Raw genomic sequence first — 57,671 nt, 5'->3', positions numbered from 1 at the left:
TGCTTTCGATGATTACAATTGGGTTAACGACTTGGAAGGAGCACCCAGCTTTAGTTCAAAACGTTCAGCGGGACGTGACCTTGCCAGAGTACGCGGCAGTCTTACCAGTCGTGGAATTAGATACACCGTTTTATGGCATTCCCCAAGCGACCACCGTTGTTAATTGGCAAAAACAGGTGCCACCAAAGTTTCAGTTTATTTTGAAGGCCAATAAATTAATGACGAAACACGATTATGGTAAGGAAGTTGCCAGCGATGAAGACCGGCAGCGGGCGTTTATCGAGTACCGGCAAATGGTACGGCCGCTGGTTAAAGCCCATCAGCTAAAAACGGTTTTATTTCAGTTTCCGCCATTTTTTCAACGGACTACGGAAAACTTACAGTGGCTGTTTGAGATTCGTGACCAGATGGCGGATTTACCAATTGCGGTAGAATTTCGTAACCCGAGCTGGTATGATCCGGCTTTAATTGGGGATCTTATGCGCTATTTAAAGGGGCTTAACATGACCCACGTAATCGTTGATGAGCCGCACCGCTTAAACGATGGCGTGCCGTTTGTGCCCCAGGTAGCTGATGACCGGCTAGCGCTGATGCGCCTGCACGGCCGCAATGAGCAGGGCTGGTTTAACCAGGGGAAAGACTGGCGCGGAGTCCGGACACTCTATAAATACAGCGATGATGAGTTGGCAACCTTTGCTAAAACGGTCACGGCATTAGCTGACCAAGTGCGGGAAGTTTGCGTGATTTTCAATAATAATTCTGGCCGTGATGCGGCACCTAACGCGCTGGCATTACGAGATTTATTGCATTTATCGTGGCAGGGATTAGGTCCTCAGCAAATGAGTTTGTTCTGAAAACTGATTGCTGATACCGGAGAATCGTTCCTACGGCGAGTCAGATATGCTATAATGTTGGAGACTTTCTAAAAGTAAAAATGAATACATCAAAAAATAAAGCTGACTGAAAGGGGCCTGTTTTTTAACATGACAGAAACCAAACCTACGTATTACATCACCACGCCAATTTACTACCCATCTGGGAAGCTACATATTGGTAATTCATATACCACCATTGCTTGTGACGCTTTAGCGCGTTACAAGCGTGAAACCGGCTACGACGTTTTCTTCTTAACCGGGACCGATGAACATGGTCTGAAGATTGAGGAAAAAGCTGAAAAGCTTGGGACGGATCCTAAGAGCTACGTTGACGAAATGGCTGCCGGCATCAAGAAACTTTGGAAGAAACTGGAAATTTCTAACGATAAGTTCATCCGGACAACCGACGATTACCATGAAAAGGCTGTCCAACAGATGTTCCAGCAGCTGCAGGACCAGGGCGATATTTACTTGGGCGAATATGAAGGCTGGTATTCCGTTGATGATGAAGAATACTTTACCGAAACGCAATTAGCCGAAGTCTACCGTGACGAAAACGGTAAGGTCATTGGCGGTAAAGCACCAAGTGGTCACGAAGTTGAACTAGTTAAGGAAGAATCTTACTTCTTTAAGATGGGTAAGTACGCTGATTGGCTGTTAGATTATTATCACAAACACCCAGATTTTATTCAGCCGTCAAACCGAATGAACGAAATGATCAATAACTTCATCAAACCAGGCTTGGAGGACTTAGCTGTTTCACGGACCACCTTTAACTGGGGGGTTCCGGTTAAGTCCAATCCTAAGCACGTGGTTTATGTTTGGCTGGACGCTTTGACCAACTATATTACCGCACTTGGTTATGATACTGACGATGACAGCCTGTTTAAAAAGTTCTGGCCAGCTGATGTTCACATGGTTGGTAAAGAAATCGTCCGGTTCCACACCATTTACTGGCCAATTATTCTCCACGCACTTGGCTTACCGTTGCCGAAGACGGTCTTTGGCCACAACTGGCTGCTGATGAAAGACGGTAAAATGTCTAAGTCTAAGGGTAATGTTATCTACCCAGAGACCTTAGTTGACCGTTACGGTTTGGACTCTGTTCGTTACTACCTCATTCGGGCGATGCCTTACGGAAACGATGGTACATTCACGCCAGAAGATTTCGTTGACCGTTTGAACTATGATTTAGCTAATGATTTAGGTAACTTATTGAACCGGACCGTGGCAATGATCAATAAGTATGAGAACGGTGTGATTCCGGCTTACGAAGCAGGCGTTACTCAGTTTGATGCTTCACTGGAAGAAACCGCTGAAACAACCATGACTAATTACCACAAACTGATGGATGATTTACATCTATCTGATGCTTTGGCTGAAGTCTGGAAGCTTATTGCGCGGACCAACAAGTATATTGATGAAACTGAGCCGTGGATCTTAGCTAAGAGTGAGGATGATGACAGTAAGCGCAAGCTGGCTGCTGTGATGGCACACTTGTCAGCTAGTTTGCGGGTGATTGCCTACTTCTTGAGTCCCGTAATGACCCATGCACCGAAGCAGATTCTGTCACAGTTAGGCTTGGAGTTTGACGATAGCGTTAACTTGAAGCAATTAACTATGGACAGTCTGCCTAAGAATAGCAAGGTCGTTGAAAAGGGGACACCAATCTTCCCTCGGCGTGATGCTGACGAAGAAGTTGCCTTTATTGCCGCTCAGATGACTAAGTCGGACAAGAAGAAGGGCCGCGCCGCCATGGAAGCCGCTAAAGAAGCAGCTAATTCAGGCGTTTGGAACCCAGAAAATACCGAACTGAAGTCTAACAAGAAAGAGATTCGTTTCGATGCTTTTGAAAAGATCGAACTAAAAGTTGCCGAGATTATTGACGTTCAAAAGGTTCAAGGTGCTGATAAGCTCCTGCAGTTCCGTTTGGATGCCGGTGATGCAGACGACCGGCAGATCTTATCTGGAATCGCTGAGTATTATCCAGAACCAAAGGATCTCATCGGTAAGAAGGTCATTATCGTGGCTAACTTGAAGCCACGCAAGATGCGTGGTCAGGTAAGTCAGGGAATGCTGCTGTCTTCTGAGGATTCAGAGGGCAAGGTACAACTTGTTACGGTGCCTGAAAACATCGAGAACGGGTCAACAGTCGAATAGTAACTGAACTTTCGCGTATGGCGAAAGGCGAAATCCGAATTTTCAGTCATTGAATATTCGGATTTTTGTTTCAAAACGGGAGAACGTATTAATGAAAATTTTTGATTCACACACCCATTTAAACAGTGAAGAGTTTATCAACGATGTGCCACGTTATCTGGCACGAGCAGCTGATTTGGACGTGGTTAAAATGACCATTGTTGGTTCGAATACCGAGCTCAACAAACAGGCAGTTCGGCTAGCTCACGAATATCCGCAATTGCACGCTGCGGTTGGTTGGCACCCAGAAGATTCAAAGTTTTATGATGCTGATAAGGAAAAAGTACTTGAGCAGCAGCTGGAAGAAGACCGGGTAGTTGCGCTGGGTGAAATTGGTCTGGATTACCATTGGGATAGTTCACCGCAGGATGTGCAGCGACGGGTCTTTAAACGGCAAATTGAAATTGCCAAGGATCATGGGCTGCCCATCGTGGTGCACAATCGAGACGCCTTTGAAGATACTTATAACATTATCAAGTCAGTGGGAATTCAGGACACTGGCGGCGTGATGCATAGTTTTAACGGTGATCCGGAATGGCTGAAGAAGTTTTTGGACTTGGGCATGATGATTTCGTATTCTGGCGTGGCGAGTTTTAAGAACGCCCATGAAGTACACGATTCTGTGCGGGCAACGCCGCTTGACCGGATGATGGTTGAAACGGATGCACCATATTTGACGCCAGAGCCGCACCGGGGCGAGCAAAACGAACCAGGCTTTACTCGTTATACCGTAGAAGCTATAGCCAAGGAACGCCGAACAACACCGGAAGAAATTGCCGCAGCAACGTGGCGGAACGCGCACCGATTTTTTAAGATTAAGGAGTCCTAGATTGAAAACCATCAAAGAAGTAATCGTGGTTGAGGGTAAAGACGATACTAAGCAGATTGCCAAAGCCGTTAACGCAGACACGATTGAAACCCGCGGATCCGCTGTACCAGAAGAGACACTGGATCTGATTGAGGAAGTTGCCAAAAAACGCGGGATCATTATTTTTACCGATCCAGATTTTTCGGGCGAAAAAATTCGGAAAATTGTTTCGGAAGTAGTGCCAAATGCAAAACACGCCTTTTTGCCTAAAGCCGAGGGCGTGCCCACTAAGGCAGGTGGTTCACTGGGTGTGGAACACGCTAGTCCAGAAGCTATTCGCGAAGCGTTAGCAAACGTGTATACTGAGGGTGATTCAACCGTTGAGCAGATCAGCCAGGCTGACTTGATCAAAGCCCGGTTAGTGGGCAGCCCAGAGGCTAAAGGCCGGCGTGAAGCGTTAGGCGAGCTATTGCGAATCGGGTACGTCAACGGCAAGCAGCTTAAAAAGCGATTACAAATGTTCCAGATCAGTCAGGAAACATTTTGGAACGCGATTAAACAGATTGACCAAGAGGAGGGTGAACGCCAATGAGCACACCGTTAATTGCTAGTCCAGCACGAACACAGGCGATTATTAACCGCTATGGTTTGAACGTTAAAAAGAGCCTTGGTCAAAACTTTTTGACCGATATTAATATTTTGGAACACATCGTTCAGGCAGCTGAACTTTCTGACAGTGATAACGTGATTGAAATCGGTCCAGGTATCGGTGGTTTGACAGAATTTCTGGCACAGAATAGTCATCATGTATTAGCTTTTGAAATTGACGAGCAGTTGGTGCCTATTTTGGGTGAGACCTTATCACAGTACGATAATATTACGATTCTTAACGAAGACATTTTAAAAGCTAACCTGCCGAAGGTGATCAAGGATAATTTTGATCCTGACCGACCGTTGAAATTAGTTGCTAATTTACCGTATTACATCACCACACCCATCTTGATGAATGTTCTGCAAAGTGGCATTAAGTTTGATTCAATTACCGTTATGATGCAGAAGGAAGTTGCGGATCGATTGGTTGCTGTTCCTGGGACTAAAGCTTATGGATCACTGTCTATTGCGGTGCAGTATCAGACGGATGCTCAAGTAGCTTTTACCGTTCCGCGGACTGCCTTTATTCCGCAGCCGAACGTGGATTCAGCAATTGTGACCATGAAGAAGCGTGAACCATTTGATCCCGCTCCGTTTGATGATAAGGCGTTTTCGAAGTTTGTTAAGGGCAGCTTTATGCATCGCCGGAAGAGTTTTTGGAATAATCTCTGTGCCATTTTCGGTAAAGACCAAGACGTGAAGGACCGAATCACCAACGTTTTGAACAAAGTGCGAATTTCACCGCAAATTAGGGCAGAAAAGCTGACGATTGAGCAGTTTATTGAACTGACCAATGCGTTGCACGAAGAGGGTTTGCTTTAAAACATTTTTGTTTAGTCCGTGAGTGGGTGCAATCAGTTCTCCGTTTTTGATAAGCCAGACAAGTGTCTGCTAAGTCCTATCATGAAAGGATTTTTATCTATTTTTTCATCACAAAATACTTGTTGTAAATAACTTGTTGTGGTATAATTTGACTTTTTTGTGAAACCATGATAAAATGTTTCACACAAGGGGTGAGGTCATGCCAACAAGTTTAGCAACTATTAAGGACCGGCTTTCAACACATATTGGCCAGGAACTTATGGTAGTCGCCCAGGCAGGGCGTAAAAAAACAACGGAACGGCACGGAATTCTTAAAGAGACATATCCGGCTGTCTTCGTTGTGGATCTGGACCAAGATGAAAATTCATTCGAACGCGTGTCATACAGTTATACGGATATCCTGACACAGAATATCCAAATTAATTTTGGTGACGGCGACGAGGATGACAACCAGTAAAAACGGGTCTTTAAGGCCTTTTTTTATTGCCTACATATTGAAACTTTTACTTGATCGGGATAAAGTTATCCGACCATTAATTTTGTGATATCATAATGTTGTGTACAAATTTCGAGCAGCCTGTTCTGCTGCGGATTGAGATATCAACAGGTGATAGGCCGTGAAAAACGGACGTACTAAGAATAATTCTAGGGGGATTTTTAAATGAAACATTTAGGGTTGATTTCAAGTGCCGTTGCAGGGACAGTGGCACTGTTTGGTTTTGCGGGCGTCGCCAACGCGGCATCATATACTCAAAACAGTAACGCAATTACACAATACTCTTCAGGCAGTCTGCGGTCGGTTAATAATAAAGCGACTGGTTACGTTAAAGCAGGGTCGTATTCGTTTGCTAAGAGTGATGGCAGTAACACGATTTCTAGTGTTGGCGGTAACCAAAAGTGGACATTAAAGACTGAATGTCAGTTGCCCCGGACTCATGCAGCCAAGGGGAGTGCCAAGTATGATATGACCAATCCGCAGTCAGCCGCTTATGATGGCGGCCACTACCTCTACGTCGTCTATCAACCCCACTACACAAAGGGCATGACCAACAAAGGCTTTGTTGCCCGTTATGACATGAACAAGCTCAAAGGAATGTCATTTGCCAAACAGCAATCTTTAATGGACGGTAAATCCGGCAGTTCAGCCGTTAAACTTGGTGGCATCTTTACTACTGGTCACGGTCAATCCTTAGCCTACGATAAGAAGCACAAGTCACTTTATATGTGGCGTGATACTACGTTAGGCGCTACTCGTACGTCAACACTTCAGCGGATCAGTACCTCTTCATTAACGCCTAACAAAGCCATTACTTTCCATATGTCTAACCATGGTGCCAACGTTCCCGGCGGTCACGATTTAACCTTTGACCACAGCGGCAATGCCTACTACTGGACTGTTTCTGGTTCAAAAGTCAAAGTATATAAGGGCACGATTGGTTCCAAAACAGTTCATTTCCGCCTGACCAAGCAGCTGTTTGACCACCGTCCCGGCACTCATGAACAAGCAATGGGTTATAACGGTCACAACGGTCGGCTATACTTGGTTGCTGATGATTCTATTACCAGTTTCCCAGCTAAGAAGCTGAATGGCAACGGGTCGTTAAAATCCAGCGACTTCAAGTATTCGAAGTTTAACTCGCACCGTGAATTTGAATCATTGAACTTTGATAACAGCGGTCATGGAATGTTATTGAGTAACCGGAACCCTGAAATTTTGCGGAGTACAACGGCTTATTAACAATTAACGATTAAATATCCTCATCGGAAGTTATTTCTGATGGGGATTTTTATACTTATATTTTTCCTGGCCTAATTAGGCGAAAGCGGGGGTCTGCTACAAAGCCAAGTTCGGGATTTATACCAGACGCCCGCTAGACTCCAGTCTCTTAACGCCCCTCTTTCACACCTTGTTCATTTCGAGTATAATGTCCCTAATAACAAAACTTAAGGGAGCAGTAACTATAAGTAAACGATTCATACTGAAGTGTAGGTGATCAAAATTTGATAGTAGTGGAAAAGGCAGCGGCCAAGGTTAACCTTGGCCTTGATACACCGTTTCGCCACGCTGACGGGCAGCCTGAGTGGGATATGGTGATGACATCCATTGACCTGGCAGACTACGTGGAAGTTCGTTCCACCGGTTCTAAGCAGATCGTTGTGTCCTCCAACTCGGGATTTTTACCCAATGATCAGCGTAACCTCGCGTTTCAAGCGGCGTCATTGCTTCAGCGCACGTTTAAAGTTAAACGTGGCGCCCATATTAAGATCCAAAAAAACATTCCGGTAGCAGCCGGATTAGGCGGTGGTTCGTCCGACGCTGCAGCGGTTTTACGTGCCTTAAATCAACTGTGGGAACTTAACCTGCCCATTGCTGAACTAGCTAAATTAAGTTTGAAGGTTGATTCGGACGTGCCGTATTGCGTTTACAGCAAAACCGCCCACGTCACCGGACTAGGCGAACAAGTTGAAGTGTTGCAGCCGGCGTTAAAACCAGTCTGGATCGTTTTAGCGAAGCCGAACGTGAGCGTGTCAACACCAAGTATTTTACGGCAGATCGACTATGATGTTCTGGCACACCCAGATATTCAAGGCATACTGGATGCTATTGAGGCTGGGAACCACCAAAAATTGGTGGCTAACATGGGCAATGCGTTAGAACCCATTTCCGTTCATCGATATCCAGAGATACAGCAGATCAAAGAACGGATGAGGGGTTATGGTGCGGAGACTGCAGTGATGAGCGGCACTGGTCCCACCGTGTTTTCAGTTTTCAATAAGCAGTCCCGGGCACAGCGGGTGTTCAACAGTATTCGCGGTTTCTGCCCTGAGGCTTATCTTGTCCGCTCACTATAAGGAGAGATCAATTTGTCTAAATGGCTTAAAATTTCAGCAGCGACGTTAGCAACGGGATTGACGGCTGCCGTGGCAGCTAGTGTGGCTGTATATCACAATCTGACACACATTAGTGATTCTGAAAAAGATAAGGGACACCATAAAGCGGTCTCGGAGAATACAGCAGCCGATAATGTTTGGTACCTTAAACAACCCATTCAGGAATGGCGGCAAACCACGCCGGATGGCCTGACATTGCGTGCAAGTTATATTCCGGCCGCGCAAACCAGTCAGCGAGTCGTGATTTTGGCGCATGGCATTAACCATGCTCGAGAACAAATGATCCCGTTAGCCCGGCTGTTTCATGACCATGGGTACAACGTTTTAATGCCTGACGCTCGGGCTCAGGGAGAAAGTGACGGTCACCGAATCGGCTTCGGCTGGCCGGATCGGAAAGACTATCTTGGTTGGATCAATAAAGTGATTGCTGAGTTAGGCGATGACGTTAAAATTGTTTTGATGGGTTTCAGTATGGGTGCTGCAACAGTACTGGCAACCGCTGGCGAACATCTGCCTCAAAACGTGAAAGCTGTGGTGGCTGACTCGGGATTTGCTTCAATCTACCAAATGGCTAAAACAACTTTACGTCGTGACTATCACTTACCTGCTAATCCAATCGTACCGATTGCAGACTGGCTAGCGCGCTTTCGAACCGGTTCTCGACTCAGTCAGGAGCGGGTGGACGAGCAGCTCAAACGGGCCATGGTACCCGTACTGATTATTCATGGCGAGGACGATCAAGTGGTGCCAGTTAAGCACGCAAAAGTTTTGTACGATGCTATCCAAGGACCTAAAGCATCATATATTGTGCCACACGCTAAACACATTCAAGCCTATGCCCATGATCCTCAGCATTATGAGCAAGTATTGTCCGACTTTTTGGCGCAATATCTTTAAAAGAGATTGACTTCTAAGTAGAAACCTTTACAATAAAATAGTAATTATTACTGTTTACAGTAAATTAGAAAAAGCACGTTACGTGCTTTTTTTATTGAGGAGAATGTATGACTGAATCGATATTACAACTAAAACATTTAGCCTTTGCTTTTCCCGATAAGCAAGTCCTAAAAGATTTGAATTACGATTTAAAACGTGGGGATTTTTTGAGTATTGTTGGTGAAAACGGAGTTGGTAAGACGACTTTAATGCGGTTGATCCTGCAAGAATTGAAGCCAACTAGTGGGACCCTGACCTTTCTACCCAGCAGACAAGCGGTACCGGTTGGATACGTGCCGCAGTTTCGTAACGTTGACGCGGAGTATCCGCTCAGCATTCAGGACTTTGTGGGTTTGAATTTTGCCAAAATCGGCTTGCCTTGGTTAACGGCTAAGGAGCGGCGAAGAGTCAACGAAATTCTAACGGAGACCAAGCTTTATGACATTCGAAAACGGCCGCTGGGTCAAGCTTCGGGTGGCGAAAAGCAAAAAGCATATTTAGCACAGGCACTACTGGATCGGCCCAGCCTGTTGATTTTGGATGAATCAACGGCCAGTCTGGATCCAATTGCTAAGACTGAACTGCTGGATCTGGTGAAGCAAATCAATAATCAGCAGCAGCTCACCGTCATTTTTGTGACGCATGATATCCCGCTGGCACGGCGATACGCGGATCACTACCTGTTTTTGAGCCCAGGGCAATACGAGGCGGGCGATATTTCCGATCTGACCAATGAGAAAGTAGGCGAGATGAATAATGCTTAGTTATCCCTTTATGCAAAACGCCTATATGGCTGGGACGTTAATTGCGATTATTTCTGGTATCATGGGTGTTTTTGTGATTGCTCGAAACATGTCTTTCCTAACGCATACCCTATCTGAAATCGGTTTTGCTGGTGCGGCCTTCGGAATTTTTATGGGTTGGCAGCCTTTAAACGGTATGCTTTTATTTACGACAATCAGTTCCATTGGTGTCGGTGAATTGGGAGCCAAGTCATCGAGGCGTGAAAATTCCATTACGGCCATTTCAGCCTTGGCGATTGGCTTAGGGATTCTGTTTCTCTCGTTAGCTGACAGCAATGCCAGTTACGCTACCGGTATTTTATTTGGGAGTGTGATTGGTATCAGCCGTGCCAACGTGGTCCAGATGATGATCTTGTCCGTTTCCGTACTAGTAGTGGTCATGGTGATTTACCGCTACCTGAAATTTGATTCGTTTGACCCGATTGGTGCTCAGGTAAAGGGCCTTTGGACCCGAACTTTATCGGTTATCTTTTTAGTTCTGTTAGCGTTTTCGGTCAGTGTTGCAGCGCAAATCGTTGGCTCATTGCTGATTTTTATTCTGCTGACCTTGCCAGCTGCGGCAGCGAAGTATTTTGCCCATACGGTAGGCATGATGATCAGTGTGGCCGTTGCATTTTCGTTGATCGGTGTCTGGCTGGGACTGTACCTCAGCTACGTGACTAATTGGCCGGTCAGTTTCTTTATTGCCGTTATTGAAGTGATTTTCTACTTCAGCGCACTAGTTTATCAGCGGATTCGCGCATAGTTTATAACAGTATTCAGGCACGGCGATTGACGTTGTGCCTGATTTTTGGCTGAATTGATAAGTCGATAAGAGTATCCGTATATCTGAACAGTTTTTGGCTAGGTAAAAGGAATAAACTTCAAAGAAATGTTAATAAAATCATGAGATTCATAGAATGAATCCCTTAAACCCGAACATTTATGCTAGAATAATAATATTAAATATGACGTTAAGTGACATGGAGGAAACCAAAGTGAAAGTAAGAAGAAGCGACCGGCTGATTGATATGACCCGGTATCTGTTAGAGCGGCCTCATCAATTAGTGTCGTTGACCTTTTTTTCGGAACGTTACGGGTCAGCCAAGTCTTCAATCAGTGAAGATCTGACGATTTTAAAGCGAACACTTAAAGCTCGGGGAACGGGTCTGTTAGAAACGGTTCCCGGTGCCGCTGGCGGAGCACGGTTTATTCCGTACATTCCTCAGCAAGAAGCTACTGAGTTCGTTGATAGCGTGATTGAATCGCTGTCAGAAGCTGATCGTTTCCTACCCGGCGGTTACGTGTACATGTCCGACTTACTGGGTCGGCCAAGCGTTTTGCGTCAAGTTGGCCGTTTGGTTGCCACCCAGTATTTAGAAGATGAGGTTGATACCGTTTTGACGGTGGCAACCAAGGGAATTCCGATTGCGCAGAGCATTTCGGATTACTTAAACGTGCCGTTTGTGATTGCCCGGCATGATTCACAGATTACTGAGGGTTCAACGGTTAGCGTGAACTACGTTTCGGGTTCAAGCAGCCGAATCGAAAAAATGGCACTGTCCAAGCGCAGTTTAGCGCCAGGTTCACGGGTATTAATCGTGGATGATTTCATGAAGGGCGGCGGAACCGTCGGCGGTATGCAATCCTTAGTCAAGGAATTTGACGCCAAAGTTGCCGGAGTTGCCGTGTTTGCGGAAGGCGCTTTTGCGGGTGAGCGAAAGGTGCCTAAATACACTTCATTACTTAAGATTCATGCCACTAATGATCACGTTGACGTCACAGCTGGTAATTTTGCAGAACAAATCTACACGCCAGAGCGATTGACGCAATTTTAAACGTAAGTGTTAGCGTTTCATGTAATAAATGATTGAATGACTAATAATGTTAAGGAGTTTGTCTAATGAGTACTAGAAATACGATTATTCTCGCTGCTGGTAAGGGAACACGAATGAAGTCGAAACTGTATAAAGTTTTACATCAAGTCTGTGGCCGTTCAATGGTTGACCACGTTTTGACTCAAGTGGAAAAGACTCATATGGATCAAATTGTGACGGTAGTCGGCTATGGTGCAGAACAGGTTGAAGAAACACTTGGAGATCGGACTAAGTACGTCCTGCAAAAGGAACAGCTTGGTACCGGCCACGCTGTTTTGCAGACTGAGCCGCTATTAAAGGATCAAGACGGAACAACCCTAGTGGTCAGTGGCGATACACCGTTATTTCGAGCAGAAACCTTCGAAAAATTATTTCAGTATCATGAAGCTAAAAAGGCGGTTGCTACAATCTTAACGTCTCAATCTCCTGATCCAACGGGTTACGGCCGAATCGTTCGTAACGATATCGGTATCGTTGAAAAAATTGTTGAGCAAAAGGATGCCACAAAGCAGGAACAAGAAATCAACGAGATTAACACCGGAGTCTATGTTTTTGATAACAAGGCACTGTTTGCAGCGCTGCACAAGACCTCTAATCATAATGCTCAGGGTGAGTATTACTTGACGGATGTAATCCAGATTTTGAAGGAGCAGGGCGATATTGTCGCAGCTTATCGGATGCCGTCCTTTGAAGAATCAATGGGGGTTAACGATCGCGTTGCGCTTTCTAAAGCAACCAAGGTCATGCAGCGTCGAATCAATGAATACCACATGAACAATGGTGTGACTTTAATTAATCCCGAAGACACGTACATCGATGTCGACATTAAAATTGGCTCTGATACCATCATTGAACCAGGTGTTCTTCTAAAGGGCAAGACGGTGATTGGTGAAAATTGTCATATTGGTGCGCACTCTGAGTTGCATGATACCGTTTTACATGATAATGTGACGGTGACATCTTCTTATCTAGAAGATTCCGAAATGGAAGATGGCAGCAATATTGGACCAATGAGTCATTTGCGTCCAGATTCACATATTGGGAAAAACGTTCATTTGGGTAATTTTGTTGAAGTTAAGAAAGCAACAATCGATGAAGGCACTAAGGTAGGCCACTTGACCTACGTTGGGAATGCCCACTTGGGCAAACGAATCAACGTTGGCTGCGGTGTAGTCTTTGTTAACTATGATGGTGCCCACAAGCACGAAACCACGGTTGGCGACGATGCCTTTATTGGCAGTAATTCTAACTTGATTGCACCATTGACGGTGGCTGATCATTCCTTTATCGCGGCAGGGTCAACGATTACCGATGGCGTGAACCAGTATGATATGGCCATTGCCCGTGCTCGGCAGACCAATAAGCCAGGGTATTTCAAAAAGCTACCTTATGACCCAGAAAAGTAATATACTGAACTTGTGAATTAGTGTAAAATGTATGTAGAATTAAGCCATTGGAGGATCCCATGTTAGAGAAATATAATGACCCAAAGTTGAAAATCTTTGCGTTAAATTCCAACAAACCACTTGCTCAGCGGATTGCTGACGAAGTTGGTGTTAGTCTTGGAAAAACATCAGTTGACCGTTTTAGTGACGGTGAGATCCGGATCAACATTGAAGAAAGCATTCGCGGCTGCCACGTGTTTGTCATTCAATCGACTTCCGCTCCTGTTAATGACAATTTGATGGAACTGTTGATTATGGTTGATGCGCTTCGCCGTGCCAGTGCAGCAACAATTAATGTGGTTATTCCATATTACGGTTACGCACGGCAAGATCGTAAGGCGCGGTCTCGTGAACCAATTACGGCTAAACTGGTTGCTAACATGCTTGAAAAAGCGGGTATTAGCCGTGTGGTTGCGCTGGATTTACATGCCGCACAGATTCAAGGATTCTTTGATGTGCCAGTAGATCATTTGATGGGTGCGCCACTGTTAGCTGATTACTTCATTAATCATGGTATTGATGAGAATGCTGTTGTGGTTTCTCCTGACCATGGTGGTGTTAGTCGTGCTCGGGCGCTAGCTGAATTTTTGAAGGCACCAATTGCCATCATTGATAAACGACGGCCAAGAGCCAATGTTGCTGAGATTATGAATATTATTGGTGATGTTAAAGGTAAGCGTGCTATCATGATCGATGATATGATCGACACGGCGGGGACCATAACATTGGGAGCACAGGCGTTGAAGGATGCGGGTGCAACGGATGTTTACGCTAGTGCGACTCATCCAGTTCTTTCCGGTCCAGCCATTGAACGAATTCAAAATTCAGCCATTAAGCAGTTGATCGTAACTGATTCAATTCAGTTACCAAAGGAAAAACAAATCGATAAAATTAAGCAGATTTCCGTGGGACCGCTGATTGGCGATGCCATCATCCGGATTCACGAGAATCGGCCAGTTAGTCCACTGTTCCATAATCGTTTCCACGGTGCAGAATAGTTGAACGTTGAACCGCAATCATCTTTTGATGATTGTGGTTTTTTATTTTGCTGGAGTCGCTAATCCCTTTTATCAGAAAGCGTAAAGTTTGTGAATGATTGTGTGAAATTGTACAATAAGATAAGTTTAAAAAATAGAGGTTAAGGAGTGGTCGTATTGACTGATCGTTTAAGGAATAAAGTTGCTATCATTACCGGTGGCGTTGCAGGTATTGGTTTGGGGATTGCCGAATGCTACATTGAAGAGGGTGCTAACGTGGTGCTCACTGCCAATCATAACGTTGAAGGCGGTAAAAAAGCCGTGGCAAAGTTTGGTGATGACCGGGCGTTATTTGTACAGCAAGACGTTTCTCAAGAGGCTGATTGGCAAAAGGTAATTGATGCGACTATCTCTAAGTTTGGGAAACTCGATATTCTGGTCAACAATGCTGGCGTTGGTGGAGATGGCAAGCCAATTGAAGATAAGCCGTTAGCTGACTGGCAGCAAGTGATTGATATTAACTTAACCGGTAACTTTCTTGGGATGAAAGCCGGCATTAACGCCATGAAGAAGACGAATAATGCTACCGGATCCATTATCAATGTTTCCTCTGTTGCTGGATTGGTTGGGTTGCCGATGGCACCTGATTATTCTGCCAGCAAGGGTGGTAGTCGGATGCTGACCCGCGCAGCAGCTTCATCTTTAGCACGTCGCGGCATCAAAATCCGGGTTAATTCGGTTCATCCCGGCTGGATCGATACGAATATTGTGCCGGAAGACGCCAAAGAACAAATTATTCAGACCATTCCCGCTGGGCACCTTGGTGAACCAAAGGACATTGGTGAAATTTGTGTCTACCTTGGCAGCGATGAATCTAAGTATGCTATCGGTGGTGAGTTTACGGTCGATGGCGGCGTGAGAGCTTAACGCGCCTAATAGTCTAACTCCAGAAAACAACACTATTTTGCGGTCGTTAATTTGGCTGAAAATAGTGTTGTTTTTATTTTGCATTAAATATTTTGAGTATTAATTAATTGAAGCTAATCAGATTTTAGCGGTAAAAGAAGACAGACTCTGATAAAATGTAACTGAGAATGAAGAAGAATCTGAAATAAAAGCGCATAATGGGCAAAGTTGCTAATCAGTTACCTAGGCGAAATCGAGGCACAATTATTAAATACAAATTAATAATTGACTTTTATCAATTGTAGTTTATAGTCGCCTTTACACTATGGAGGTACCAAGAATGCTAGAACTCAAACACTTAAAAAAGTACTATCACGTTGGTGATACCGTTACAAAAGCACTGGATGATGTTTCAGTGGCTTTTCGAAAGCAAGAATTTGTTGCAATTTTAGGCCCTAGCGGTTCGGGGAAAACAACGCTGTTAAATAATATTGGTGGCTTAGATGTTTATGATTCTGGCGACCTAATCATCAAAGGGAAGTCTACCAAGGAATTTAAGGCCTCAGATTGGGATGCATACCGAAATAATTCCGTTGGCTTTATTTTCCAAAGCTATAATTTAATTGGTCATTTAGGGATCATTGATAACGTTGAATTAGGGATGACACTTAGCGGTGTTCCCAGCTCAGAGAAAAAGGAACGCGCCATTACTGCGTTAAAGCGGGTCGGTTTGGAAGAACATATGTACAAAAAGACCAACCAGCTTTCGGGTGGACAAATGCAACGAGTAGCCATTGCCCGTGCGATTGCTAACGATCCAGAAATTCTGCTGTGTGATGAGCCAACGGGTGCCTTGGATACTGAAACCAGCCAGGAAATTATGCAGATCATCAAAGACCTGTCTAAGGAACGGCTGGTGATCATGGTTACTCATAATCCGGAATTAGCCGATCAGTACGCTGACCGTATTATCCGTTTTGCTGACGGAAAGATTCAGTCTGACTCCGATCCATATGACGAGCAGGAAGAAAACCAAACTTTCTCGTTGAAGAAAACCAAGATGACTTACTGGACTGCACTAAAGCTATCGTTTACGAATATCCGTACTAAAAAGGGACGAACCTTCTTAACAGCCTTTGCTTCTAGTATTGGAATTATTGGGATTGCCATTGTTTTGGCGCTATCAAACGGTTTTCAAAAGCAGATCGATAAAACTCAGTCAAATACGTTAGCACAATATCCGGTAACAATTTCGCAAATGGCATCGTCTCAAAACGGTGCTGATAGCAGTCAGAAGAAGGAACATTTTTCTAAGAATAAGGCGGTAACTGCTGAAACTAGCGAGGCGGATAAAGCGCAGCATACCAATAAGATCTCTCAAAAGTACGTTAACTACGTCAAAAAATTAAATCCTAAGTACAGTAAAAATATTGGCTACACCTACACCACAGGCATGAATTTGCTGCGTAATGTGAATGGTAAGGTCAAACCAGTTCAGTTCTCTAACCAGAATCAAAAGAACGCTAATGGTCCCGATATGTCCAGTATGATGGCCAGTTCAGTGGGGGTGGGTGTTTCCTCTTATCCCACCGATAATAATGGCAAAGTCAGTTTCCTGCATAAGCACTACAAAGTTATGGCTGGCGAATTTCCAAGCAAACCGACGGATGTCGTACTGGTGATCAATAAGGATAATTCAACCAACATCAACGGCTTAAAGAACCTAGGATTTAACGTTAAAAACGGCCAAAAAATCAACTTCAATAAAATCGTTGGTACCACCGTTAAAGCAGTTAATAATGATACTTATTATACGCAACGGATGGGCATGTATTTACCAAGCAACAATTACAAGTCAATGTACGATAATAGCAGCAATAAGACTCTCCGTGTTGCCGGCGTACTGCGAGTTAAATCAGCTAACGAGGAAAATATCCTCGCACCTGGTTTCGTCTACAGTGACCGCTTGACCAAGGAAATGGTTGATCAAAACGCTGATTCACACATCGTGAAGGCCCAAAAAGCTAGTTCACGTAACGTCCTAACAGGCCAAACTTTAACCGGCAGTACGGCTAAAAACCAGGTCATCAACGCTTTAGGCGGTTCGAAGGTGCCTGCAAGCATTATGATTTACCCGAATACTTTCCAAAACAAGGATAAAGTGCTGAGTTATCTGGATGGTTATAACAAGGGTAAGTCTAAAGCGGATAAGATTATTTATACTGATATGGCGGGGTCGGTTTCTAAACTGACAGGTGGTTTAATGAACGCCATTACCTACGTGCTGATTGCCTTTGCTGCAATTTCGCTGGTAACTAGTATGATCATGATCAGCATTATCACGTACACTTCAGTGCTTGAACGAACCAAGGAAATTGGGGTGCTGAAAGCCTTAGGTGCCCGTAAAAAGGATATTACCCGGGTCTTCGATGCTGAAACAGCTATTCTAGGTGTTGCTTCTGGTGTGATTGGTATCGTGATCGCCTGGTTAGCAACTTTCCCAATTAACGCGGTGATCAAGAACTTAACGAATCTCAACAACGTTGCCCAGCTTAGTTTGTGGGCTGCAGTGATTCTGATCATTATCAGTACGGTGCTGACCATCATTGGCGGGCACATCCCAGCGCGGATGGCTTCCAAGAAGGATGCAGCAACGGCCTTAAGAAGCGAATAAAAGAAAAATATGAAGAGCAGCCAGATGTCTAGTCATTAGCTAGGTGTCTGGCTGCTCTTTTTAATTTCAAATATTTAGCAGTTTAACCGGTAAAACAAGTTATAGTTTGATAAAATGATGATGAGTATGGAGGGGAGTGTCAAAATGAGAAAGCGACTATTATTTTTGTTAGCACTAGTTATGACTGTGCTGTTTTGGGGATTGGGGGGCAGTAAAGCCACGGCATCGAGCTACAGTATCGATCGCTATCACATCAACGTTAATGTTGAAAAAAACGGTGATGCAGATGTAACACAACGTATTAAATATCAGTTCGATGGCCTCTATCATGGTGTTTTCCTTAAGCAGGATTACGCTGGTACTGGTGGGATAGCCGGCAAACCTACCGTGACTATTTTAAGCAACGGTGACAAGACGGTTGCCAGTTCACGTAATCCTGGAGCACCCGACACATTTGAGACGTCAACTTTGGGTAAGGTCTATCAAATCAAGGTCTATCACGTGGCCTCTGATGAAAACGTGACGTACACATACAAGTATCGGCTTAGACACGTGGTCGTTAACTGTGCTGATACTGCTGAACTGAACTGGAAAATTATTGGCACGGGTTGGGAGATACCACTGAATCACGTTCAAATCACAGTTCAGCTCCCAGCGAAAAACGTGAAACAGCTGCAGGCTTGGACACACGGTCCGTTAAGCGGTCACACCGAAGTTGATAAAGAGGCTGGTAAGGTGATGATGACCGTTGCCAAAGTACCAGCAAAAACTTTCGTTGAAAGTCACATGGTCTTTCCGACCACGGTCACTTCGGCTAATTCGAGGACTTCTGATAAAAAACGTTTAGCAACCGTTCAAAAACAAGAAGCGAAGCTAGCCAGGCAAGCTAATCTGAAACGGCTTCAGGCGTTGCTGATACCACTTGGTGTGATGGTGGTTTTGCTCGGAATCGGCGTTTTCTATCTGCTAAGCAGATTGCGCTGGTTCAAAAAGCACGTTGGTTCGCCGGTCAAAGAAACACCAAAGGTTCATAACTTTGAAATTCCCAGTTATTCGGCCGTGACCAGTCAAAGTATCTTGACTGAGAGTCAACCAGATGCCAAGGCGTTTACAGCTTGGCTCATGGAATTAGCTGCCAATGGCGAATTGACGATTAAACCTGATAAGGACCATTTTTCGACCACTTACCGGATTACAGAAACGCCCAAGATGAAAGTGGAACATCAAAACGATCCATTATTGGCATTCTTATTTAACACAGTGGGTAAAGGGAATAAGCCTGAGCGCACGTTCACTTTAGGTGAAATTGATGATTATAACCTCAATCATCCTCATTCATTGACGTTGAACCAAAAATTCACGGCTTGGCGAAAGGCGTCTTACGAGAAAACGGATGCACTGGGGCTTTTCAATCATCAGACTGATGATGTTGGAACTAAGGGCTGGCTGCTAATCGTGTTTAGTGTGATTCTTGGCGGCTTCAGTTCCATGGCTGCAATCTTCTTGACACTTCCCGTTTTACGCGTTGCAGGCGTGATCGTAAGTGTTGGCTATATTGTTACCAGTATTGCGGTGGCAATTAAGTACATGCGCCATGTGGCCCACTACAATCAGGCCGGCGAGGACGCAGTCGGTCAAATTCGTAATTTCCGTAGTATGTTGCATGATATTGGGGAATTTGATCGTTCACAAGTTGGTGATTTGATTTTGTGGGAACGGATGCTACCATACGCGGTTGCATTCGGTCTTGCTAAACGGGTGTTGAAGGCAATGGCGGCTAACTTTAGTGCTGCTGAATTAACGCCGTTTTTCCAGAGCTATTACCCAATGTACTTGGATGATCAATACTCGGGTGCTGATTTCAGTACTGCTTTCACATCAACTTTCACCGCGGCTAGTGCCGATACGAGCACTAGTGACAGTTCTGATTTTTCATCAGGCAGCGGTGGCTCCGGTGGCTTCAGCGGTGGTAGTTCAGGAGGCTTTGGTGGCGGTTCCGGTGGCGGTGCGTTTTAAATCAGCAAACCGAAAAGACTTGCACCAAAGTCGAATCTCAACTATGCTAGAGCACAATAATAGTTGAATAGGTGAGATGAATTGAAAAGGATAAAACGGTATCGCTGGGCGTTGCTGACCTTAGCAGTCATTATTATTGCGGGACTGCTGACCCTGCCATGGCAATCCATCATTGTTGTGGCAAACTTCTGGTTTATGCTGGGTTTGGTCTTTTTAATGGGTGCCGCGTTTTTCGTTTTGGAAAAGGGGCATCTATTTGCCGGCTGGCGTAGACGGCGGCGTAAGGGTGAAGAACCTTTGCCCGAAGAAAAGGTACCCGTTCGAGAAGTTGGCCGGCTGAAGAACGCGCCAATCGTAGTGAACAAGTACGCCTGGTTTTGCTTGATCAACGCCATCGGACTGATTGCGTTAGGCATTATTTTGACGGTGTGAGCAGGCGTTACAAAAAGAAGGCTAACCCTTAGTCATGACAACCAAGGGTTAGCCTTCTTTTTGTGGAAATGATTAATTAGAGTGCAAACTTTTCAATGGCGTAAGCGACGCCATCTTCCTCATTGGTTTTAGTAATAAATTGTGCAGCTTCCTTGACCTCATCAATGGCATTACCCATTGCCACACCAGTGCCGGCGTATTTCACCATAGTCAAGTCGTTACCCTGGTCACCCATGGCCATGACTTCATCTGAAGTAAAGCCTAGCTTGGTTGCCAGTTCAGCAATGGCATTACCTTTGCTGGCTTTTTTATTCATGGCTTCAAAGAAGTAAGGTTCGCTTTGAACCACGTAGAAGCGTTCTCTTAATTCCTCTGGAAAGTTCTTAATAAAAGTTGATAGTAATTTTGGATCATCAATGAACATTCCCTTTGAAATTGAAAGATCGTCCGTGATTTCTTCCGGTGTCCTGTACCGAATTGGCATTTGAACCAGAAACGATTCAGCAATCGTGTAGGGGCTGATGTCGCGGTTAGCCGTATAAATGTGGTCGAGCGTTTCCATGTGAAAATGAATTTTAGCTTTACGTGCCACTGTTTCTAAGTCGATATAGTCTTCAAGCGTGATGTTGTGACTAACGATCGGGGTACCGGAAATCGTTTGAGCCAGGCTGCCGTTGAAGGTAACAACGTATTCGTCGTCACCACTAATGTTCAACGGCTTTAAGTATTGGTGCACACCAGTGATTGGCCGGCCAGTGCAAAGGACAACTTTAATGCCCTTTTGACGTGCCTTGGTTACCGTGTCGATTGTGTGCTGTGTCAATTGTTTGCGGTCGTTAACTAACGTACCATCGATATCAATTGCGATAAGTTTGATTGCCATGCGTAAGCTCCTTAATTAATTAAATGATGTAGTCGTTATGCAAATGAGTCTGAAATGCCTTGTAAACAGGGTCGAAAAGTTCAACGTTGCTTTCCTTTGAAGACAGCATTTCCTTCGGGAAGAAGAAACGCTGATCACCGGAGAATTTACCGGTAATCGCACTGACTAACGCACTTACGGTGGAAAGCTCGATGAGCTGGCCATCGGATTGCATCAGTTCGATTTGCGTCATTGGCTTCTTCATCTTAGGGTCGTATGCGTCGTAAGGCAGATCGTAACTATTGTTAGTAGCAGTGTAATAAGTGGAATTGAAACCAGCTTTTTCAATTAATTGCCGTAATTCGGGAATCTTAGCTTGAGTTTGTTCGTCAAACTTGACGGATTTCAGGGGCTTCCGGTCTAAGAAACGGTGCGCCAGATCGGCCAGGATGGGATCGCTAGACTGCCGCCAGTGAGCGAAGTACGTGGTGAGCGTTCCATCATCAAGTAACAGATAATCGTCTAAATCAAATTCATGATTGAAGAAGGGAAACAGCAGGTATGGTGCAGCTGCTTCGTTCTTATTGCTGGCTTTTTCGTAATCTTCCTTAGCCCGCTTCAGTAAGTGGTTCAAGATCACTTCCATCGAACGGGATACCGGGTGAAAATAAATTTGCTGGTACATTTGAAAGCGGCTGACAATGTAATCTTCCACTGCATGCATGCCGCTGATTTCAAAACAAATACCATCTTTGTACGGCCGCATGACCCTTAAGATCCGGGTCAGATCAAAGGTACCGTACTTCGTTCCGGTATGATAAGCGTCACGCAGGAGATAATCCATCCGGTCGGCATCGATTTGACTAGAAATCATTTGAACAACTTGTGGATTAGGGTAAGTTTTTTGAATCACGGATGCAACCTGAACAGGAAACTCAGGACTAACCTGGCGAAGCACCTGATTGACCTCGGTTGTCGGCGACGTGAGGATAGCAACTGTAATGGCTTCGTGATCGGTCTGAAAGATGTGCTCAAAAGTGTGGCTATATGGGCCGTGGCCGATGTCGTGCAGCAGTGCCGCACACAGTGCAACCAGCCGCTCATTATCATCCCAAAGGCCGTCACCTGGCGTCTTGGTTGGATAGTTGCGCTGAAAATTGTCGCAAATCCGCCGAGTAATTTCGTAAACTCCCAGCGAGTGTGTAAACCGGGTATGTTCAGCGCCATGGAAAACTAAGGACGCGGTTCCCAGCTGTTTGATCCGCCGTAACCGCTGAAATTCTTTGGTGTTGATCAAATCTAAAATAATGCGGTGCTGAATGTAGATATAATTATGAACGGGATCGCGAAAAACCTTTTCGCGGGGGAGCCGTTCTGCTTGATATGGCAATGTTGACACTGCCTCCTTTAAAGTTAAATGCCAAGCTGCCGTTTCTGCATCTTGGCGAGTTCCTGATTATAAGTTTGCTGAAATTGCGGTGACCGGGTACTGGTCATCAACGTGGTTAAATCCAGTTGTACCCCCTGTTGCTGATAAGCTGACAGAATGGCACCTTTTACTTCATCAATGGTCAATGGCTGATGAAGTGCATCAGCAATATTGATCATCGTTTGAGGCCAGACTTCTGGGAAGTCTAATTCATTGGGCTGACCAGCTAAGCCGGTATCGTAGAAATCACGCACCATCGAACCGCGAAAGGTTTGGTCGCCTAAAACACTGATGTAAGCCATTATTACCAGTGCTTGAGTACTTCGACGCTGTGAAATACCAGCGAACTTTTGACCATTAACACTAAGATCATAGTCACCTGGACAATAGGAATGCGTGATTTCTCGGCTTTCAATGGGTAAACTTGGGAAGGTCTGCGCAAGGAGCTGTTTCATGAGCTCGTAACCATCATCGACTGATAAATGGTGCGATGAGGTTTGCGGAATGAACAGCGAGACGTTTAGGACGCCGCCATCGCTGACTACCGCCAAGCCACCAGAATTACGAATGAAATAGTCGTAACCGTTACCGGTGACCGTTTTCAACGCGGCCTGTAATTTTGGCAAATGACGGTCCTTTAAACCCAAAATTAAGGTTGGCGGTAACGTCCAAAAATGTAGCAGTGCTTGATCGGTGTCACCGCAGAGATCCAGTAGGGCATTGGTCATGCCAAAAGCCGCCAGTTTACTGTCTCTATTCAATGGCGTATCGATCACTTGCAGAGATGAAAACAAGGTTTGTCTTTTCATAATATCCCTCATTGATTTAAAAACAATTCTTCATTCATTATAACGGAAATCCAGAGCTACGTCACTAATTTTGGACTAGCCCATTATTTCAGCATTAATAAGCTGGCAACTAAGTGTGTTATAGCGGGTATTAGCGGTGCTTTTGGGAGGCACATCAGGACCGAGTTTAATCGTGCAAAATCTCGGATAAAAGCGTTATAATGAACACAGCGTATTAAAAATGGAAAGGAAGGGTTGCAATGGATGACTTGTCAACCAGCATTCCAGTTGGCATTCACTTAACGACTCATACCGTACAGGATGGCCAGTCTTCAGACTATGCCATCGATGTAGAGGGTCAGATCGTGCAAATCGGCGAGACAATTTATTTACGGTATCAGGAACCGGATTCTGACGGTGATGAAGGTAACGTACCAGTCACCATTAAATTTTTGCCTAACGGTGACGTGACGTTAACCCGTAACGGGACTAATCGTTTACGGATGCACTTCAGTGCGGGTAAGCGGATTCGGGCAACGTACCGGACCCCGTATGGCTTAGTACCAGTTGAAACGGTAACGCCGCAATTGCGGGTAGGCTTTCATGAACGGCCGTTTGGCGGTTCAGCATCAATTGACTACCTACTTTATGCTGGTGAACAATTGTTGGGAAATTACGAGATTCGATTGCAATTTACGGTCTAATCTAGTATAGTGGTTCGTAGACTGTGGAAGGGACGTGCACCAGTTTGGAATTAAAAGTCTTAGAAGGCCAAAATAAAAACGAATTATCGATGATTGAAGTAGCTCACGCCATTTTGTCTGAACGTGGGGATGCCATGTCGTTTGTTGACTTAGCCAATGAGGTACAGGCATACCTGGGCGACTCGGATAAGGAAATTCGCGAGCGGCTTTCTCAATTCTATACTGATTTGAACATTGATGGCAGTTTCATTTCGTTAGGTGATAACGTCTGGGGTTTACGAACCTGGTATCCCTTCGAATCAATCGATGAAGCTACTGTCGGTGCAGAAGAAGATGAGGAGCATCCGAAGACGAAGAAGCACAAGAAGGTTAATGCTTTCTTAGCTGATTCAGCTGACGATGATGATGTCATTGATTACGACGATGATGATCCTGAAGATCAAGACGACGTTGATGTAGATGATGACGATCTTGATGCTGATTACGACGAAGATGACGATGATGACACCGACGATGATACTAAAGAACTTGGTAAGTACAAGAAAGATTTAGCTGATATCGACGATGGCGATGATGATGACGATGACGACAGCATGCCAGATGGCATTGAAGGTCAGTTATCAGAATTTAATGAAGATGATGATGACTTCGGCGATGACGACGAGGAATCAAGTAAATAGTTTCAGAACTCAGCTATGATGGCTGAGTTTTTTTGTCCCTTCGTTTTGGCCTTCCACCATTCTATGATAATTTAAATGAGGCTAGGGCTTGACGGAAAAGTGACAACTTGTTATTATGTTTTTTGGGCACCTTACGAGGAATCGCAAGGTCAACGTTCGGAATAACCGCTCCCTATTCGTTATGAATAGGGAGCTTTTTATTGGTTTACGATTGTTTTTCCCTAAACTAATCTATGAGGAGTTATACAATGACCAAATATATTTTTGTAACTGGCGGTGTGGTTTCTTCACTTGGTAAAGGAATTGTTGCAGCATCTCTTGGACGCTTGCTTAAGAACCGTGGGTTAAAAGTGACCATTCAAAAATTTGATCCTTACATTAACGTCGATCCTGGGACTATGAGTCCATATCAACACGGTGAAGTTTTCGTTACCAATGACGGGACTGAAACTGATTTGGATCTTGGTCACTATGAACGGTTCATTGACAATGACCTCAACAAGTATTCTAACGTCACGACTGGTAAGATTTATTCAGAAGTCCTTGAAAAAGAGCGCCATGGCGATTATCTCGGTGCAACTGTTCAAGTGATTCCGCACATTACTGGTATGATCAAAGAAAAGATTATGCGTGCAGGGAAGACGCTGAAAGCGGATATCGTGATCACTGAAATTGGTGGTACTGTAGGCGATATTGAATCACAGCCATTTCTAGAGGCCATTCGGCAAATGAAGGCCGAAGTTGGCGATGAGAACGTCGTTTATATTCATACCACACTGATTCCATACTTACGTGCTGCTGGTGAAATGAAAACTAAACCAACGCAACACAGTGTTCGTGAACTAAGAGGGCTGGGAATCCAGCCTAACATCTTAGTTGTCAGAACTGAAAAACCAATCACTGAGTCAATGCGTAACAAAATCGCCTTGTTCTGTGATGTTAAACCAGAAGCTGTGGTTGAATCTATGGATGTCGATACGATTTATGAAGTACCGCTGCGTTTGCAAAAACAAGGCATGGATCAGCTTGTTCTTGACCATCTTGGTGTGAAGGCACCCGTTTCTGATATGAGCGAATGGTCAGCGATGATCAATAAGATCAATCATTTAAAGAAGACTATCACGATTGCTTTAGTCGGTAAATACGTCAGTCTTCAGGATGCTTACATCTCAGTTGCGGAAGCTTTGAAGCACGCCGGCTATCCGCTGGATGCTAAGGTTGATCTGCAGCTGATCGATGCGGAAAAGGTGACACCGGAAAACGTGGCTGAAACCTTAAGGGGTGCTGATGGTTTACTGGTTCCTGGCGGCTTCGGTGACCGTGGTATTGAAGGGATGATTACTGCCATTCAGTATGCCCGTGAAAACAACCTGCCGTTTTTAGGTATCTGCTTAGGAATGCAAATGGCAAGCGTTGAATTTGCGCGTCATGTGCTGGGATATAAGGATGCCAATTCGACTGAGATGGATCCTAATACCACGCACAAGATCATCGATTTAATGGCTGATCAAACGGATGTGGAAGATATGGGCGGCACCCAGCGGCTGGGAGCATATCCATGCAAGCTAAAGCCTGGTACAGTGGCAGCGGCAGCGTACGATAATCAAGCTGAAATTTCTGAACGCCACCGTCACCGCTACGAATTCAATAACGCTTATCGTGATGAAATGAGTAAGCAGGGCTTAGTCTTTTCTGGTACTTCTCCTGATGATCACTTGGTTGAAGTCATCGAATTACCAACTAACAAATTCTTCGTGGCAGCGCAATATCACCCAGAATTTCTTTCTCGTCCTAACCGGCCAGAAGGATTATTCAAGGCATTTGTAGCCGCTGCTAATCACCAACATGACGAAAAGTAAGTAAAACAATTAGAAAGCCGCGTGGTCATTATGGTCACGTGGCTTTTTTATCGCGATAGGCAGTATTTTCAAGCTGTGTTAAAACTTCAAATATTACAATTTAACAGAATCGACGTTAAACTATTGTATTTTAACTGTTCATTATTTATGATTAGTTAAGACTGCTTCACGCACGACTTTATAGTAGAGGAAAATTACGTCATGAAAAAAATGATAATCCACGGTGGACAGCGCCTGTCAGGCAGCGTCAACATCGGTGGCGCTAAAAATAGCACGGTCGCACTAATACCAGCGGCAATCCTGGCAGATACACCAGTTAAATTTGATATGGTACCAGATATTTTAGATGTTCATAATCTGATGCTGATTTTAGAGTCGATGAACGTGCACTCCAGATTTGAAGATGGCGTATTGACGATTGATCCCACTGAAATCGTGGAGGCGCCAATGCCTAGTAAAGCAATCAAAAGCTTGCGCGCTTCCTATTACTTTATGGGAGCCCTACTTGGCCGCTTTGGTCGTGCCACGCTGACGTTCCCTGGCGGAGACAACATTGGACCGCGGCCAATCGATCAACACATTAAGGCTTTTAAGGCACTGGGTGCAGAGGTCGAGGATGATCATGGAACAGTTCGCATTACTACGGGTAATAAGGGACTGCACGGTGCCCGAATTTTCTTGGACGTGGTTTCCGTTGGTGCCACGATCAATACCATTTTGGCAGCTGTTAAGGCAAGTGGATTGACCACTATTGAAAACGCTGCTAAGGAGCCGGAGATTATTGATATTGCAACCTTTTTGAACAACATGGGCGCTCATGTCCGTGGTGCCGGAACGGATGTTATTCGTATCGAAGGGGTTCCTGTTTTGCGAGCAACGAACGTGCACACCATTATTCCTGATCGAATCGAGGCGGGGACTTATTTAGCCATGGCTGCAGCCATGGGTGACGGTGTGGAGATTCACAACATCATTCCAGAACATTTAGAATCGTTTACTGCCAAGTTGATTGAAATGGGCGTCGACCTGCAGATTGGTGAAGATTCCGCCTATGTGGGACCATCTAACCAGCTAAAAGCGATTCAGGTTAAAACGATGCCGTTCCCAGGTTTTGCGACTGACCTTCAGCAGCCGATTACGCCGTTGTTATTAAAGGCGAAGGGTTCCAGTGTTATCGTGGATACCATTTATCCTCAACGATTGAAGCACGTGCCGGAGTTGAAAAAGATGGGTGCGAAGATTCGCCCTGAAAAAGACATGATTGTAGTGGATCACACTGATCGTCTAACTGGTGCAACTGTAGATGCAGGCGAGATACGTGCCGGGGCCTCACTAATGATTGCAGCCTTGATGGCTGAAGGCACCACCACGATTACCAGCGCTGATAATATTTTACGCGGATACGGCAGTATTGTTGATAAGCTGACATCGCTGAATGCGGACGTTAAAATCGAAGATAGTGATCGAGTGGAAGAATTATAAGAGTTGACTTGAATTAGGGCTATTCTTATGATATTCTATTTAGGTTGACGATAACAATCAATCTCTGTTTCAGTATATGATTCAGGGCAAAGGAGCGAAACAATTATGAAAAAAGGAATTCATCCAGATTACCACCAAGTGGTATTCCAAGATTCAAGTACCGGTTACAAGTTTTTGTCAGGTTCAACTGCAACTTCTGAAGAAACAATCGATTGGGAAGATGGCAACACTTATCCATTGATTCGTGTTGAAATTTCTTCTGACTCACATCCTTTCTACACTGGTAAGCAAAAGTTTGCCCAAGCAGATGGTGCTGTGGATCGTTTCAACAAGAAGTACGGTTTAAAAAACGACTAAAGTTAATCAGTGAGTCACTTACGCCAATGGTGTGGGTGGCTTTTTGTTTGTCTGAATATGCTAAAAAGCACCACGCCCATTTACTCGGGCGTGGTGCTTTGCTTTTTAGATTGACTAAACGTGCTCAGGCAAGCAGAGAGCTGCATGTAAGCCGACTAATCCATAAATCCAAGATCGGGATTTTTGAATTAGTCAGCTTACACTCCGCTCCCTAAACGCTTGCCTTCGCACTCTAATTTTTCAAATGTTTCCTTCTCAAACTAGCGGTATTATGCCACACTAGCAGGAAGTTTAACAGAACTAAAATTGATGTGGAAATGAAGACGCCAGCGTAATCGAAGACCGTTGACACCATTGAACCGATCATTGGTCCCAGCACGCTGCCCACCGCTTGGAAAGATTGATTCCAGCTGAAGACCCGGCCAGTCACTTCTGGTGGTGTATTCTTTGATAGAATGGTTTGCACGGCTGGCAGCATGGTGGCGTTTGAAATTCCAATCAGGAATCTTAAAAACATCAGCTGCCAGACGTTGGTGACGAAGGCCATTGGCAGGTAGACTAAAATGGCGAAGACAAAGCCGATTGATAAGATCAATTCAGTGCCCATCTTATCGCCTAACCGGCCCAACTGAGGTGCCGCAAAGAGCGTCGCAACCCCGGGAATAGCTGCAACAATACCACTAAACAGTGTGATTGCAGATCCCCTGGGCATGATCTCTCTGACATACAGTGACAGGATGGGTGAAATGGACATGTTGGAAGCCTGGATGATCAGGGTGGTAATAAACATCCCCAAAATTAATTTAGGATGATTGATGACTCCCAGCACTTGTTTGCTGGACAGCATGTTTTCCTTCTTGACGGGAGTAAATGATTCAGTGACGAAGAAATAACTGACGAAGAAAACGGATAGCAGGAGTGCGCCCGTAATGAAGAAAGTGACCCGATAAGAAAAGATTTCTGCTAGAACACCACCGACGAGGGGACCAAATAGCGATCCAGCCACGTAGCCGGTTGATAAGGTGCCCAGAGCTTGACCGCTTTTACTTTTCGGTGCTTGTGTTGCCATTAAAGCGTTAGCGTTACTGATATAGCCCGAGAAAATCCCCTGAATAAATCGCAAAGCCATTAGTTGCCAAACACTGGTGACAGCACCCATCAGGCCCATCACAAGCGCCATTCCAAGTGACGCTCGTAACAGCATCAGTTTCCGTCCCTTACGATCGGCTAGCCGGCCCCACATTGGACTCGCTACAGCGGTAACTAAGTAAGTTGCTGAAAAGGTAATGCCGGAATAGAGATTAAGTTGATCCTTCGTAAAATTACCTAGCGTATCCACATACAGGGATAAGAATGGCATGATTTCGCTAAATGCAAGTCCGGCCATAAAAGTACCAAACCACAGGACGAATAAGTTGCGGCGCCAGACGGGGCGTTTGGGTTTGGTGGCAGCGGGTTCTGGTTCAGTCAATGAATATCAATCTTCTTTCTTTTAAAAAATCCTTCAAGCGAGTAAAATATAGCAGTAATATAAAGAGTAGCACGTTTTTTGTAGATAACCAAGGTATACCAATAGCGTGTTAAATGTATTGGACCGCTTCCATAAGCGATTCAGTAGGGATTGTGGGGAGATCAAATGAAAAATAGAGGACGTAGCCAATTTACAAAATGGCTGTATCGAATTGGTTTAGTAGTGCTGTTGCTGATTTCTTTGGGACTGATTTTTAACCAGCAAATCAAAAATTACATGGTGAGTTCGTATCAACCGAAGATTACGGCTAAGTCGGCTGCCAATAACGATCAGAAAAAGGCTAATTTCAACTTTAAAAACGCAAAGTCACTGAATTTCTCGACCGTGGCAAGAGCCCGGATGAATTCCCAGAAAATTTTACCGGTGGGACAAATATTAGTACCAAAGTCTGATGTTCATTTGCCAATTGCTAAAGGGGTTGCTAACACGACCTTGGCACTGGCTGCCGGTACGATGAGGCCCGATCAGAAGATGGGTCACGGTAACTACCCGCTGGCGGGACATCACATGGTTCGTAAAGATATTCTTTTTTCACCGCTGTATTTTAAGACTCGGGTTGGGGACACCATCTATACAACGGACATGAAAAAGGTTTATACGTTTAAGGTTTATCAGCGGGAATTCATCGATGCAACGCGAGTTGATGTGGTGAACCAAACCAAATCTAACATCATTACGCTGATCACCTGTGATGCAACCGGTGCCCGTCGTTTGATGATTCGTGGCAGGCTAACACAGACTGCTAAGTACTCAGATACACCGGTAAAGGTCCAAAGAGAATTTGCTGCTAAATTTAATAATAAATAGCATAAAAGCCGCATTATCAGTCAAAACTGGCTGGTAACGCGGCTTTTATTTACTGCTGGTTAATGCGCTTTAATTTTATCCAGCCAAGCTGGCAAAGCGGATTGCAACACTTGGTAGGTGTATTCGAATCGGTGGGTATACCAGGGATCCGGAATCTCTTGGCCCCGCTTATCGGGCAGAATATCCAAACAAAGATGAATTTTAGGCCGATCTTCGGGTGGTGCCATTTGATTAAGGTTAAACATGTTTTGACTGTCCATGGTAATGATGTAGTCAGCCCAGTCAAAATCCTGGCGAGTAATTGGTCGGGAATGCATATAGCTGTAGTCCAGTCCGTGAGCAGCCATAACTTTTCGGGCACCAGGGTGGGGCTGATGACCTTCTTCCTCACTGCTGGTAGCACATGAGTCTACCTGAATTTGATCCTGTAGCCCAGCTTTGGCAACGAGGTCCTTAAAAATGGCTTCGGCCATAGGTGACCGGCAGATGTTACCTAAACAGACAAAAAGTACGTTGGTCATGATGGAAACCCCTTTTAGTTATTTCCCTCATGTTATGGGATAATCGTTGGCACGTCAAGGGTGACCAATTCACCTAATAATTTTAATCAGATTAAACGTTTAACGTCCTTTTCAGTGTTGTTTCGTAGTACAATAAAAGTGTCTATAATGTGAGAGAGTGTGGGAAAAGTGATGCAAGGGAATTTTATCTATATCAACTGGGAACAGGTGAATAACCTCGTTATTTCGTATGGGATTACTTCGGCTGATTTTGTGAATGGGATGCCGGATGTGCCGCAGCGAATCGTACTGATCGATGGTAAACTTGAGGGCAATCAGGTTAACGGCCATACCCGTTTTCAAACGGTAACTGGTCAAAATTCAGTGCGTGAATTTTTGTTATCAAGAACGGATTCACCGAAAATGTGGCTGGATTATCATGAAAGCGATGACCTTGATTTAATGATGCCCAGCGAGATTGCAGAGCTGTTATACATGGCGCATATGGGGACTCACTATCACCTTCCACTCTATTCAAAATTGCAAAACGCATACGCTTATCTAGGTACTAACTCAGGTTTTGTGAAAGTTTACTACCGGAAAATGGAGACGTTTGAGCATATTTTGGATATTTCATTGAAGCGTCACCTGCGCCTGCTGCATAGCAATCGTTGGATGATGTTTAACCGACCATTTTCAGTTAGCGATGTGCCCGATGAAATTATTCAAAAAGTACAGGCAGCTTTTTCCGAAGGGTTAGTTTTTGCTTTTGATCAAGCAGTAGAACGGCGCCGGCGATACTTAATTCCCTTGCGGCTTCAAGAACATCCGGAACGTCAAAATTGGTGGCGTGATCGAATGGATGTGTATGAGACCACTCGGCAGGTTGGTACACTCAGCTATGATGTTGAAAAAAAGCACTGGGGCATCGATATTACTGATGAAGCCCCGTTTTCAGAAAATGAAATGGATCTATAAGCGGAGTCAGTCGAGCTATCAGCTTGATGTGCCCCCGCTTTTTGGTGGGTAGTCGTGGTATAATAGTAGCCGACGTGTAACAAAAACGAAACAAAATAGGAGATTATTTTCAATGAAGATGCAACTTGGTGAAATCGCCAGTGCGATTTCTGCTCAAAATGATACCAGTGCCTGGAACGAAATAGAGGTTTCTAGTGTCGCATTTGATAGTCGTCATCTCTCTTCAGGAGCACTGTTTGTACCCTTAGAAGGGGAACGTGACGGCCATGAATTCGTTCAAAATGCGATCAAAAATGGTGCGGTAGCCACGCTCTGGAAAGCAGATCATGGTGATGCACCTGCTGATTTACCAGTGCTGGTGGTTGAAGATCCATTGACTGCCTTACAAGCGCTTAGTCAGCACTATTTGTTAAAAATCAACCCTAAGGTGGTTGCGGTGACTGGTTCGAACGGGAAGACGACAACTAAAGATATGGTGGCCGCCATTCTGTCCAGCCAATTTAACGTGACTAAAACGATGGATAATTTCAACAATGAGATTGGGGTGCCTGTTACTATTTTGTCAATGGAACCAAATACTGAGGTTTTGGTCATTGAAATGGGCATGGATCGGCCTGGGCAGCTGGATTTTCTCAGTCGTTTAGTGGAACCCGACGTTGCAATTATTACGATGATTGGCGAAGCCCATATTGAATTCTTTGGGACTCGGGATAAGATTGCCGATGCTAAGATGGAAATTACGCATGGCTTGAAAGACGACGGGACGTTTATTTATGACGGTGACGAACCACTGCTGGTTGAACGTGCTAAAAAAGTGTCACAGCGAAAGCAGACGTTTGGTCGTCAAAAAACCGATGGTATGTATGCGTTAAACGTCAAAGGAACGGACACCCAAACCAGTTTTACAGCTAGTGAGTGGCCGGATCAGGAAATGACCGTACCGATGATTGGTGATTATAATGTTAATAATGCTTTAGCGGCGTTAAGTGTTGCTAAACTGTACCGTATCTCGCCCCAGGCTTCTGCTGAAGCGTTCACGCACCTTAATTTAACTGAGAACCGTGCGGAATGGGTCGATGGCAGCGCGGGCGAACGAATTTTAAGCGACGTTTATAATTCTAATCCTACCGCGGTTAAAGAAGTCATGGCAGCCTTTTCTAAGGTTGCAACCGATGGTGAGCGCCGTGTTGTACTAGGCGATATGCTGGAATTAGGCGAGCAGTCTGATAGTTTGCACGCAGGTTTAGCATCTGCGATAGATCCTAATTTTGTGCAGGACGTTTATCTGGTTGGTCCGCATATGAAAGCTTTATATGAAGCTTTGCAGAGTAAGCTTGCAGTAGCTCATCTTCACTTGTACACCACGGATGAACAGGCCAAGTTAATCACTCAACTAAAAAAGGATATCAACTCAACTGATATTGTGTTGATCAAGGGCAGTCATGGCATTCATTTAGAAAATGTTTTAACTGCGCTACAATAGCTTAGACAACCGTTCCGCAACACAAAAGGGGGCGGTTGTTTTCAATCGCTGAGATAATAGTTGTTGCTTTTATCAGTAGCGTGATGTATGATACTCTAGTTGTATTTTTTTAGAACTCGCATTATTTAATCGGGGGATACGACGCACCATACGAGACGGATTTCTCATAGTCGTATTCCCTTTGTAAAAGCCTATTAGGAGGACATTTATTTGAAGTTTTCAGAACTCGGGTTATCAAAACCTTTACTCAAGGCCGTTGAACGAAACGGTTACGAGGAAGCAACCCCCATTCAAGCAGAAACCATTCCAATGGTATTGGAAGGTAAAGACGTTATTGGACAAGCACAAACAGGGACTGGGAAGACAGCTGCCTTCGCGTTACCTATTTTGCAAAACATTGATCGGGACGATCCTAACATTCAAGCGCTGGTCATTTCACCAACTCGTGAATTGGCAATTCAGACTCAGGAACAAATTTTCCAACTGGGTCATGAAGAGCACGCGAAGGTTCAGGTTGTCTACGGTGGTGCTGATATCCGTCGTCAAATTAACAGCTTGAAGAATCATCCCCAAGTCTTAGTCGGAACACCTGGCCGTCTGCTGGATCATATGAACCGCCGGACGGTGAAGTTAGATCACATTAAGATGCTGGTCTTAGATGAAGCCGATGAGATGTTAAACATGGGATTCTTAGATGATATTGAATCTATTATCAAGGCAACGCCAGACGAGCGGCAAACAATGCTGTTCTCGGCTACTATGCCACCAGAGATCAAACGTGTCGGTGTGCAGTTCATGCACGAACCGCACCACGTAAAGATCAAAGCAAAAGAATTAACGACTGACTTAATTGAACAATACTATGTTCGTGCTAAAGACTACGAAAAGTTTGATGTCATGACCCGGATGTTCGATGTTCAAGCGCCTGATTTGAGTATCGTCTTTACTCGAACTAAGCGTCGGGTAGATGAGATTACCCGTGGACTTGAAGCCCGTGGTTATAACGCTGCTGGAATCCATGGTGATTTGACTCAAAAGAGCCGTTCACAGATTTTGAACCGGTTTAAGCATGGTAAACTTGATATCCTTGTAGCGACCGATGTTGCTGCTCGTGGGATCGATGTTGAAGATGTTACCCATGTCTTTAACTACGATATTCCTCAAGACCCAGATAGTTACGTGCACCGTGTCGGCCGTACTGGCCGTGCCGGGCACCATGGTGTGTCATTAACCTTCGTTACACCAAACGAAATGGATTACCTGCGTGAAATTGAGAAGTTGACTAAAGTGCGGATGCTGCCATTGAAGCCGCCTTCGGAAGCCGAAGCCTTCAACGGACAGTTAAGCAATGCTGAAGAAACGGTCAAGAATCTGGTTGAAAAGACCGATACCGAAAAGTATGCAGACGTGGCCTCAAAGTTGCTTGATCAGTACGAAGCCGTTGATTTAGTTGCTGCACTGTTAAACGACTTAACCAAGGATAATTCAAACCAAGTTCCGGTTAAGATTACACCAGAACGACCATTACCTCGCCACAAGGGTGGCGGCGGTAACCGGAATTATCGTGGCGGTCATGGCGGCGGCCATGGTCGTGGCGGCAACGGCCGGCATTATGGTAAGAGCAATGATAACCACCGTCGCTATGGTTCTAACAAGGATCATCGTGATCATGGTGGCAGTCGTGACCGTCGTAAGAGTAGTAATGGCGGTAACAAACATGGCTTTACAATCCGTAAAAAAGACTAATTTTAATGTAATCAAGATCCTTCAGTCTGTGAGCTGAAGGATCTTTTTTTCTGCCATTTTCTAAATTATTGATTAAAAATCAGCGAGTGAAAATGCATCAACCAAGCGTGAGTAGGTATCATGTTACGTCCTGACCGAGTGTGGTAAAATTAAAATTATGAAATCAGTATGAAAGTGAGGCCTAGGCTTGATATACGGAATTGGAGTCGATATTGAAGAAATTGGCCGTATCTGTGATGTACCGGATCAGGAACGATTCGTAAAAAAAGTGTTAACACCAAACGAAATTGCAGTTTATAAAACCTTAAATGAAAGGCGGGCCGCAGAATTTTTGGCAGGTCGCTGGTCTGCTAAAGAAGCCTATAGTAAGGCCTATGGAACTGGTATTGGTCAGTCGGTTTCGTTTCAAAACGTGGAAATTTTAGATGATCGGACTGGTAAACCAGAGCTCGTTAAACACCCATTTAACGGAAAAGGGTTTGTTTCCATATCGCATACTCGTGAACTAGTGATGACACAAGTCCTGTTAGAAGGAGATTCGGTAAAATGACAATTGGGATTCATCGGCCGACTCAGCTGATTATTGATCAGTCGGCTATTTATCATAATATTGCAAAGGAGAAATCTCGGCTGAAACCCGGCGTTGAGCTTTTTCAGGTTGTCAAAGCAAACGGCTACGGTCACGGCCTTACTCAAGTAGCGAGGACTGCGGAGAAGGCAGGTGCAACTGGTTTTTGTGTTGCCATTTTAGATGAAGCACTAACGCTGCGAGAGGCTGGCTTCAACCAGCCTGTTTTAGTGTTAGGGATCACTGATCCGAAGTATGCAGATTTAATGGCCAGTAATCATATTGCTGCTACGGTGGGTGCCATTGACTGGTTAAAGGCAGCTGACAGTTATTTGACTGATAATCATCAGCTGGCTGTTCATATTGCACTGGATACGGGAATGGGCCGAATTGGTTTCCAGCATCCAGAAGAATTAGGTAAAGCGGTTCAGTATCTTGCTCAAAAAAACAGCTTTAATTTTGAAGGGATCTTTACCCATTTTTCTAAGGCTGATGCTGTGGATACCGATTATTTCCAGCTTCAGATTAATCGCTGGAAAGCTTTTATGGCAGTTCTGCCGACGCGGCCAAAATACGTTCACGTTTCGAATTCGGCAACTAGCCTTTGGCATGATGTCTGCAACGGCAACATGATTCGTTTTGGGGTAGCTGCTTACGGGCTGAACCCTTCAGGCGGTGAATTGACGCCACCGTTTACGCTAAAGCCCGCCATGAGCTTAAAAACTGAGATGGTGTTTGTAAAAGAATTGCCCAAGGGATATTCTGTAAGCTATGGTGCGACGTACACCGCAAAGGAAGACGAATGGGTGGCCACACTGCCAATCGGCTATGCTGACGGGTATGAACGACGGTTACAAGGGTTTCATGTGCTGGTTAACGGTGAGTTTTGTGAAATTATTGGCCGGGTCTGCATGGATCAGCTAATGATTCGGTTACCCCACGAGTATCCGGTTGGAACAGCGGTAACCTTGGTAGGTGAAGATCATGGTCAAAGCATCAGTTTGCAAGATGTAGCTGACTACTGTGATACGATCCACTATGAAATTGCCTGCGGTTTTACCCAGCGTTTAAAGCGAACTTATATTAATTAGAGCTAAAAAGAGCCTTTTACCTGACCAAACCCGGGCAAGGGGTTCTTTTTTATTGACGGCAATGGTAAAATTATAAGAATAAGTAACGGATAAAAGAAATCTATCACGAAAAGTTATAGCGCGAACGCGATGATGATTTGAATTTTGCTTACTAAGGAAACATCAAGCCACCCAGTTAGCTTTATTTGGAGGATCACCAACTGGCAGTGGCACGAGAACAGGGGATGAAGAGATGGCAAATGATGTGATCAAACGGGGCGATATCTATTATGCCGATTTATCGCCCGTAGTTGGATCGGAACAGGGCGGAGTCAGACCAGTGCTGATTGTCCAAAATAACATTGGTAATCATTACAGCCCAACTGTGATTGTAGCTGCCATTACGGCCCGAATTTCAAAGCCTAAAATGCCAACGCACGTGCCAATTAAAGCTCATCATACGGGAATTGAAAAAGACTCGGTGATTTTGTTGGAGCAGATTCGAACAATTGATAAACAGCGATTGAAGGATCATGTGGCACAGTTAGATGAAGGGACCATGCATCAAGTGGATCATGCGTTAGAGGTCAGCATTGGTCTTAATAAGAAGAGTGACTATAAGCAGCATAAGCGAGCTTAATTTTGTAAACTTACATAGGACAAGAGTGCAACATAACTCGTTAAATTCCTGAATTTAACACAAATAAGACCGATTCCGGAGATTCATGACGGAGTCGGTCTTATTTGTGTTATAAAGTATCTGGAATTCAACAGGCAGCGATCAGTTGCTGCCCCGGTTTGGTCTGAAGTTAACTGAATGATGTTTCGAACTAAATCTCGTGGTTCAAATTTTCAATTTCTGGTACCTTAAAGTCTTTTCGTTCCAAGGCACGCACTATCCGATCAAGCCTTGGCTTATCAACATCAGCTGGCAGGGTGAACATGATACGGTGGACTAATTCACCATCACGGGCATCAAGACTGATCACGCTGGCGATACTGGTGTATTTTGTAATGATTTTGGCGATCCCAACCAAATCACCACGGGTGCCTGGTGACACAACCGTTAATACATAGGAACCGATATTGACGTTCCAAGATTGAGAAAGCATGTCCATGAGTCGGGTATGGGTCAAGATACCATAGAATTTATTTTCTGCATCAAGTACGGCGATATATGGGAGATCTTTAATTGAGAAAAAAACGTTGAAGAACGCGGCGTCGATTTTAATAAACTTGGTTGCGTTTTTTAATAAAGTCGTGACTGGTAATTGCATATCGCCACCACGTGATTTATGCCGGTAGATATGCATTTTATATATGTTACCCCGGAAAATTGTCCCGGTTTCATCTAAAATTGGAACACAGCGATAACCGGAATCTTCAAGTATCTTAAGAGCTTCTTCTAAAGTGACGTTTTCCTGAACGGTCACCAGTCGCTCTTTAGGCTTGATTAAGGATTTCAACAACATTGGGTGTAACCTCCTAATAATTAGAACTCTCTAATAAACTAAAAATATCATACCATAAAACTCACATTAGGAACAACTTGAATGGCGGTTTATTAGGAAAAAATCACTAGTAATCAAATTAAAATACACGGAAAACTTCTTGGTCATTTAAATAAAAAAGCTCGGTCATCAGTAATTAACTGATGAACCAAGCTAGTGAGAATTAGTTAATGTTTAATAGATAACAACTGCTGTATGCAATGGTACTGCAGCGTAAACCTTACCAACAACGGATGGTGGCGTATTGACACAGCCGTGTGAACCGTGAGTTAAGTACCAATTACCACCATAACGCGGTTGCCATGGTGAGTCATGAATACCAACTCCGGTATTATCAATTGGCATCCAGTATTTTACCGGTGATGCATAGTTAGAGCCATCGTCATTCTTGCCACGTAACACAGCGTTCCGCTGCTTACTCCAAACATCCCAGACACCTGAAGGGGTAGTCCCGGAAACCGGTTTACCGGTAACGACTGCGGTTGAAATGATCACTTTCCCATTCTTATGAACCCACATATGCTGTTCAGGCTTAGAAACCTCAATGTAGGTACTGCCAAGATCGGAGCCATCCTTATGATAGCCAGTTCCTTGGATGACAGGCGTCCGTGTAACGGGTTTGCCTGCTAAAACGGCCTTTGAAAGGATCGGTGTTTCTGCGGTAACTTTAATACTCCAGCCGTACAAGCCAGCAGGAACTTTATAGGTTCTTCCGTCATGCGCTTTAAAATGACGGGTTTTATGAATCGTACCGTACTGGTGGCTCAGTTTAATCAAATACTTCTCAACCTTTGCGTTTGAGGTGGTAATCTTACCCTTCTTAGTTGTTAGCCAACTAGCGATCTCTTCACTAGGGACCCGTACCGAATGATTGGTGATCCGGTAAGTGATCCGGTTTTTAGCCAATTTTTCGGCTTGATTCTTAGCATTAACCAGTGATTTGCTGTTAGCCAATACAGTTGGTTTCACGTAAGCGTGCGCTAAGTTAATGGTTGATTGATGATTTTCAATGGCATTAGCCAGTGCTGCCTTAACTGATGCTTGAGAAACTTCAGTGCCGTAAACTGGTTTTTGAATGGTAAATTGATGCCCTTTATAAACTAGTTTAGCATTATGAGTTGCAGTACGCTCACTGCCGGCAGTTTGCACAATTCTATTAGCTAAGATCGTTAAATCTGAATCATCCATTGCACTGGCACTCAGCCGTTGATCATCTGCTGAAGCGTTAATGGCATGTACTGGCCAGCTATATGAATTTTGCTTGGCAATCATTTGCTTAAGCTGGGTAGCTGAATAGGCTTTGACGCCAGCTTCACGAGATGAGAACTGTGCCAAGGTCTTTGAGTGCTCCTTAACTGTATAAGTTTGATTAGAAAGCTTGGCTTTTAAAGTCTGAGCTGCTTGGTCAGCAGTCTGACCGCCAACCTGAATACCACCAATTTGGGTGTCGCTCAAAAAGTGGCTATTATAATGGGCCGTTCGCCAGCCGTAACCGATTCCAAGAATTGCAATTACAGCTAAGCCCGCGGAGACCCAACGTGAACGATGTGTCATGTTCTGATCCTCCTTATGGTCACCTATAAGGATAAAGCATAATCAGCCAAAACTCAATTTATCTTCACCGAAAAAGGCACCTCTAAATTAGAGGTGCCAACCTTGATATACCGTAGTTTTGCGGAATATCAATTAATTGAGGGCAGCTAAGCCGTCTTTTGTAATTTTCTTTAAAGTTTCAGCGGATTTCTGCATCTTAGCTTTTTCGCTGTCACTAAGTGGGACTTCAATAACGCCACCTAAACCGCTAGCATTAATGATTGCTGGCGTACCAATGAAAATGTCATCCAAGCCATATTCGCCATTTAAGGAAGCGCCAACTGGCAAGATGGCGTTTTCGTCACGCAGGATTGCTTTCGTAATTCGCATGAGGGAAGTGGCAACACCGTAATAAGTTGCACCCTTGGTATTGATGATTTCGTATGCTTTGTGCATAGTTTCGTCTTCAATTTTATCCAGGTCTTCAGCAGTTACGCCATTTTCTTTGGCAACCTGCCGAAGCGGCTTTGAACCAATGGTGGCTTCATCATAGGCAGCAAATTCAGTATCACCATGTTCACCCATAATGTAAGCGTCAACGCTGCGAGGATCCAAGTTCAATTTCTTGCCCAATGCTACACGCAGGCGGGAAGTATCCAGTGAAGTTCCGGAACCAATGACGCGGTTCTTTGGGAAGCCAGAGAACTTCCAGGTTGCGTAAGTTAGAATATCAACTGGGTTGGCAGCAACCAAGAAGATACCGTTGAAGCCAGAATCAACGATGGGTTTAACAATAGTGCTTAAAATCTTCAGGTTTTTGTTAACCAAGTCTAACCGGGTTTCACCAGGCTTTTGTGGTGCACCGGCAGTGATGACCACGAGGTCTGCGTCCGCTGCGTCACTGTATTCACCAGAACGAACTGACTTTGGTGCGGTAAACGCTTGTGCATCTTCAAGATCCAGTGCATCTCCGTGTGTTCGGTCTTTAATAACATCGACAATGACTAATTCTTCTGCTAACCCTTGTTGCATTAAGGCAAACGCGTAAGATGAACCTACGGCACCGTCACCAACGAGGACAACTTTTTGATGTAATTTTGACAATATACCCACCTCTTCCAAAATATTTAAACCTTATAGCATAGTTTATCATGAAATAAAATCGTTTACTACCTATACAAATATGAAATAAAGGCTTTCATTTTTAACTTTTTAATTGTCCGGTTTTTAAACGTCTTATTTGAGCAAAATGCACTTTTAATAGAGCAAGTTCATATGCATAAGCCCGTGACGTATGCTATACTTTGTCTTGATATTGAGCAAAAATTTCGTAAGAATTTTTTACGCTGAACGGTTGGAACTACCGTTCAGCTATTTTGCATGTTTTAATGTAAAAAATGAAAGAATTAGGGAGCGGATTTAAAGATGAAGATGATCGTTGGGCTTGGAAATATTGGCCCGCAGTACAAGCAGACGCGGCACAATACCGGGTTTATGGTTGTGGAGCAGTTTGCACAAAAAGCAGGCCTTCAGTTTACCAGCCGCAAGATGGAAGCCAAGCTGGCTACCGGTCAAGTGAACGGTGAAAAGGTCATGCTGGTTGAGCCCACCACGTTTATGAATGAATCTGGCCGGGCGGTCGGTGCTCTAATGCGGTTTTACAAGCTGGACATTGATGATTTGATCGTGGTGCATGACGATATGGACATGCCGTTGGGTAAGATTCGGATTCGGCCAAAGGGTTCTGCCGGTGGTCATAACGGTATTAAAAGCATTATTGCCGCTTTGGGTACTACTGAATTTAACCGGATCAAGGTAGGAATTCAGCATCCTCAAAAGACTACGGTGGTAAATTACGTTCTTGGTAAATTCACTGAAGAACAGCGGGCAACCTTTAACATTGCCGCAGATCACGCGGTATCAGCACTGTTTGACTGGGTTGATGGTAAAACGATCCCAGATTTGGAGAACCAATATAATTAAGGAGTGAAGCTAAGTGCAACTTGCAGATTTTTTTGCAAATATGCCGCAGTACCAACAGGCAGTTGATGGGTTTGAGCATAGAGACCGTGAACTTCTGACTGGGATTGCCGGTTCAGCTCGGGCACTGTTAATCCAGACCTTGCTGCAAAAAGAACAGCGGCCGATGATTTTCGTGACCGACACAATGTATCATGCAGATCAGCTGACTGATGAGTTAAGTGGTCAGTTGACGGATGATCAGCTGTATGAATTTCCGGTTGAAGAGCTGCTGGCTGCAGAGATTGCCACTAGCTCACCAGATTTTCAGAGTCAGCGGATTCAGGCGCTCAGTGCGCTAACGCAGGAGAAACCAGCGGTGATCGTCACGTCGGTTTCTGGACTGCGCCGTCAGTTGCCTGATCCAAAACTGTTTAGTCAGGCACAAATTCCGCTTGAAGCGGATGGCGAGGTTGACTTAGAGGCTCTTGCTGCCCGGTTACAGCGAATGGGGTACGTCAGGCAAAAACTGGTTGACGCTCCCGGTGATTTTGCCATTCGCGGGTCAATTATTGACATTTACCCACTGGATACGGAATATCCTGTACGAGTCGATCTGTTTGATACTGAGATTGATTCGTTGCGCTACTTTGACGCCAGCACGCAACGGAGTGTTAAAAACATTGATTCAGTCGACATTCATCCGGTGACGGATCTGTTAATGACGCCGGAACAGAGAAAAACGGCGGCTGACGCGTTAAATAAGAAATTAACCAAGGAGCGAAAAAAACTGTCCGATGAAGATGGTGAACACCTTGCAAATAGTATCACCCCCCTGATTGAAGCCTTGACCAAGGGGGATGTTTCTGCCGAGTTAAGATTATTTGCCAGTGACTTTTTTGGCAAGACGAATTTGCTGGATTATTTGAGCGATAAAGGATTACTGCTCATCGACGACTATCCGAGGTTACGGGACACCAATAAGCAATTGGAGTCTGATGAAGCTAACTGGATCGTTGATAGACTTAGTGCACATCAGATCTTCAGTGACCAGCAGTTTGGATTGCATTTCCAAGACGTGCTGAAACGTGATTCGCACGCTGAAATCTTTTTCGCGCTTTTTCAAAAGGGTATGGGTAACATGCGCTTTGACCAGCTGATTGAAATTAAGACCCGGGCGATGCAGCAGTTCTTTGGCCAAATGCCATTGCTGAAACAGGAAATTAATCGCTGGCAGGCTTCAAAACAAACCGTTGTCATGATGATGGCTAATGAGGAGCGACTTAATAAGGTTTCTCAGACCCTCGATGATTTCAACATTAACGCTGTGATGACAAAGGCCAGTGATATTCAACCCGGTGTCGTTCAAATCATACCGGCTGCTAGTCAAACCGGTTTTGAATTACCGGATGCTAAGCTGGTCGTGATCACCGAAGCCGAAATGTTTAAGCAGGTCACAAAGCATCACCGCCGCCGTCAAACCATGCAAAACGCGGAACGGCTGAAGAGTTACACGGATCTGAAACCCGGTGACTACGTGGTTCACGTTAACCATGGGATCGGCCGCTTTGAAGGCATGCAGACGCTAGAAGTCGACGGTGTCCACCAGGACTACATGACCATTGCGTATCAAAAAGACGCCAAGTTATTTATCCCGGTAACGCAGTTAAACCTCATTCAGAAGTACGTTTCCTCTGAAGATAAGAAGCCGCACATTAACAAACTGGGCGGTTCTGACTGGGCGAAAACCAAGAAAAAAGTTGCCGCTAAGATTGAGGACATTGCTGATGACTTGATCGAATTGTATGCCAAGCGGGATTCGGAGAAAGGGTATGCCTTTCCTCACGATGACACTTATCAGGAGGAATTTGATAATGAATTTCCTTACTCTGAAACGCCTGACCAATTACGTAGTATCGAAGAAATTAAACACGATATGGAAAAGCCGAAACCAATGGACCGGCTGCTGGTCGGTGACGTGGGTTACGGGAAAACTGAAGTGGCCTTACGGGCTGCTTTCAAAGCGATTGAAGCGGGTAAACAAGTTGCTTTTCTAGTGCCGACAACAATTTTGGCACAGCAGCATTATGACACCATGACTAACCGGTTTGAGGGTTTCCCAGTGAACGTGGCCATTTTGTCGCGGTTCCAGACAACTAAAGAAGTTCACCAGATCATTCACGGTTTAGAGGATGGCAGTGTGGACATTGTCGTGGGGACTCACCGGTTACTTTCAAAGGACGTTAAGTTTAAAGACCTTGGATTGCTGCTCGTCGATGAAGAGCAGCGGTTCGGGGTCAAGCACAAGGAAAAGCTGAAGCAGATGAAGTCTCAAGTCGATGTTTTGACACTGACGGCCACCCCAATTCCACGGACGCTGCACATGTCAATGCTTGGTGTCCGGGACCTTTCGGTGATTGAGACACCGCCAGCTAACCGGTTCCCGATTCAAACGTACGTGATGGAACAAAATGCCGGTGCTATTCAGGACGGTATTCGTCGCGAAATGCAACGTGGCGGTCAGGTCTTTTACCTGCATAACCGGGTCGGTGACATTGAAGAAACGGTTAGTCAGATCAAAGCGTTAGTGCCCGATGCTGAAGTGGCTTACATCCATGGCCAGATGACTGAAGCGCAGCTGGAAGGGATTTTGTACGATTTCATTCGTGGTGAATATGATGTCTTGGTCACGACGACAATTATTGAAACCGGGATGGATATTCCCAATGCCAACACGTTGTTTGTGGAAGATGCAGACCACATGGGCCTGTCGCAGCTTTATCAGTTGCGGGGCCGAATTGGCCGTAGCAACCGGGTTGCCTACTCGTATTTTATGTATCAGCCTAACAAGGTGCTGACCGAAGTCAGTGAAAAGCGGCTGGAAGCCATTAAGGACTTTACGGAGCTGGGTTCTGGCTTCAAAATTGCCATGCGGGACCTGTCCATTCGTGGTGCGGGTAACTTGCTGGGCAAACAGCAAAGCGGCTTTATTGATTCTGTGGGTTACGATTTGTATACGCAAATGCTGACGGATGCCGTCTCCAAGAAGCAAGGTAAAAAGGCTAAGCCGAAAACGGATACGACGGTTGAGCTTGGGCTGGAAGCTTATCTGCCAGATACCTACATTGCGGATCAGCAGCAAAAAATCGAAATGTACAAGCGAATTCGTCAGATCGAAGGGCCGGATGATATCACTGAAGTGCAGGATGATTTGATCGATCGGTTCGGTGAATACCCAGTTGAAGTGACTAATTTATTAGCTATCAGCCAGGTTAAGATTCAGGCGGATGAAGCCTTGATTGAAAAGATTCACCGGATCAAAGATCAAATTGAAGTGATCTTTTCGGTTAAAGGAACAGAGCATTTTAGCGGTGAGGACGTTTTTAAAGCGTTGTCCAACACAAAGCTAAAGGCGACAGTTGGTCTGTCCAATGACAAGTTAGTGGTCAAGCTGGTGATTCAACCGAAGATGGCGGCTGAAAACTGGATGGCTGAATTAAATCAGTTTGTCAGAGCACTGAGTGAAATGGTTGTTGAAACAACGACAAAATAGGTGAATTATGCAACGTAAAACAATGAAAACGGTGATGCAAGGAGCCTTGTTGCTGTCAGTAGCGTCACTAATTGCCAAAATTTTAAGTGCGGTTTATCGGGTTCCTTTCCAAAACATGGTTGGGAACACGGGTTTTTATGTGTACCAGCAAATTTACCCGATTTATGGGATTGGCATGACGTTTGCGTTAAGCGGTCTGCCGATGTTTATTTCGAAGCTGGTTGCTGAAAGTGATACCGTTAAAACTAAAATGACACTGCTCTCGCGAATCTTCATTCTCTTAGCTGGTTTTTCGCTGATCATCTTTTTGGGGTTGCAGGGGCTGGCGTTACCGATTGCCAGTGCAATGGGTGATCCTGGCCTGACACCGATCATTCGCTCGGTGAGTTGGCTGTTTTTATTCTCACCATTTCTGGCAGTAAGCCGTGGCTATTTTCAAGGTGAATATGATATGCGGCCAACTGCATTGTCCCAATTGGCAGAGCAGACCGTTCGCGTAACGGTGATTTTATTTGTGGCCTACTGGGCCATGAGTCGTCACTGGAACGTTTATCGAATGGGCACGTGGACTATGAGCAGCGCGCCGATTGCCGCTATCATGGCTTCTGCTGTCATGCTGTACTACGTTCGTCATCGCAGAGTCCAGCTTTTTGAAGCTGGTCAGCAGCCGATTACCCAAAGTTATGGAACCCTCGCAAAACGCTTATTGATTGAAGGGGGAACGATCAGTTTATTTGCATCAATGATGGTGCTGTTACAGCTGGTTGATTCATTTACCGTCATGCGCGGTTTAATGATCCAGGGGCAAGCTCCGATAATTGCCAAGTCAATAAAGGGGGTCTACGACCGGGGACAGCCATTAGTACAATTGGGTCTGGTGGTTGCCACGTCGTTTTCGTCGTCGCTTCTGCCATCACTAACTGAGGCATTGACCCACGGCACCCGCCGGCAGTTTGCGCGGCAGGCTAAAACTGTCGTTCGGATGAGTGTCGCGATTGCTACCGCAGCGGCGGTAGGACTGATTGCGTTAATGCCAGAAGTTAACGTGCTGCTCTTTGGTAATCAAGAAGGTAACAGCATGCTGTCGGTTTACGTTTTAAGCATTATCTTTGCTACCCTGATCATGATCGATAACAGCATTTTGCAGAGTTTGAACCAGTTTACGGTTACCGTAGCCGGTTTAGTACTAGGATTCTTGGTGAAAATCATCTTCAATCAGTGGGCAGTCATTCGGGCTGGCGCAATCGGTGCCAGCTGGGTAACGGTCGTCGCCTTAATAGTGATGGCGGGCTTTCTGATGCGGCAGTTGCGAAAGGAGCAGCTAACAGCGTTTAATCAGGGCTTTTTAGTTAAATTACTCGTGATTTCGCTGGCAATGCTGGTAGCTGTCCGCATTGCTATGCCAGTCGGTAATTGGCTGGTGGCGGCCTGGTCACCACGGATGAAGGCACTAGCTGATGCAATTTTAGGCGTGCTGGTTGGTGTACTAGTCTTTATGTCACTTGCTTTAAGGTTAAAATTACTGACGTTGCGGGAGTGGCTGTTGCTGCCGCAGGCCGATCGCTGGCTGCGCTGGTTTAAAAAATAAACAATGGAGGCACATAATGAGATTAGATAAATTTTTAAAGGTGTCACGGATCATTAAACGACGGACGGTGGCTAAGGAGATTGCCGATAAGGGGCGAATTACGATTAATGATCGGGTTGCCAAGTCATCGACTGATGTTTCTCCTAATGATATTTTGGTCATAAAGTTTGGCAATAAAACCCTGACCGTTCAGGTACTTCAATTACTGGAGACCACCAAAAAACAGGATGCTGAAAACATGTTTAAAATCGTCAGTGAAGATTACGAAAAAGATTATCGCAATGAGTAATTAAAAGAGGTATTAGTAATCGTTAGGTCTGAATATGAGTTGTTCGTTAGGTTTTACACTTAAACCGCTAAGTTACGGTTTTATACTGTTACAGTTTTGTGACATTCCGTGAATCCGCTTTAAATCTCATAGACAACCCACAATATCGTTGATATACTTTTGAGTATGAGGATATTGGCGTGGGGGGCGTTAACATGGCGACACAATCAAATATTACGCAACTTGATAATCAATACACAAGAGAAGTTAAAAAGAATTCGCACAGGGCAGTATTGAGCAAGCGGCGTAAGAAGCGGGCGTTGATTATTATTTGCGGTTTTTGTTTGGCTTTTCTTTTTTTGGGCGTGCAGATTGTTCACGCAAAGAACGCCATGAGCCAGACTAACGTTCAAATTTCACGCCGCCAGCAAAAACTGGCACGGGTGAAGCAGACCCATCAGAATCTGAATGAAAATGTCAAACTCTTGAATAACAAGGATTATTTAGAAAACCTCATTCGTTCAAAGTATTACTACGCTAAGTCAGGGGAGACGATTTATAGTCTGCCAAATGACAAAGCAAGTGATGTTACAGCGAAATAAAGGTAATTTGAGGACTAAAATGAAGCTGGTTTCAAGTGTGAGCTTGGGTACCAGCTTCATTTTATGTTTAAAATGAGACTTTGATTAAAGATCCGTACGATGTTCAAGCTTGTTTTACAAGAAATGTGCTATACTGTTAGTACAAATTTAAGGAGGAAATTCTTGTTTATGGCAATCGAGGTTGGAGAAAAAGTTGCTGGTAAGGTTTCAGGTATCACAAATTTTGGTGCATTCATCGATTTGGGAGATCATAAGACCGGATTAGTGCACATCAGTGAAGTCTCTGATGGCTTCGTAAAGGATATTCATGATGTTTTGAGTATTGGCGACGAAGTAACGGTGAAAGTTCTGAACATTGGTGATGATGGTAAGATCGCATTATCGATTCGTAAGGCACAAGATAAGCCTGAGGGTCACTCAGAACATGAACATCATAGTCGTGAACATCATGAAAATAACAACAATCACCGTAGTGGTGGCAACGGTCATTATCGTAACAGCAACAACGGTGGTGGTCACTCCCGGAATAGCAACCACTCGAGTTCGAACCATAAGGAGAGTTTCGATGACTTAATGTCTGGCTTTCTAAAGGAAAGTGAAGACCGGTTAGCAACCCTTAAGCGCAATACTGAAGGAAAACGCGGTGGTCGTGGTGGCCGTCGGAGCTAATTTATCAGACAACAATTGAAGTGAAGCGTCCGTTTGCAAAGCAGCCGTTTTGTAAGGGATGCTTCTTTTTTTGATTGATGAGGGATGCAGGATGGACATTGCAAAACAATTTGAATTACGAATCGCCCAAGCTGGCTGGTTTAAGCCGGATCAGACAGCGGTCATTGCCGTTTCTGCCGGTGTGGATTCCATGGTGCTGTTAACACTGATGCAGCAACTACCCGTTAAGCTTAAGCCAAAGCTGTTGGTTGCCCACGTTAATCATCAGCTGCGGCAGCAAAGTCAGGTTGAAGAGTCATTTCTGACTGATTATTGCCGTCAGCATCACATTCAACTGGAAAAGACTCACTGGCCGGTGGCAGCTCATCCGCAAAGGGGTGTTGAGGCCGCTGCACGTCGCTTTCGCTATGCCTTTTTTACGCAAATCATGCAGCAGTACCATGCCAGCGCTTTGCTAACGGCTCACCACGCGGATGATCAGGCGGAAACGGTTTTAATGAAGCTGATTCGTGGTGGGCAACTATCGCAGCTGCAGGGGATTTTACCTGAGCAGCCGTTTGAAGGTGGACGCCTGATCCGGCCGTTACTGGGATTTAGCAAGCAGCAAATTCGAGCATACGCTCACGACCAGCAGTTAACGTGGTATGAGGACGAAACCAATCAAGCGGATGATGTTTTGCGCAACCGGATTCGCCACCAGGTCATGCCGGTACTTAAGCGAGAAAATCCGGCTTTCCTCGATCATATTCAAGAATACACCGCGCAGTTAACGGCTAATCTTCAGCTGGCCGACGAGCGGACTGCAGAATTATTGCAGCAAATTCGGCTTGATGACCAGTCGTATAGTGTGACTCGATGGAGGGGACTAACCGCGGTTCAGCAACGGGCAGTGCTGAGAGCCATTTTCCGGGGTGCTCACTTACCCGTGACCGCAGCCTATCTAGAGGAAACCATTCAGTTACTTAACAATGCGGCTAAGCCAACGGCAATACTTAATTTGGCCCATGCCAAAGTTTTTGAAAAAGTATATGATCGATTTTCAATTAAATCAGTATTAAAAGTTCCCCAAAATCACAAACCCGTGGATAGAATTGTGGTAATATCTAACCAGTGGGTTCCGTTATCACGGGGATTACGGGCTCGTCTTATACCAGCCTCAACGACAATCAAAACGGATTTGTTGCACATGGCACTTGATCTGCAGCCTGGTGAACTGCCAGTCAGCATTAGGCAGGCTCGGCCAAATGATCGGCTTAAGCTCGTTAACGGTGGGCATAAGACCGTGCAACGAATTCTGATTGATCATAAGGTACCTCAACCACTTCGGTCACATCAGTTAGTTGCTGTGACTGCCAAGGGTGAAGTATTGTGGCTGATTGGACTGCAGCGCAGTGCCCGTGATTTTACTGAACCTAACTACGAACTGGTTTTAAAACAATCTGACTAGAGGAGCAATTTTAATGAATAACGATATCGAGCGTGTTTTATACAGCCAAGATGACATCAAGGCTGCCTGCCAACGTTTGGGAGCTGATATTACCCGGGACTATGCGGGTAAGAAGCCGCTGTTCATCGGTGTTTTGAAGGGCGTTATTTTTTTTATGACGGATCTGATGAGAGAACTGGACTTCCTTGCAGACATTGATTTTATTGATGTTTCCAGTTATCACGGTGGCACGGCGTCGACTGGAGAAATCACATTGGTTCATGATATTGATACTGATATCGAGGGCCGTGATGTGATCGTGGTTGAAGATATTTTGGATACTGGTCGGACGTTGGCATACTTACGTGACCGTTTGAGTGAACGTCATCCTAAATCTTTGAAAGTATGCACACTCTTAGACAAGCCTGAAGGTCGGGTAGTTGAAGCAAAAGCTGACTATGTTGGCTTTAACGTTCCTAATGAATTTCTAGTTGGCTACGGGCTCGACTATGTTGAGTACTACCGAAACTTACCTTATGTAGGGGTTTTAAAACCTGAAGTTTACGCTAATTAAGGAATTGGTCAAAAAAGGTCAAATTTCCGAATAAAACATTAGTCAAATAAGGTCAAATGTGATAATATGATTTTTATCAACGGGGGAATTGTCCCTCAGTTTCATTCCCAATACATAGGGAATCGAAGTAAGGAGGCACTAAATGAACAATCGAAGAAATGGACTTTTTCGAAATAGTCTTTTCTACATTGTGATCTTCTTGTTGGTCATGGGTGTTATTTACTTCTTTCAAGGAAATAACTCAAGCTCGCAATCCCAGGAAATTCAATCTAGCGAGTTTATCCAACAATTAAAAGAAAACAACGTTAAGAACTTTTCCGTTCAACCTTCCGGTGGCGTTTACAAAGTTACCGGTGAATATCGAAAAGCGCAAAAGACTAAGACTCAGACTGGTTTTACCCTTGGTGGTAACACCAGCTCTAAGGTTACAAGCTTCAGCACTGCGATGTTGCAAAATAACTCCAGTGTCAGTGAAGTAACGCGTTATGCAAGGGATCATAACGTGAAAATGAATACAAAGCCTGAAGAGTCCAGTGGCTTTTGGGTAAACTTGTTAGTTTACGTATTGCCTCTTCTCGCGTTCATTTTCTTCTTCTACATGATGATGGGTCAAGCCGGCCAAGGCGGCGGCAATGGCAAAGTCATGAACTTTGGGAAATCCAAAGCTAAACCAACCGACAGTAAAGAAAACAAAGTTCGCTTTACGGATGTTGCTGGTGAAGAGGAGGAAAAGCAGGAACTGGTCGAAGTTGTTGAGTTCTTGAAAGATCCGCGCAAGTTCGTTTCATTAGGTGCTCGGATCCCATCTGGTGTGTTACTGGAGGGGCCTCCCGGTACTGGTAAAACCTTACTTGCTAAAGCGGTTGCCGGTGAAGCTGGCGTACCGTTTTACTCAATTTCTGGTTCTGACTTCGTTGAAATGTTCGTCGGGGTTGGTGCTAGTCGTGTTCGTGACTTGTTTGATCAAGCCAAGAAGAACGCGCCTTCTATAATCTTCATTGATGAAATCGATGCCGTTGGTCGTCAACGTGGTGCTGGTATGGGTGGTGGTCACGATGAACGTGAACAAACCCTTAACCAATTGCTGGTTGAAATGGACGGGTTTACCGGTAACGAGGGTGTCATTGTCATGGCTGCTACTAACCGTTCAGATGTTTTGGATCCTGCTTTGCTTCGTCCAGGTCGTTTCGACCGGAAGATCTTAGTTGGGCGTCCAGACGTTAACGGGCGTGAAGCTATTTTGAAGGTTCACTCACGTAATAAGCCATTGGCTAATGACGTTGACTTAAAGGAAATCGCCAAGCAAACTCCTGGGTTTGTTGGTGCCGACCTGGAAAACCTGCTAAACGAAGGTGCTTTGTTGGCAGCGCGTCGTAATAAGACGCAGATTGATGCTTCTGACATTGATGAAGCTGAAGATCGGGTCATTGCTGGGCCAGCTAAACGTAACCGGGTTATTAGTAAGAAGGAGCGGGAAACCGTTGCTTATCACGAAGCCGGGCATACGATCGTTGGGTTAGTTTTAAACGACGCACGAGTTGTTCATAAGGTTACCATCGTTCCTCGTGGTCGTGCTGGCGGGTACGCTATCATGCTTCCGCGTGAGGATCAAATGCTTATGAGTAAGCGCGATGCCAAGGAACAAATGGCAGGGTTGATGGGTGGTCGAACAGCTGAAGAGCTGATCTTCCATTCAGAATCATCAGGTGCTTCTAATGACTTTGAACAGGCAACTCAGATTGCCCGTGCAATGGTCACCCAGTATGGGATGAGTGAAAAAATTGGGACTGTTGCATTGGAAAATGCTACCAGTCAGGAAGCGGCTGCTTATGGACAAGCCCCAACTTATTCACAGGAGACTGCTGCAGCCATTGACGAAGAAGTTCGTCGCTTGACTAATGAAGCTCACGAAACTGCTCGAAAGATTCTGTCTGAACATCGCGAACAGCATAAGATCATTGCTGAAGCGCTGTTGAAGTACGAAACGTTGGATGAAAAGCAAATCCTCAGTCTTTATAACACTGGGAAAATGCCAGATACGAAGCAGGACAGTGAATTTCCTAGTGAAAAAGCTGCCACCTTTGAACAGTCCAAACGCGAACTTGAACGTCGTGAAGCAGAACGGCAGGCTAAGATTCAAGAAAAGACTGAAAACAAGGATCAAGACTCAGATGTTACTAAGTCTGATTCCGAAAAAGATCAAAAACCAGATCAGAGTAACTCTGATAAGGGTGATTCGAATCAACCGCACGCTGATGATCAATCTGATCATTCAGACGATGGGGAAGACTAGAGTAAAAAGCGCAGGCCTTGGGCTTGCGCTTTTTTGTGGGATTTTTGAATGGAATGGATTGTTTAATTTAGCCTAATCGGGCTTCAGCTGGCAGAGAGCTGCATGTAGTAGTGAAATGACATAAATCCAAGACCGGGATTTTTACCGATTCACAGCTATACTCCACTTTCTAACCGCCAGCTTTCGCACCTTGATTTAATCGGGCTACAGCTGACAGAGAGCTGCATGTAAGTCACTTCTGGCATAAATCCAAGACCGGGATTTTTGCCAAAATTGCCTTACACTCCGCTCCCTAATCGTCAGCTTTCGCACCTTGTGTTATACTACTCTAGAAATTCTTTTAGGAGGAAACTATGTCAGATTATTTACTTAAAAGCGTTGTTAACGACGGGCAGTTTCGTGCTTATGCCGTTGATGCTACCGAATTAGTCCGTGAAGCACAACAGCGTCACGATACGTGGTCTGCTGCTTCGGCTGCCCTAGGGCGGACCCTGATTGCCACTCTGATGCTGTCATCGTCCGTATTAAAGGGTGACGATACTTTAACCGTGCGTATTAATGGTGGCGGCCCAGTCGGCGGTATTGTGGCTGACGGAAACGCTAACGGAACGGTTAAGGGATACTTACAAAATCCCCACGTTAATTTACCGCTCAATAAAAAACATAAAATCGATGTCGCAAAAGCTGTGGGTGTCAATGGTTCACTTTCAGTTACCAAGGATCTGGGCCTAGATAAGCCATGGACTGGGCAAGTTCCATTAGCTTCCGGGGAAATTGGTGATGACTTCACTTATTACTTGGCACAGTCAGAGCAGATTCCATCAGCTGTTGGGGTATCGGTTTTTGTTAACGATGACAACAGTATTCAGGTTGCTGGCGGCTTTTTAGTGCAGGTGATGCCTGGTGCTAAGGACGAGACAATTAGTCACCTGGAAAAGCGCTTAAAAGAAGTGCCAATGGTTTCAGAATTGTTATTAGACGGCCAAAAGCCTGAGGACATGCTTAACTTGCTGTTTGGTGAGAAGAACGTCAAAATCCTGGATAAAATGCCTGTTTCGTTTAAATGTGACTGCTCTAAGGAACAGTTCAGCAAGGCACTAGCAAGTATTTCTAAGAATCAGCTGGAACAGATTATTAATGAAGATCACCACGCTGAAACTGTCTGCAACTTTTGCAAGAACAAGTATGAATTTAGTGAAGCTGAATTAAAGGCAATTTTAGCCAAGATGTAATTCACCAGCAGGTGGTAGCCAGTCTTTATCAGAATGTGCTATGATAGCTAACGCAGAAATTAAGTAAGAGAGTAAAACTTTAGAGGTGAGCATATGGAATGGCAAATTGGCGATGTTAAAATAGCAAATCAAGTCGTTGTTGCACCGATGGCTGGGGTAACCAACTCCGCTTTTCGTGTGATTTGTAAAGAATTCGGTGCCGGTTTAGTGGTCTGCGAAATGATTTCAGATCGCGGGATTATGTACCATAATAAGAAAACGTTGGATATGATGTTTGTTGACGCAAGCGAACACCCAATGAGTATTCAAATTTTTGGTGGCACGAAGGAAACCTTGGTTCAAGCTGCTAAATTTGTGGACCAAAATACTGCAGCAGATATCATTGATATCAACATGGGCTGCCCTGTAAACAAAGTTGTTAAGACGGATGCAGGGGCTAAGTGGCTGTTAGATCCGAATAAAGTCTACGAAATGGTATCTTACGTTACGGATGCTGTTAAGAAGCCGGTAACGGTTAAAATGCGGACCGGTTGGGATGACAAGCATATCTATGCTGTTGAGAACGCATTAGCAGCAGAGCGTGCCGGCGCATCAGCACTAGCAATGCATGGTCGTACTCGTAAGCAGTTGTATCAAGGCCACGCAGACTGGGATATTTTAAAGGAAGTGGCTGATCAGTTGACTATTCCGTTTATGGGCAACGGTGACGTTCGCTCAGCCGAAGATGCTAAACGGATGCTAGATCACACTGGCGCTGATGCCGTGATGATTGGCCGCGCAGCAATGGGTAATCCGTGGATGCTTCGTCAAACGGAACATTATTTGGCAACTGGAGAATTATTACCAGAGCCAACCCCTGAAAAGAAGATCCAAACTGCCAAGGAACATTTACACCGGTTAGTTGAATTAAAGGGCGGGTATGTCGGACCACGTGAATTCCGTGGCCAAGCTGCATACTATCTAAAGGGTATCTCACATTCTGCCCGGACTAAGGCAGCCTTAAACAATGCGGAGTCAGAACAGGAAATGAACGATATTTTCGATGCGTTTTTAGAAAAGTTGACAGCTTTATCAGTTAAAAGCCGATAATTTAAAAAAAGCAGGCAAAAGAGCTTGCTTTTTTTATTGAGGGTTGTCAAAATTAATAGCGGACTAGTTATTATAAGATGGAGGTATTAGTGTGGCTGGAAAAGATAAAGAAATGAACGACCAACTACGAGTTCGTCGCGAAAAGATGAACGAACTGCGCGAAGAAGGAATTGATCCTTTTGGTCATCGATTTGAGAGAACTTACTTATCAGCGCAATTGCATAAGGAGTTCGGTGATGATGATAAGGATGAACTCAATGACTTGCATAAGACTGCAATAATTGCGGGTCGGATGGTCTCTAAACGTGGTAAAGGTAAGGTTGGCTTTGCTGACTTACAAGACCGCACCGGTAAAATACAGATTTACGTCCGTAAAGATATTTTGGGCGACGAAGTATATCACGTGTTCAAGCGTTCTGATATTGGTGATCACCTGGGTATTGAAGGGGACATCATTAAAACCGATATGGGTGAACTGACCATTCGTGCAACTAAGCTGACTTTCCTTTCAAAGGCGTTGCGGCCCTTGCCGGATAAATTCCATGGGCTACAGAACAAGGAACAAATCTACCGTCAACGGTATTTGGATCTTATTTCTAACCCAGAAAGTTTCGAACGGTTTAAGAAGCGGAGTAAAATTATCACGGCTGTCCGTAGTTATTTAGATGGCAATGATTTTCTGGAAGTGGAAACACCAGTGTTGCATAACCAAGCTGGTGGTGCTAATGCACGGCCTTTTGTGACTCACCATAATGCCTTGAACATTGACCTTTACTTGCGGATTGCTTTGGAACTGCATTTGAAGCGGCTAATTGTTGGTGGGATGGAACGTGTCTATGAAATCGGCCGGGTCTTTCGGAACGAAGGTATGGATACCCGTCATAACCCAGAATTTACCATGCTGGAAACCTACGTGGCTTATTTTGATTTTCATGATGTAATGAATGAAACAGAAGGTATCTTTAAGGCAGCCGCCAAAGCCGTAACGGATGATGGTGTTGTTACCTATCAAGGACACGAAATTGACCTGAACAAGGATTTTGCTCGCATTCACATGGTAGATGCAGTTAAGCAGTATACCGGTGTGGACTTTTGGCCTAAGATGAGTGTTGAAGATGCTCGTAAACTGGCTGATGACCATGGCATTCACTATGAAAGCTACTGGGCAGTTGGACACATTATCAACGCCTTCTTTGAGGAACTGGTACAGCCTAAATTGGAACAGCCAACTTTCGTGTATGGTCACCCAGTAGAAATCTCACCATTAGCTAAAAAGAACCCTGACGATCCTCGCTTTACTGATCGGTTTGAGCTCTATATTGTCGGCAACGAATTTGCCAATGCCTTTACTGAACTTAATGATCCTATTGACCAGCGTCAACGGTTTGAAGCGCAGGTTAAGGAACGCGCAGAAGGTAACGATGAAGCTGAAGGTATTGATGAAGACTTCATCGAGGCTTTGGAATATGGTATGCCGCCAACTGGTGGTCTGGGAATCGGAATTGATCGGTTAGTCATGCTGTTAACGGATGCAGAATCAATTCGTGACGTGCTGTTATTCCCAACCATGCGGCCAGAAGAATAGTTAATAACGAAATGAGTTTTGCTTATTTCATCATATAGAAGTAAACGGTTTGATCATGAGTGTGTTTGGCTTGTGATTTGACCGTTTTTTATTTATCCTGAGAACTAAGATAAAAGTTTTTGACTTAATCTTATTAGAAAGCAGTAGATGATTCTGGACTCTAGGAGTTTTCTATATAAATGCAGTAAGCCTTTTTGATTTTTGGCTGGAACATCCTGTTGAAAGATGTGCGGTAAGAACGCGGTCGGAAGGTATTCCTTAAATGGAAAAATAGGGCTTGAAAGTGGCTCTTAGACAAAAGTTACATGAATTTTTGAAAAAGTTGCTTTTTAGTGTTGACCTTGTTTTAGATAGCTGGTATAGTAGTTATCGTTGTCAAAGAGATAACGTCTTAGGCAACTAACTCGTTTGAATAGATATTCAAATAAGTTATAAAAAAACGTTGACAAGAAACACGTCAACATGATATGATTTAATAGTTGTCGAAAGGCAATTAGCAATCAAAGTAGACCTTTGAAAACTGAACAAAGTTTTGTTTCACAAATGTGCAGGGTATATCAGTTTCGGCTGATATCAAATGTAATTTGCGAAGTCAATTTCGCTAGTAATATTAATGAGTCACAAACAATCATAAATTGAGAGTTTGATCCTGG

Annotated in this window: 50 protein-coding genes; 42 read left to right on the top strand and 8 right to left on the bottom strand. The window is 44.7% G+C overall.

The genetic code is table 11. The features are described 5' to 3' along the window. Positions 1-8 precede the first annotated feature (8 nt). The 18 genes from JUE95_RS10490 (at position 9) to JUE95_RS10405 (ending at position 20,292) form a co-directional block, all read left to right on the top strand. Complete coding sequence (locus tag JUE95_RS10490; RefSeq protein ID WP_203651380.1) at positions 9-854, top strand: DUF72 domain-containing protein; 846 nt, start codon at positions 9-11, stop codon at positions 852-854. A 129-nt stretch (positions 855-983) separates the two neighbouring features. Then, positions 984-3,035 carry a methionine--tRNA ligase gene (gene metG / locus JUE95_RS10485; protein WP_203651379.1) on the top strand — a complete coding sequence of 684 codons (2,052 nt, stop codon included), beginning with the start codon at positions 984-986 and terminating at the stop codon, positions 3,033-3,035. Positions 3,036-3,126: 91 nt separating this feature from the next. Next, positions 3,127-3,903, top strand: coding sequence for a TatD family hydrolase (locus JUE95_RS10480; RefSeq protein WP_203651378.1), 777 nt, complete (start codon positions 3,127-3,129; stop codon positions 3,901-3,903). A 1-nt stretch (position 3,904) separates the two neighbouring features. Then, positions 3,905-4,474 carry a ribonuclease M5 gene (gene rnmV, locus JUE95_RS10475; RefSeq protein ID WP_203651376.1) on the top strand — a complete coding sequence of 190 codons (570 nt, stop codon included), beginning with the start codon at positions 3,905-3,907 and terminating at the stop codon, positions 4,472-4,474. Next, a complete protein-coding gene (gene rsmA, locus JUE95_RS10470; RefSeq protein ID WP_203651368.1) occupies positions 4,471-5,355 on the top strand; it encodes a 16S rRNA (adenine(1518)-N(6)/adenine(1519)-N(6))-dimethyltransferase RsmA in 885 nt (294 codons plus the stop codon). Before rnmV ends, rsmA begins: the two co-directional genes overlap by 4 nt. Before the next feature lie 199 nt (positions 5,356-5,554). Beyond that, positions 5,555-5,812 (top strand): Veg family protein, encoded by a 258-nt coding sequence (locus tag JUE95_RS10465; RefSeq protein WP_098825855.1) that lies wholly within the window; start codon positions 5,555-5,557, stop codon positions 5,810-5,812. A gap of 204 nt (positions 5,813-6,016) precedes the next feature. Continuing rightward, entirely contained in the window at positions 6,017-7,093 is a 1,077-nt protein-coding gene (locus tag JUE95_RS10460) for a hypothetical protein (protein ID WP_203651367.1), read from the top strand. 263 nt (positions 7,094-7,356) lie between these two features. Next, positions 7,357-8,208, top strand: a complete 852-nt coding sequence (ispE, locus tag JUE95_RS10455) for a 4-(cytidine 5'-diphospho)-2-C-methyl-D-erythritol kinase (RefSeq protein WP_203651366.1) — start codon at positions 7,357-7,359, stop codon at positions 8,206-8,208. Between the two features lie 12 nt (positions 8,209-8,220). After that, positions 8,221-9,144, top strand: a complete 924-nt coding sequence (locus JUE95_RS10450; protein ID WP_203651365.1) for an alpha/beta hydrolase — start codon at positions 8,221-8,223, stop codon at positions 9,142-9,144. 107 nt (positions 9,145-9,251) lie between these two features. Continuing rightward, positions 9,252-9,947 (top strand): metal ABC transporter ATP-binding protein, encoded by a 696-nt coding sequence (locus JUE95_RS10445; RefSeq protein WP_203651364.1) that lies wholly within the window; start codon positions 9,252-9,254, stop codon positions 9,945-9,947. Further along, complete coding sequence (locus JUE95_RS10440) at positions 9,940-10,731, top strand: metal ABC transporter permease (RefSeq protein ID WP_203651359.1); 792 nt, start codon at positions 9,940-9,942, stop codon at positions 10,729-10,731. The genes JUE95_RS10445 and JUE95_RS10440 overlap by 8 nt, the downstream gene beginning before the upstream one ends. Before the next feature lie 232 nt (positions 10,732-10,963). After that, entirely contained in the window at positions 10,964-11,803 is an 840-nt protein-coding gene (purR, locus tag JUE95_RS10435) for a pur operon repressor (protein WP_203651357.1), read from the top strand. Between the two features lie 65 nt (positions 11,804-11,868). After that, a complete protein-coding gene (glmU, locus tag JUE95_RS10430; protein ID WP_203651356.1) occupies positions 11,869-13,248 on the top strand; it encodes a bifunctional UDP-N-acetylglucosamine diphosphorylase/glucosamine-1-phosphate N-acetyltransferase GlmU in 1,380 nt (459 codons plus the stop codon). A gap of 59 nt (positions 13,249-13,307) precedes the next feature. Next, positions 13,308-14,285 (top strand): ribose-phosphate diphosphokinase, encoded by a 978-nt coding sequence (locus tag JUE95_RS10425; protein WP_203651354.1) that lies wholly within the window; start codon positions 13,308-13,310, stop codon positions 14,283-14,285. Positions 14,286-14,441: 156 nt separating this feature from the next. Next, the gene (locus JUE95_RS10420; protein WP_203651352.1) at positions 14,442-15,191 is read left to right on the top strand and encodes a glucose 1-dehydrogenase; all 750 of its coding nucleotides are present in this window, start codon (positions 14,442-14,444) and stop codon (positions 15,189-15,191) included. A 319-nt stretch (positions 15,192-15,510) separates the two neighbouring features. Further along, positions 15,511-17,844 carry an ABC transporter ATP-binding protein/permease gene (locus tag JUE95_RS10415; protein ID WP_203651351.1) on the top strand — a complete coding sequence of 778 codons (2,334 nt, stop codon included), beginning with the start codon at positions 15,511-15,513 and terminating at the stop codon, positions 17,842-17,844. A 144-nt stretch (positions 17,845-17,988) separates the two neighbouring features. Continuing rightward, complete coding sequence (locus JUE95_RS10410) at positions 17,989-19,860, top strand: DUF2207 domain-containing protein (protein ID WP_203651346.1); 1,872 nt, start codon at positions 17,989-17,991, stop codon at positions 19,858-19,860. An 81-nt stretch (positions 19,861-19,941) separates the two neighbouring features. Beyond that, positions 19,942-20,292, top strand: a complete 351-nt coding sequence (locus JUE95_RS10405; protein ID WP_203651344.1) for a DUF3899 domain-containing protein — start codon at positions 19,942-19,944, stop codon at positions 20,290-20,292. Between the two features lie 76 nt (positions 20,293-20,368). On the opposite strand, the gene yidA is transcribed toward JUE95_RS10405, so the two are convergent. Genes yidA through JUE95_RS10390 form a run of 3 tightly spaced genes read right to left on the bottom strand, consistent with a single transcriptional unit; the run spans position 20,369 to position 23,392 of the window. Further along, positions 20,369-21,175 carry a sugar-phosphatase gene (gene yidA, locus JUE95_RS10400; protein WP_203651343.1) on the bottom strand — a complete coding sequence of 269 codons (807 nt, stop codon included), beginning with the start codon at positions 21,173-21,175 and terminating at the stop codon, positions 20,369-20,371. Between the two features lie 19 nt (positions 21,176-21,194). Next, the gene (locus JUE95_RS10395; protein ID WP_203651342.1) at positions 21,195-22,544 is read right to left on the bottom strand and encodes an HD domain-containing protein; all 1,350 of its coding nucleotides are present in this window, start codon (positions 22,542-22,544) and stop codon (positions 21,195-21,197) included. Between the two features lie 23 nt (positions 22,545-22,567). Then, complete coding sequence (locus tag JUE95_RS10390; RefSeq protein WP_203651341.1) at positions 22,568-23,392, bottom strand: lipoyl protein ligase domain-containing protein; 825 nt, start codon at positions 23,390-23,392, stop codon at positions 22,568-22,570. Positions 23,393-23,631: 239 nt separating this feature from the next. Between JUE95_RS10390 and JUE95_RS10385 the strand changes: the two genes are divergently transcribed. The 5 genes from JUE95_RS10385 (at position 23,632) to JUE95_RS10365 (ending at position 28,453) form a co-directional block, all read left to right on the top strand. Further along, a complete protein-coding gene (locus JUE95_RS10385; RefSeq protein WP_203651340.1) occupies positions 23,632-24,075 on the top strand; it encodes a YwiB family protein in 444 nt (147 codons plus the stop codon). A 44-nt stretch (positions 24,076-24,119) separates the two neighbouring features. Beyond that, on the top strand, positions 24,120-24,755 hold the full coding sequence (gene rpoE / locus JUE95_RS10380; RefSeq protein WP_203651338.1) for a DNA-directed RNA polymerase subunit delta: 636 nt from the start codon (positions 24,120-24,122) through the stop codon (positions 24,753-24,755). A 248-nt stretch (positions 24,756-25,003) separates the two neighbouring features. Next, the gene (gene pyrG / locus JUE95_RS10375; protein WP_203651336.1) at positions 25,004-26,614 is read left to right on the top strand and encodes a CTP synthase; all 1,611 of its coding nucleotides are present in this window, start codon (positions 25,004-25,006) and stop codon (positions 26,612-26,614) included. Positions 26,615-26,815: 201 nt separating this feature from the next. Further along, positions 26,816-28,096: a UDP-N-acetylglucosamine 1-carboxyvinyltransferase gene (gene murA, locus JUE95_RS10370; RefSeq protein ID WP_203651328.1), complete on the top strand. Its 1,281-nt coding sequence runs from the start codon at positions 26,816-26,818 to the stop codon at positions 28,094-28,096. 105 nt (positions 28,097-28,201) lie between these two features. Further along, on the top strand, positions 28,202-28,453 hold the full coding sequence (locus JUE95_RS10365; RefSeq protein WP_089089485.1) for a type B 50S ribosomal protein L31: 252 nt from the start codon (positions 28,202-28,204) through the stop codon (positions 28,451-28,453). Between the two features lie 232 nt (positions 28,454-28,685). On the opposite strand, the gene JUE95_RS10360 is transcribed toward JUE95_RS10365, so the two are convergent. Continuing rightward, entirely contained in the window at positions 28,686-29,924 is a 1,239-nt protein-coding gene (locus JUE95_RS10360; RefSeq protein WP_203651325.1) for a multidrug efflux MFS transporter, read from the bottom strand. A 165-nt stretch (positions 29,925-30,089) separates the two neighbouring features. Between JUE95_RS10360 and JUE95_RS10355 the strand changes: the two genes are divergently transcribed. Continuing rightward, positions 30,090-30,791: a class A sortase gene (locus tag JUE95_RS10355; RefSeq protein ID WP_203651324.1), complete on the top strand. Its 702-nt coding sequence runs from the start codon at positions 30,090-30,092 to the stop codon at positions 30,789-30,791. Between the two features lie 59 nt (positions 30,792-30,850). On the opposite strand, the gene JUE95_RS10350 is transcribed toward JUE95_RS10355, so the two are convergent. After that, complete coding sequence (locus tag JUE95_RS10350) at positions 30,851-31,312, bottom strand: low molecular weight protein-tyrosine-phosphatase (RefSeq protein WP_203651323.1); 462 nt, start codon at positions 31,310-31,312, stop codon at positions 30,851-30,853. A 168-nt stretch (positions 31,313-31,480) separates the two neighbouring features. Here JUE95_RS10350 and JUE95_RS10345 point away from each other — a divergent pair, with 168 nt between their 5' ends. From JUE95_RS10345 to JUE95_RS10320, 6 genes are all read left to right on the top strand, one after another. Beyond that, a complete protein-coding gene (locus tag JUE95_RS10345; RefSeq protein WP_203651321.1) occupies positions 31,481-32,269 on the top strand; it encodes a hypothetical protein in 789 nt (262 codons plus the stop codon). A 112-nt stretch (positions 32,270-32,381) separates the two neighbouring features. Beyond that, positions 32,382-33,752, top strand: a complete 1,371-nt coding sequence (locus tag JUE95_RS10340) for a UDP-N-acetylmuramoyl-tripeptide--D-alanyl-D-alanine ligase (protein WP_203651319.1) — start codon at positions 32,382-32,384, stop codon at positions 33,750-33,752. Between the two features lie 210 nt (positions 33,753-33,962). Next, on the top strand, positions 33,963-35,498 hold the full coding sequence (gene cshA, locus JUE95_RS10335; protein ID WP_203651318.1) for a degradosome RNA helicase CshA: 1,536 nt from the start codon (positions 33,963-33,965) through the stop codon (positions 35,496-35,498). A gap of 187 nt (positions 35,499-35,685) precedes the next feature. Next, complete coding sequence (gene acpS, locus JUE95_RS10330; RefSeq protein WP_203651317.1) at positions 35,686-36,048, top strand: holo-ACP synthase; 363 nt, start codon at positions 35,686-35,688, stop codon at positions 36,046-36,048. Next, a complete protein-coding gene (gene alr / locus JUE95_RS10325) occupies positions 36,045-37,157 on the top strand; it encodes an alanine racemase (protein WP_203651316.1) in 1,113 nt (370 codons plus the stop codon). The genes acpS and alr overlap by 4 nt, the downstream gene beginning before the upstream one ends. Positions 37,158-37,389: 232 nt before the next feature. Further along, a complete protein-coding gene (locus tag JUE95_RS10320) occupies positions 37,390-37,776 on the top strand; it encodes a type II toxin-antitoxin system PemK/MazF family toxin (protein ID WP_203651315.1) in 387 nt (128 codons plus the stop codon). A gap of 190 nt (positions 37,777-37,966) precedes the next feature. Here the strand turns inward: JUE95_RS10320 and cbpA are convergent, their stop codons facing one another. The 3 genes from cbpA to JUE95_RS10305 all read right to left on the bottom strand — a co-directional run bounded on the left by cbpA (position 37,967) and on the right by JUE95_RS10305 (position 41,287). Next, entirely contained in the window at positions 37,967-38,608 is a 642-nt protein-coding gene (gene cbpA, locus JUE95_RS10315) for a cyclic di-AMP binding protein CbpA (RefSeq protein ID WP_203651314.1), read from the bottom strand. A gap of 213 nt (positions 38,609-38,821) precedes the next feature. Continuing rightward, positions 38,822-40,201, bottom strand: coding sequence for a L,D-transpeptidase family protein (locus JUE95_RS10310; RefSeq protein WP_203651313.1), 1,380 nt, complete (start codon positions 40,199-40,201; stop codon positions 38,822-38,824). 132 nt (positions 40,202-40,333) lie between these two features. Continuing rightward, entirely contained in the window at positions 40,334-41,287 is a 954-nt protein-coding gene (locus JUE95_RS10305) for an L-lactate dehydrogenase (protein WP_373305687.1), read from the bottom strand. A gap of 318 nt (positions 41,288-41,605) precedes the next feature. Here JUE95_RS10305 and pth point away from each other — a divergent pair, with 318 nt between their 5' ends. The 12 genes from pth (at position 41,606) to lysS (ending at position 57,018) form a co-directional block, all read left to right on the top strand. Beyond that, entirely contained in the window at positions 41,606-42,163 is a 558-nt protein-coding gene (gene pth / locus JUE95_RS10300; protein ID WP_203651305.1) for an aminoacyl-tRNA hydrolase, read from the top strand. A gap of 13 nt (positions 42,164-42,176) precedes the next feature. Further along, positions 42,177-45,692: a transcription-repair coupling factor gene (gene mfd / locus JUE95_RS10295; RefSeq protein ID WP_373305686.1), complete on the top strand. Its 3,516-nt coding sequence runs from the start codon at positions 42,177-42,179 to the stop codon at positions 45,690-45,692. A 7-nt stretch (positions 45,693-45,699) separates the two neighbouring features. After that, positions 45,700-47,280 (top strand): polysaccharide biosynthesis protein, encoded by a 1,581-nt coding sequence (locus JUE95_RS10290; RefSeq protein ID WP_203651304.1) that lies wholly within the window; start codon positions 45,700-45,702, stop codon positions 47,278-47,280. A gap of 16 nt (positions 47,281-47,296) precedes the next feature. After that, complete coding sequence (locus tag JUE95_RS10285; RefSeq protein WP_203651302.1) at positions 47,297-47,569, top strand: RNA-binding S4 domain-containing protein; 273 nt, start codon at positions 47,297-47,299, stop codon at positions 47,567-47,569. 194 nt (positions 47,570-47,763) lie between these two features. Beyond that, a complete protein-coding gene (locus JUE95_RS10280; RefSeq protein WP_203651300.1) occupies positions 47,764-48,150 on the top strand; it encodes an FtsB family cell division protein in 387 nt (128 codons plus the stop codon). A gap of 168 nt (positions 48,151-48,318) precedes the next feature. Beyond that, complete coding sequence (locus JUE95_RS10275) at positions 48,319-48,819, top strand: S1 domain-containing RNA-binding protein (protein WP_203651298.1); 501 nt, start codon at positions 48,319-48,321, stop codon at positions 48,817-48,819. 91 nt (positions 48,820-48,910) lie between these two features. Continuing rightward, positions 48,911-50,266 (top strand): tRNA lysidine(34) synthetase TilS, encoded by a 1,356-nt coding sequence (gene tilS / locus JUE95_RS10270; RefSeq protein WP_203651294.1) that lies wholly within the window; start codon positions 48,911-48,913, stop codon positions 50,264-50,266. 13 nt (positions 50,267-50,279) lie between these two features. Continuing rightward, positions 50,280-50,819, top strand: coding sequence for a hypoxanthine phosphoribosyltransferase (gene hpt / locus JUE95_RS10265; protein ID WP_203651286.1), 540 nt, complete (start codon positions 50,280-50,282; stop codon positions 50,817-50,819). 142 nt (positions 50,820-50,961) lie between these two features. Beyond that, positions 50,962-53,112, top strand: a complete 2,151-nt coding sequence (ftsH, locus tag JUE95_RS10260) for an ATP-dependent zinc metalloprotease FtsH (protein WP_203651284.1) — start codon at positions 50,962-50,964, stop codon at positions 53,110-53,112. 353 nt (positions 53,113-53,465) lie between these two features. Further along, positions 53,466-54,344: an Hsp33 family molecular chaperone HslO gene (gene hslO, locus JUE95_RS10255; RefSeq protein ID WP_203651282.1), complete on the top strand. Its 879-nt coding sequence runs from the start codon at positions 53,466-53,468 to the stop codon at positions 54,342-54,344. Positions 54,345-54,437: 93 nt separating this feature from the next. Then, positions 54,438-55,433: a tRNA dihydrouridine synthase DusB gene (dusB, locus tag JUE95_RS10250; RefSeq protein WP_203651280.1), complete on the top strand. Its 996-nt coding sequence runs from the start codon at positions 54,438-54,440 to the stop codon at positions 55,431-55,433. A 112-nt stretch (positions 55,434-55,545) separates the two neighbouring features. Beyond that, the gene (lysS, locus tag JUE95_RS10245) at positions 55,546-57,018 is read left to right on the top strand and encodes a lysine--tRNA ligase (RefSeq protein WP_203651391.1); all 1,473 of its coding nucleotides are present in this window, start codon (positions 55,546-55,548) and stop codon (positions 57,016-57,018) included. The last annotated feature ends 653 nt before the right edge of the window (positions 57,019-57,671 follow it).

The organism is Secundilactobacillus yichangensis (genome assembly GCF_016861565.1).
In the GTDB taxonomy this organism is placed as follows: Bacteria; Bacillota; Bacilli; order Lactobacillales; family Lactobacillaceae; genus Secundilactobacillus; species Secundilactobacillus yichangensis.
The sequence above is the reverse complement of the archived record's forward strand: the minus strand, read 5'-3'. Positions and strand labels throughout refer to the sequence as shown.

Bases quoted from the DNA above. Each gene is read 5' to 3' on its own strand.
- JUE95_RS10490 (WP_203651380.1), top strand. From the start codon at position 9: ATGATTACAATTGGGTTAACGACTTGGAAGGAGCACCCAGCTTTAGTT.
- metG (WP_203651379.1), top strand. From the start codon at position 984: ATGACAGAAACCAAACCTACGTATTACATCACCACGCCAATTTACTAC.
- JUE95_RS10480 (WP_203651378.1), top strand. From the start codon at position 3,127: ATGAAAATTTTTGATTCACACACCCATTTAAACAGTGAAGAGTTTATC.
- rsmA (WP_203651368.1), top strand. From the start codon at position 4,471: ATGAGCACACCGTTAATTGCTAGTCCAGCACGAACACAGGCGATTATT.
- JUE95_RS10465 (WP_098825855.1), top strand. From the start codon at position 5,555: ATGCCAACAAGTTTAGCAACTATTAAGGACCGGCTTTCAACACATATT.
- JUE95_RS10460 (WP_203651367.1), top strand. From the start codon at position 6,017: ATGAAACATTTAGGGTTGATTTCAAGTGCCGTTGCAGGGACAGTGGCA.
- JUE95_RS10445 (WP_203651364.1), top strand. From the start codon at position 9,252: ATGACTGAATCGATATTACAACTAAAACATTTAGCCTTTGCTTTTCCC.
- JUE95_RS10440 (WP_203651359.1), top strand. From the start codon at position 9,940: ATGCTTAGTTATCCCTTTATGCAAAACGCCTATATGGCTGGGACGTTA.
- glmU (WP_203651356.1), top strand. From the start codon at position 11,869: ATGAGTACTAGAAATACGATTATTCTCGCTGCTGGTAAGGGAACACGA.
- JUE95_RS10425 (WP_203651354.1), top strand. From the start codon at position 13,308: ATGTTAGAGAAATATAATGACCCAAAGTTGAAAATCTTTGCGTTAAAT.
- JUE95_RS10415 (WP_203651351.1), top strand. From the start codon at position 15,511: ATGCTAGAACTCAAACACTTAAAAAAGTACTATCACGTTGGTGATACC.
- JUE95_RS10410 (WP_203651346.1), top strand. From the start codon at position 17,989: ATGAGAAAGCGACTATTATTTTTGTTAGCACTAGTTATGACTGTGCTG.
- yidA (WP_203651343.1), bottom strand. From the start codon at position 21,175: ATGGCAATCAAACTTATCGCAATTGATATCGATGGTACGTTAGTTAAC.
- JUE95_RS10390 (WP_203651341.1), bottom strand. From the start codon at position 23,392: ATGAAAAGACAAACCTTGTTTTCATCTCTGCAAGTGATCGATACGCCA.
- JUE95_RS10385 (WP_203651340.1), top strand. From the start codon at position 23,632: ATGGATGACTTGTCAACCAGCATTCCAGTTGGCATTCACTTAACGACT.
- pyrG (WP_203651336.1), top strand. From the start codon at position 25,004: ATGACCAAATATATTTTTGTAACTGGCGGTGTGGTTTCTTCACTTGGT.
- murA (WP_203651328.1), top strand. From the start codon at position 26,816: ATGAAAAAAATGATAATCCACGGTGGACAGCGCCTGTCAGGCAGCGTC.
- JUE95_RS10365 (WP_089089485.1), top strand. From the start codon at position 28,202: ATGAAAAAAGGAATTCATCCAGATTACCACCAAGTGGTATTCCAAGAT.
- JUE95_RS10355 (WP_203651324.1), top strand. From the start codon at position 30,090: ATGAAAAATAGAGGACGTAGCCAATTTACAAAATGGCTGTATCGAATT.
- JUE95_RS10350 (WP_203651323.1), bottom strand. From the start codon at position 31,312: ATGACCAACGTACTTTTTGTCTGTTTAGGTAACATCTGCCGGTCACCT.
- JUE95_RS10340 (WP_203651319.1), top strand. From the start codon at position 32,382: ATGAAGATGCAACTTGGTGAAATCGCCAGTGCGATTTCTGCTCAAAAT.
- alr (WP_203651316.1), top strand. From the start codon at position 36,045: ATGACAATTGGGATTCATCGGCCGACTCAGCTGATTATTGATCAGTCG.
- JUE95_RS10320 (WP_203651315.1), top strand. From the start codon at position 37,390: ATGGCAAATGATGTGATCAAACGGGGCGATATCTATTATGCCGATTTA.
- cbpA (WP_203651314.1), bottom strand. From the start codon at position 38,608: ATGTTGTTGAAATCCTTAATCAAGCCTAAAGAGCGACTGGTGACCGTT.
- JUE95_RS10310 (WP_203651313.1), bottom strand. From the start codon at position 40,201: ATGACACATCGTTCACGTTGGGTCTCCGCGGGCTTAGCTGTAATTGCA.
- pth (WP_203651305.1), top strand. From the start codon at position 41,606: ATGAAGATGATCGTTGGGCTTGGAAATATTGGCCCGCAGTACAAGCAG.
- JUE95_RS10290 (WP_203651304.1), top strand. From the start codon at position 45,700: ATGCAACGTAAAACAATGAAAACGGTGATGCAAGGAGCCTTGTTGCTG.
- JUE95_RS10285 (WP_203651302.1), top strand. From the start codon at position 47,297: ATGAGATTAGATAAATTTTTAAAGGTGTCACGGATCATTAAACGACGG.
- JUE95_RS10280 (WP_203651300.1), top strand. From the start codon at position 47,764: ATGGCGACACAATCAAATATTACGCAACTTGATAATCAATACACAAGA.
- JUE95_RS10275 (WP_203651298.1), top strand. From the start codon at position 48,319: ATGGCAATCGAGGTTGGAGAAAAAGTTGCTGGTAAGGTTTCAGGTATC.
- tilS (WP_203651294.1), top strand. From the start codon at position 48,911: ATGGACATTGCAAAACAATTTGAATTACGAATCGCCCAAGCTGGCTGG.
- hpt (WP_203651286.1), top strand. From the start codon at position 50,280: ATGAATAACGATATCGAGCGTGTTTTATACAGCCAAGATGACATCAAG.
- ftsH (WP_203651284.1), top strand. From the start codon at position 50,962: ATGAACAATCGAAGAAATGGACTTTTTCGAAATAGTCTTTTCTACATT.
- hslO (WP_203651282.1), top strand. From the start codon at position 53,466: ATGTCAGATTATTTACTTAAAAGCGTTGTTAACGACGGGCAGTTTCGT.
- dusB (WP_203651280.1), top strand. From the start codon at position 54,438: ATGGAATGGCAAATTGGCGATGTTAAAATAGCAAATCAAGTCGTTGTT.
- lysS (WP_203651391.1), top strand. From the start codon at position 55,546: ATGAACGACCAACTACGAGTTCGTCGCGAAAAGATGAACGAACTGCGC.